Source organism: Sinorhizobium sp. KGO-5, assembly GCF_036245905.1.
Classification (GTDB): domain Bacteria; phylum Pseudomonadota; class Alphaproteobacteria; order Rhizobiales; family Rhizobiaceae; genus Sinorhizobium; species Sinorhizobium meliloti_A.
Map to the genome: position 1 here is coordinate 180904 of NZ_BDIZ01000001.1, position 56908 is coordinate 237811.

Annotated in this window: 51 protein-coding genes and 1 tRNA gene (2 of these 52 running past the window's edge); 23 read left to right on the forward strand and 29 right to left on the reverse strand. The window is 63.3% G+C overall.

Annotated features, from left to right (window positions below):
• Positions 1–156 carry the final stretch of a 2-hydroxyacid dehydrogenase gene (locus BHD07_RS00795; RefSeq protein WP_100672893.1) on the forward strand. Its footprint begins 807 nt before the window's first position, so the window shows 156 of its 963 coding nt (coding positions 808–963); its start codon lies beyond the left edge, outside the window; it ends in the stop codon at positions 154–156.
• Between the two features lies 1 nt (position 157).
• Here BHD07_RS00795 and BHD07_RS00800 read toward each other — a convergent pair whose 3' ends face one another.
• A complete protein-coding gene (locus tag BHD07_RS00800) occupies positions 158–913 on the reverse strand; it encodes a gamma-glutamyl-gamma-aminobutyrate hydrolase family protein (RefSeq protein WP_338277075.1) in 756 nt (251 codons plus the stop codon).
• Between the two features lie 328 nt (positions 914–1241).
• Here BHD07_RS00800 and BHD07_RS00805 point away from each other — a divergent pair, with 328 nt between their 5' ends.
• The 4 genes from BHD07_RS00805 (at position 1242) to BHD07_RS00820 (ending at position 4757) form a co-directional block, all read left to right on the forward strand.
• Complete coding sequence (locus BHD07_RS00805) at positions 1242–1466, forward strand: aa3-type cytochrome c oxidase subunit IV (RefSeq protein ID WP_003528928.1); 225 nt, start codon at positions 1242–1244, stop codon at positions 1464–1466.
• Positions 1467–1786: 320 nt separating this feature from the next.
• Positions 1787–2935, forward strand: a complete 1149-nt coding sequence (locus tag BHD07_RS00810; protein ID WP_338277078.1) for a Re/Si-specific NAD(P)(+) transhydrogenase subunit alpha — start codon at positions 1787–1789, stop codon at positions 2933–2935.
• 1 nt (position 2936) lies between these two features.
• On the forward strand, positions 2937–3347 hold the full coding sequence (locus BHD07_RS00815) for an NAD(P) transhydrogenase subunit alpha (RefSeq protein WP_003528932.1): 411 nt from the start codon (positions 2937–2939) through the stop codon (positions 3345–3347).
• A gap of 9 nt (positions 3348–3356) precedes the next feature.
• Positions 3357–4757 carry an NAD(P)(+) transhydrogenase (Re/Si-specific) subunit beta gene (locus BHD07_RS00820; RefSeq protein WP_127709118.1) on the forward strand — a complete coding sequence of 467 codons (1401 nt, stop codon included), beginning with the start codon at positions 3357–3359 and terminating at the stop codon, positions 4755–4757.
• A gap of 15 nt (positions 4758–4772) precedes the next feature.
• On the opposite strand, the gene BHD07_RS00825 is transcribed toward BHD07_RS00820, so the two are convergent.
• The 4 genes from BHD07_RS00825 to rpsU form a co-directional block, all read right to left on the reverse strand.
• A complete protein-coding gene (locus BHD07_RS00825; RefSeq protein WP_338277081.1) occupies positions 4773–6044 on the reverse strand; it encodes an adenylate/guanylate cyclase domain-containing protein in 1272 nt (423 codons plus the stop codon).
• 105 nt (positions 6045–6149) lie between these two features.
• A complete protein-coding gene (locus tag BHD07_RS00830) occupies positions 6150–6623 on the reverse strand; it encodes a DUF992 domain-containing protein (RefSeq protein ID WP_100672898.1) in 474 nt (157 codons plus the stop codon).
• A gap of 300 nt (positions 6624–6923) precedes the next feature.
• The gene (locus tag BHD07_RS00835) at positions 6924–7847 is read right to left on the reverse strand and encodes a tetratricopeptide repeat protein (RefSeq protein ID WP_013844854.1); all 924 of its coding nucleotides are present in this window, start codon (positions 7845–7847) and stop codon (positions 6924–6926) included.
• 151 nt (positions 7848–7998) lie between these two features.
• On the reverse strand, positions 7999–8211 hold the full coding sequence (gene rpsU, locus BHD07_RS00840; protein WP_025424858.1) for a 30S ribosomal protein S21: 213 nt from the start codon (positions 8209–8211) through the stop codon (positions 7999–8001).
• Positions 8212–8517: 306 nt separating this feature from the next.
• Between rpsU and BHD07_RS00845 the strand changes: the two genes are divergently transcribed.
• From BHD07_RS00845 to BHD07_RS00865, 5 genes are all read left to right on the forward strand, one after another.
• Positions 8518–9771 carry a sarcosine oxidase subunit beta family protein gene (locus BHD07_RS00845; RefSeq protein WP_018096724.1) on the forward strand — a complete coding sequence of 418 codons (1254 nt, stop codon included), beginning with the start codon at positions 8518–8520 and terminating at the stop codon, positions 9769–9771.
• Between the two features lie 111 nt (positions 9772–9882).
• Complete coding sequence (locus BHD07_RS00850; RefSeq protein ID WP_003533888.1) at positions 9883–10224, forward strand: sarcosine oxidase subunit delta; 342 nt, start codon at positions 9883–9885, stop codon at positions 10222–10224.
• Entirely contained in the window at positions 10221–13214 is a 2994-nt protein-coding gene (locus tag BHD07_RS00855; protein ID WP_100672900.1) for a sarcosine oxidase subunit alpha, read from the forward strand. The genes BHD07_RS00850 and BHD07_RS00855 overlap by 4 nt, the downstream gene beginning before the upstream one ends.
• A complete protein-coding gene (locus BHD07_RS00860; RefSeq protein ID WP_100672901.1) occupies positions 13207–13761 on the forward strand; it encodes a sarcosine oxidase subunit gamma in 555 nt (184 codons plus the stop codon). Before BHD07_RS00855 ends, BHD07_RS00860 begins: the two co-directional genes overlap by 8 nt.
• A 246-nt stretch (positions 13762–14007) precedes the next feature.
• The gene (locus BHD07_RS00865) at positions 14008–15132 is read left to right on the forward strand and encodes a zinc-dependent alcohol dehydrogenase family protein (RefSeq protein WP_338277089.1); all 1125 of its coding nucleotides are present in this window, start codon (positions 14008–14010) and stop codon (positions 15130–15132) included.
• Between the two features lie 16 nt (positions 15133–15148).
• On the opposite strand, the gene BHD07_RS00870 is transcribed toward BHD07_RS00865, so the two are convergent.
• From BHD07_RS00870 to BHD07_RS00925, 12 genes are all read right to left on the reverse strand, one after another.
• Positions 15149–16222, reverse strand: coding sequence for a DUF2332 domain-containing protein (locus BHD07_RS00870; RefSeq protein WP_338277091.1), 1074 nt, complete (start codon positions 16220–16222; stop codon positions 15149–15151).
• Positions 16215–16703: a MaoC family dehydratase gene (locus tag BHD07_RS00875; protein ID WP_018096729.1), complete on the reverse strand. Its 489-nt coding sequence runs from the start codon at positions 16701–16703 to the stop codon at positions 16215–16217. The genes BHD07_RS00870 and BHD07_RS00875 overlap by 8 nt, the downstream gene beginning before the upstream one ends.
• A gap of 154 nt (positions 16704–16857) precedes the next feature.
• Positions 16858–18846 carry a glycogen debranching protein GlgX gene (gene glgX, locus BHD07_RS00880; protein ID WP_338277094.1) on the reverse strand — a complete coding sequence of 663 codons (1989 nt, stop codon included), beginning with the start codon at positions 18844–18846 and terminating at the stop codon, positions 16858–16860.
• Positions 18847–18976: 130 nt separating this feature from the next.
• Positions 18977–20605, reverse strand: coding sequence for an alpha-D-glucose phosphate-specific phosphoglucomutase (locus tag BHD07_RS00885; RefSeq protein WP_100672903.1), 1629 nt, complete (start codon positions 20603–20605; stop codon positions 18977–18979).
• Positions 20606–20609: 4 nt separating this feature from the next.
• Positions 20610–22052 carry a glycogen synthase GlgA gene (gene glgA, locus BHD07_RS00890; protein ID WP_338277098.1) on the reverse strand — a complete coding sequence of 481 codons (1443 nt, stop codon included), beginning with the start codon at positions 22050–22052 and terminating at the stop codon, positions 20610–20612.
• 6 nt (positions 22053–22058) lie between these two features.
• Complete coding sequence (gene glgC / locus BHD07_RS00895; protein WP_003533906.1) at positions 22059–23321, reverse strand: glucose-1-phosphate adenylyltransferase; 1263 nt, start codon at positions 23319–23321, stop codon at positions 22059–22061.
• A gap of 113 nt (positions 23322–23434) precedes the next feature.
• Positions 23435–25645, reverse strand: a complete 2211-nt coding sequence (gene glgB / locus BHD07_RS00900; RefSeq protein WP_445190473.1) for a 1,4-alpha-glucan branching protein GlgB — start codon at positions 25643–25645, stop codon at positions 23435–23437.
• Positions 25642–28119 (reverse strand): glycogen/starch/alpha-glucan phosphorylase, encoded by a 2478-nt coding sequence (locus tag BHD07_RS00905; RefSeq protein WP_338277100.1) that lies wholly within the window; start codon positions 28117–28119, stop codon positions 25642–25644. Before BHD07_RS00905 ends, glgB begins: the two co-directional genes overlap by 4 nt.
• Before the next feature lie 198 nt (positions 28120–28317).
• Positions 28318–29577: a vWA domain-containing protein gene (locus tag BHD07_RS00910; protein WP_411933259.1), complete on the reverse strand. Its 1260-nt coding sequence runs from the start codon at positions 29575–29577 to the stop codon at positions 28318–28320.
• A gap of 176 nt (positions 29578–29753) precedes the next feature.
• On the reverse strand, positions 29754–30641 hold the full coding sequence (locus BHD07_RS00915) for a transglutaminase family protein (protein WP_338277103.1): 888 nt from the start codon (positions 30639–30641) through the stop codon (positions 29754–29756).
• Between the two features lie 5 nt (positions 30642–30646).
• On the reverse strand, positions 30647–33055 hold the full coding sequence (locus tag BHD07_RS00920) for a circularly permuted type 2 ATP-grasp protein (RefSeq protein WP_338277105.1): 2409 nt from the start codon (positions 33053–33055) through the stop codon (positions 30647–30649).
• Positions 33056–33226: 171 nt separating this feature from the next.
• On the reverse strand, positions 33227–34261 hold the full coding sequence (locus BHD07_RS00925; protein ID WP_338277107.1) for an aldo/keto reductase: 1035 nt from the start codon (positions 34259–34261) through the stop codon (positions 33227–33229).
• 105 nt (positions 34262–34366) lie between these two features.
• Between BHD07_RS00925 and BHD07_RS00930 the strand changes: the two genes are divergently transcribed.
• Positions 34367–35323, forward strand: coding sequence for a LysR family transcriptional regulator (locus tag BHD07_RS00930; RefSeq protein WP_338277109.1), 957 nt, complete (start codon positions 34367–34369; stop codon positions 35321–35323).
• Positions 35324–35392: 69 nt separating this feature from the next.
• Here the strand turns inward: BHD07_RS00930 and BHD07_RS00935 are convergent, their stop codons facing one another.
• Both BHD07_RS00935 and BHD07_RS00940 read right to left on the reverse strand, forming a co-directional pair.
• A complete protein-coding gene (locus tag BHD07_RS00935) occupies positions 35393–36154 on the reverse strand; it encodes a VOC family protein (RefSeq protein WP_275597341.1) in 762 nt (253 codons plus the stop codon).
• A 206-nt stretch (positions 36155–36360) separates the two neighbouring features.
• Positions 36361–36834 carry a DUF1579 domain-containing protein gene (locus BHD07_RS00940; protein ID WP_338277111.1) on the reverse strand — a complete coding sequence of 158 codons (474 nt, stop codon included), beginning with the start codon at positions 36832–36834 and terminating at the stop codon, positions 36361–36363.
• A 150-nt stretch (positions 36835–36984) separates the two neighbouring features.
• Here BHD07_RS00940 and BHD07_RS00945 point away from each other — a divergent pair, with 150 nt between their 5' ends.
• The 6 genes from BHD07_RS00945 (at position 36985) to BHD07_RS00970 (ending at position 41112) form a co-directional block, all read left to right on the forward strand.
• Positions 36985–37431 carry a MarR family winged helix-turn-helix transcriptional regulator gene (locus tag BHD07_RS00945; protein WP_018096742.1) on the forward strand — a complete coding sequence of 149 codons (447 nt, stop codon included), beginning with the start codon at positions 36985–36987 and terminating at the stop codon, positions 37429–37431.
• A gap of 149 nt (positions 37432–37580) precedes the next feature.
• Positions 37581–38117, forward strand: a complete 537-nt coding sequence (locus BHD07_RS00950; RefSeq protein WP_338277114.1) for an RNA polymerase sigma factor — start codon at positions 37581–37583, stop codon at positions 38115–38117.
• Complete coding sequence (locus tag BHD07_RS00955; RefSeq protein WP_338277116.1) at positions 38114–38869, forward strand: anti-sigma factor family protein; 756 nt, start codon at positions 38114–38116, stop codon at positions 38867–38869. Before BHD07_RS00950 ends, BHD07_RS00955 begins: the two co-directional genes overlap by 4 nt.
• A gap of 139 nt (positions 38870–39008) precedes the next feature.
• A complete protein-coding gene (gene sorT / locus BHD07_RS00960) occupies positions 39009–40208 on the forward strand; it encodes a SorT family sulfite dehydrogenase catalytic subunit (RefSeq protein ID WP_198516770.1) in 1200 nt (399 codons plus the stop codon).
• A gap of 75 nt (positions 40209–40283) precedes the next feature.
• The gene (gene sorU, locus BHD07_RS00965; protein ID WP_018096746.1) at positions 40284–40625 is read left to right on the forward strand and encodes a SorU family sulfite dehydrogenase c-type cytochrome subunit; all 342 of its coding nucleotides are present in this window, start codon (positions 40284–40286) and stop codon (positions 40623–40625) included.
• Positions 40626–40668: 43 nt separating this feature from the next.
• Positions 40669–41112 (forward strand): pseudoazurin, encoded by a 444-nt coding sequence (locus BHD07_RS00970; protein ID WP_100672915.1) that lies wholly within the window; start codon positions 40669–40671, stop codon positions 41110–41112.
• A 330-nt stretch (positions 41113–41442) separates the two neighbouring features.
• Here BHD07_RS00970 and BHD07_RS00975 read toward each other — a convergent pair whose 3' ends face one another.
• Entirely contained in the window at positions 41443–41910 is a 468-nt protein-coding gene (locus BHD07_RS00975; protein ID WP_338277119.1) for a MarR family winged helix-turn-helix transcriptional regulator, read from the reverse strand.
• Positions 41911–42039: 129 nt separating this feature from the next.
• On the opposite strand from BHD07_RS00975, the gene BHD07_RS00980 reads away from it, so the two are divergent.
• Positions 42040–42444: a GFA family protein gene (locus BHD07_RS00980; protein WP_324762342.1), complete on the forward strand. Its 405-nt coding sequence runs from the start codon at positions 42040–42042 to the stop codon at positions 42442–42444.
• A gap of 69 nt (positions 42445–42513) precedes the next feature.
• Here the strand turns inward: BHD07_RS00980 and ilvD are convergent, their stop codons facing one another.
• From ilvD to cpdR1, 3 genes are all read right to left on the reverse strand, one after another.
• The gene (gene ilvD, locus BHD07_RS00985) at positions 42514–44352 is read right to left on the reverse strand and encodes a dihydroxy-acid dehydratase (RefSeq protein WP_338277123.1); all 1839 of its coding nucleotides are present in this window, start codon (positions 44350–44352) and stop codon (positions 42514–42516) included.
• Positions 44353–44790: 438 nt separating this feature from the next.
• Positions 44791–44865: transfer RNA gene (locus BHD07_RS00990), tRNA-Val, on the reverse strand.
• A gap of 282 nt (positions 44866–45147) precedes the next feature.
• Entirely contained in the window at positions 45148–45510 is a 363-nt protein-coding gene (gene cpdR1 / locus BHD07_RS00995; protein WP_003531148.1) for a response regulator CpdR1, read from the reverse strand.
• A gap of 189 nt (positions 45511–45699) precedes the next feature.
• On the opposite strand from cpdR1, the gene BHD07_RS01000 reads away from it, so the two are divergent.
• Both BHD07_RS01000 and hisN read left to right on the forward strand, forming a co-directional pair.
• Entirely contained in the window at positions 45700–46581 is an 882-nt protein-coding gene (locus tag BHD07_RS01000; RefSeq protein WP_020487499.1) for an N-formylglutamate amidohydrolase, read from the forward strand.
• 299 nt (positions 46582–46880) lie between these two features.
• Positions 46881–47660 carry a histidinol-phosphatase gene (hisN, locus tag BHD07_RS01005; RefSeq protein ID WP_100672918.1) on the forward strand — a complete coding sequence of 260 codons (780 nt, stop codon included), beginning with the start codon at positions 46881–46883 and terminating at the stop codon, positions 47658–47660.
• Here the strand turns inward: hisN and BHD07_RS01010 are convergent.
• Positions 47657–48640 carry an alpha/beta hydrolase gene (locus BHD07_RS01010; RefSeq protein ID WP_338277140.1) on the reverse strand — a complete coding sequence of 328 codons (984 nt, stop codon included), beginning with the start codon at positions 48638–48640 and terminating at the stop codon, positions 47657–47659. The two genes, hisN and BHD07_RS01010, sit on opposite strands and share 4 nt — an antisense overlap.
• 374 nt (positions 48641–49014) lie before the next feature.
• Between BHD07_RS01010 and BHD07_RS01015 the strand changes: the two genes are divergently transcribed.
• Positions 49015–49476 (forward strand): Hsp20 family protein, encoded by a 462-nt coding sequence (locus BHD07_RS01015; RefSeq protein WP_003531141.1) that lies wholly within the window; start codon positions 49015–49017, stop codon positions 49474–49476.
• A gap of 124 nt (positions 49477–49600) precedes the next feature.
• Here the strand turns inward: BHD07_RS01015 and BHD07_RS01020 are convergent, their stop codons facing one another.
• The 5 genes from BHD07_RS01020 to BHD07_RS01040 are packed head-to-tail and all read right to left on the reverse strand — an operon-like array spanning position 49601 to position 55562.
• Positions 49601–51115, reverse strand: coding sequence for an ABC transporter substrate-binding protein (locus BHD07_RS01020; protein WP_338277145.1), 1515 nt, complete (start codon positions 51113–51115; stop codon positions 49601–49603).
• 15 nt (positions 51116–51130) lie between these two features.
• Positions 51131–52837: an ABC transporter ATP-binding protein gene (locus tag BHD07_RS01025; RefSeq protein WP_338277147.1), complete on the reverse strand. Its 1707-nt coding sequence runs from the start codon at positions 52835–52837 to the stop codon at positions 51131–51133.
• Positions 52834–53685 (reverse strand): ABC transporter permease, encoded by an 852-nt coding sequence (locus BHD07_RS01030; protein WP_338277149.1) that lies wholly within the window; start codon positions 53683–53685, stop codon positions 52834–52836. Before BHD07_RS01030 ends, BHD07_RS01025 begins: the two co-directional genes overlap by 4 nt.
• Positions 53682–54620 carry an ABC transporter permease gene (locus tag BHD07_RS01035; protein ID WP_018096760.1) on the reverse strand — a complete coding sequence of 313 codons (939 nt, stop codon included), beginning with the start codon at positions 54618–54620 and terminating at the stop codon, positions 53682–53684. Before BHD07_RS01035 ends, BHD07_RS01030 begins: the two co-directional genes overlap by 4 nt.
• A 51-nt stretch (positions 54621–54671) precedes the next feature.
• On the reverse strand, positions 54672–55562 hold the full coding sequence (locus tag BHD07_RS01040) for a proline iminopeptidase-family hydrolase (RefSeq protein ID WP_338277151.1): 891 nt from the start codon (positions 55560–55562) through the stop codon (positions 54672–54674).
• Between the two features lie 125 nt (positions 55563–55687).
• On the opposite strand from BHD07_RS01040, the gene BHD07_RS01045 reads away from it, so the two are divergent.
• Together BHD07_RS01045 and BHD07_RS01050 are read left to right on the forward strand one after the other, a co-directional pair.
• A complete protein-coding gene (locus BHD07_RS01045; RefSeq protein WP_338277153.1) occupies positions 55688–56470 on the forward strand; it encodes a helix-turn-helix transcriptional regulator in 783 nt (260 codons plus the stop codon).
• A 53-nt stretch (positions 56471–56523) separates the two neighbouring features.
• Positions 56524–56908, forward strand: the beginning of a protein-coding gene (locus BHD07_RS01050) for a proline iminopeptidase-family hydrolase (protein WP_338277155.1). Its footprint extends 539 nt past the window's final position; 385 of the gene's 924 nt are visible here — the first part of the coding sequence; the start codon lies at positions 56524–56526; its stop codon lies beyond the right edge, outside the window.

Genomic DNA, 56908 nt, shown 5'->3' on the forward strand with positions numbered 1-56908 from the left:
CCGAACGTCTCTCTGCTGCCGCATGTGGCGTCGGCGTCGGTCGTCACGCGCAACGCGATGTCCGATCTCGTGGTCGACAATCTGAAGGCATGGTTCTCGACCGGCGAGGCTTTGACGCCGGTCGTCGAGACGCCGTTCCGGCGCAGAGTGGTCTAACCTAACTGGCCTTGCTCTCGCGATAGGCGCGCGCGGCATCTCCGAAGGCCTTGAACAGGGCGGCTGACGGGGCGTCGGTCCGCACCCAGTATTCGGGATGCCACTGCACGCCGACGGCGAAGGCCTTGGCGCCGATGACCGAGACCGCCTCGATGGTCCCGTCGTCGGCCACGGCTTCGACTGCGAGGCGCGGAGCGGCGGCGCCGATCGCCTGGCGGTGCAGCGAATTGACCCTTACGCGGCCCGTGCCGAGGACCGGGGCAAGGCAGCTTCCTTCCTTCACGACCACATCCTGGCGAATGCCATAGGCGACATCGAGATCCGGAACCTCCGGCTTGCGATGGTCCCAGATGCCGGGCTGCTCCTGGATCTCGCTCGCAAGCGTGCCGCCCAGCGCGACATTGAGCTCCTGTATGCCGCGGCAGATCGCGAACAGCGGGACGCCGCGATCGATTGCGCGGCGGATCAGCGGCAGGCTGGTCGCATCGCGGCCCGGGTCGAAAGGCCCGTCCACTTCGGTCGCCTCCCTGCCATAGAGCGAAGGGTGGACGTTGGAGCGAGCGCCGCTGGCGAGCACCCCGTCGACGCGGTCGAGAATCTCGTCCACATCGTTCCCGGCCTGCAGTGCGGGAATGAGAAACACCATCAGCCCGGCGCCCTCGACCGCCGCGCGGACATATTGGTGGGCGGCAACATGCCAGACATTGCCGTCGAATTCGCGGAAATCGCAGGGGATGGCAACGACAGGTTTCGACATCGTCAGACTCCGGTTATTATCCGCAAAAGCCATGCCGCCAGAACCTTTAAAAAGTCAACGGGAGAAGCGCGGTACTCCCTCATCTCCGGCGGAACGGCTTGGGCAATGAAAAGACGAGCCTGCGCACTTCCGACGGAAACCGCCATACGCTTTTCCTGAAAGTGCTCATTCGATTATGCCGCAGGCGTGCGGGGCGGTTTTCGTTGCGAAGGGCCGGCGCATTGTGTATGCGGAGCTAAAGGAACCGATTGCGCCTCCCGGGCAAGCGGTGATGGGTGGATAAGACAGGGCCGCCATCGGCGGCGCCGCAGAATTTTGGAGAATGACGATGGCAGAGCATCATTCGGGACCGGTCGAAACGGGCGCTCCGATGGACTATTCCGAGCATGAGAAGACATATGATTTCTTCATCAGCGCCACGAAATACGGCACTCTGTTTTGCGTCGCGCTGCTGATTGCGATGGCTGCTGCTTTCTTTACGACGATGGGCTTCTTCAGCTCGCTTGTTCTTTTCATTCTCATCAACGTTGCCGGTTACTTCTTTCTTCGCTGACCGGCGTCGCTGATCCGTCCCGCCGAAGATGGGGAGGGGTCCCCATCCTTGTCGCGGGCCCATCGCGTTTTTCCCGCACCACGTGGGAGTATCGTCTCGGCGGCGGATGTTTCCGCCCCCGCAGGAGGAGTTTCTGTCGCTGCGACGACGCCCCGTAAGGTGCACTAAGGTCGCTGTAGCGCATCGAGGTGCCGCATGGTTCTCTTCCGAAATCGGCTCGATTCGGGGACCGTGTGAGTGAAGAGGCGGCGTGCAATGCTGTCGTCTGGAGGACAACGTCCGCAACCCGGCCAGCCGGGGCGGACCGGGGAGGGGGATTTGTGAGCGAGATCGTCTTTATCGCCAAGGAATCGGATCCGAACGAGGGACGCGTTGCCGGCTCCGTCGAGAGCGTGAAAAAACTGAAGGCGCTTGGCTTCGACGTGGTTGTCGAAGCGGGTGCGGGCCTCAGTTCACGCATACCAGATCAGGAATACGAGAAGGCCGGTGCGCGGATCGGTACGGCGGCGGATGCGAAAACCGCCGACGTGGTCCTCAAGGTCCGTCGGCCGACTGCGCAGGAGATTTCCGGCTACCGGTCGGGCGCTGTCGTCATCGCCATCATGGATCCCTACGGTAACGAGGAAGCGATATCGGCCATGGCCGGCGCGGGCCTCACGACCTTCGCCATGGAGCTGATGCCGCGTATCACCCGCGCCCAATCCATGGACGTGCTTTCCAGCCAGGCAAACCTTGCCGGTTATCAGGCGGTGATCGACGCCGCCTACGAATATGACCGCGCGCTGCCGATGATGATGACCGCGGCCGGCACCGTACCGGCGGCCAAGGTCTTCGTCATGGGCGCAGGCGTTGCCGGCCTGCAGGCGATCGCTACCGCCCGCCGCCTGGGCGCGGTCGTCTCGGCGACGGACGTTCGCCCCGCCGCCAAGGAGCAGGTAGCCTCGCTCGGGGCCAAGTTCATCGCCGTCGAGGATGAGGAGTTCAAGGCGGCCGAGACCGCCGGCGGCTATGCCAAGGAAATGTCTGAGGAGTATCGGGCCAAGCAGGCGGCGCTCGTCGCCGAGCACATTGCCAAGCAGGACATCGTCATCACCACGGCGCTGATCCCTGGCCGCCCGGCGCCGCGGCTCGTTAGCCGCGAAATGCTCGATTCCATGAAGCCCGGATCGGTCGTCGTCGACCTTGCAGTCGAGCGCGGCGGCAACGTCGAAGGAGCCGAAGCCGGCAAGGTGACGGAGGTCGGGGGCATCAGGATCGTCGGCCATCTGAACGTGGCGGGCCGCATCGCCGCTTCCGCCTCGTTGCTCTATGCCAAGAACCTCGTCACCTTCCTGGAGACGATGGTCTCGAAGGAGACGAAGGCGCTGGCATTGAACATGGAGGACGAGCTCGTCAAAGCCACGGCGCTGACCCATGGAGGGGCAGTCGTGCACCCGGCCTTCGGCGGTGTCATGAGGGGGGAGAAGTAAGATGGCGAACGAACTTCTGGACAAGGCACTGACCGATCTGGAACGGGCGGTCGAGGCGGTGAAGACCGCCGCCGAATACGTGCCCGATGCGGCCGGAGCGGTGGCGCATGGCGCGACCGGCGGCGCGATCGATCCCTTCGTCTTCCGCCTCGCGATCTTCGTGCTGGCGATCTTCGTAGGCTATTACGTCGTCTGGTCGGTGACGCCGGCGCTGCATACGCCCCTGATGGCGGTGACCAATGCGATCTCGTCGGTGATCGTCGTCGGCGCCTTGCTTGCGGTCGGGATTTCCGCTTCGGGGCTTGCCACCGGCTTCGGCTTCGTCGCACTGGTGCTTGCTTCGGTGAACATCTTCGGCGGCTTCCTGGTCACCCAGCGCATGCTCGCCATGTACAAGAAAAAAGAAAAGTGAGGCGGGCCGATGAACGCTAATTTCGCTGCCTTCCTCTATCTCGTCTCGGGCGTGCTCTTCATCATGGCGCTGCGCGGCCTGTCGCATCCGACCACCAGCCGCAAGGGCAATACCTACGGCATGGTCGGCATGGGCATCGCGATCGTCACGACGCTGTTCCTGGCACAGCCGTCGATCGGCGGGTTTCTCCTGATCGTCGTAGGTCTGGCCGCCGGCGGCGGTGCCGGCGCCTATATCGCAAAGCGCATCCCGATGACGGCGATGCCGCAGCTCGTGGCCGGCTTTCACTCGCTCGTCGGTCTCGCTGCCGTTCTGGTGGCGGCCGCCGCACTCTATGCCCCGTCCTCCTTCGGTATCGGTGAGGTCGGCTCGATCCACGCCCAGGCGCTGGTCGAAATGGCGCTCGGCGTGGCGATCGGCGCCGTCACGTTCACGGGCTCGATCATCGCCTTCCTGAAGCTCGACGGCCGCATGTCCGGCAAGCCTATCCTTCTGCCCTACCGCCACGCGATCAATCTCGCGATTGCCGCACTCGTCGTCTTCTTCATCGTCGGGTTGGCGCTCAGTGAAAGCCATTTCGATTTCTGGGCGATTGTCGCCCTGTCGCTGGCGCTCGGCGTGCTGATCATCGTTCCGATCGGCGGCGCGGATATGCCGGTCGTCGTGTCGATGCTGAACTCCTATTCCGGCTGGGCCGCGGCCGGCATCGGCTTTACCCTCGGCAACCTGGCGCTCATCATCACCGGGGCGCTCGTCGGCTCGTCGGGCGCGATCCTCTCCTACATCATGTGCAAGGGCATGAACCGGTCCTTCATCTCGGTGATCCTGGGCGGCTTCGGCGGCGAGACGGCGGCTGCCGGCGGCGACGACGGGGTCCAGAGGACGGTGAAACAGGGCTCGGCCGACGACGCCGCCTTCCTGATGCAGAACGCCTCTAAGGTGATCATCGTGCCGGGCTACGGCATGGCAGTCGCCCAGGCACAGCACGCGCTCCGGGAGCTTGCCGACAAGCTCAAGGAGAACGGCGTCGAGGTGAAATACGCGATCCACCCGGTCGCCGGCCGCATGCCGGGCCATATGAACGTGCTGCTCGCCGAAGCGAATGTCCCCTATGACGAGGTGTTCGAACTGGAGGACATCAATTCGGAATTTGCCCAGGCCGACGTCGCCTATGTCATCGGCGCCAACGACGTCACCAATCCCGCGGCCCGGGACGACAAGTCCTCGCCGATCTACGGCATGCCGATCCTGGACGTCGACAAGGCCAAGACCTGCCTCTTCGTCAAACGCTCACTCGGCTCCGGCTATGCCGGCATCGACAACACGCTGTTCTACAAGGACGGCACGATGATGCTGCTCGGCGACGCCAAGAAGATGACCGAAGAGATCGTCAAGGCGATCAATCACTGAGGATATCGGCTCCATTTAACTGGAGGCGACCTCCGGATCCCAGGTGAAGAGCTCCTTCGCCCTGGCGATGCCGCGCAATGCGAAGCGCCCGAGCGAAACGGCATTTGCCCGATGCTCGGGCGGACAGGCGGCGATGAATTCCGAAGACATGATCACGTGCCGCTCGACGGAGCGGCACATGGCGGAGATACGGCTCACCTCGTTGACGGCCGGTCCGACGACGGTGAAATCCAGCCGATTCTGGCTGCCGATATTGCCGTAAAAGACTTCGCCGATGTGCAGGCCCAGATAGACGTCGGTAGTCGGCTTCCCCTCGTCGAGCCGCCTTGCGTTCAATTCCGCGAGCATGACCCGCAGCTGACGCTCCGCCGCGATGGCGGCGCCGCAGTCCTCGGCCGGTTTGCGGCCGTTGAAGATGGCAAGCACTCCGTCGCCGATAAGCTTCAATACGCTGCCGCCATGATCGTGGACGGCGGTGATCACCATGCCGGAATAGTCGTTCAGAAAGGGGATGACATCCTCCGGCGCGACGCTGTCGGCTATGCGCGTGTAGTTCCGCAGATCGGAGAACCACATGACTGCTTCGATCCGCTCGGCCGAGCCCCGTTCGATGCTGCCCTCGACGACGCGGCGGCCGGCGTCAGGGCCGAGATAGACATCCGCAAGCGTCCCGATGATGCGCATGCACGAGGCTGCCTTCACCGCGAGCGCGAGGGTGGGCAGCAACACTCTCAGTGCCGCGATGTCCTCCTCACGGAAGCCGGCCTGCTTCTTTGTGGTCCAATAGGAGTACAGGCAATCCATCTGCCCTATGCGGCCGCGGTCGGTGAAGTGATGAATCATGCTGACGCAGTCGGTGTGGCCCTCTGCCTTGAGCGTGTCGAGCATGGTGAAGGGAATATGCTTCTCTCCGGCAAGGCGGGTGCGGCGGTCGGTTTCATTGTTCTTGAGCATATGGAAGAAGACGGAACGCTGCCAGTTGGTCTGGGCTTCGCCGCCGCTGGTCGAGCCGTATTGCACGACCTCGGGAACCTCGCCGCTTTCGCTGTTCCACTGGAAGGCGCGTCCCTCGAACTCCGGGTGCAGCGTATCGATGATGCCGAGCGCACGATCTATGGGCAGGCCCGCGGCGTGGCACCGTTCACAGAAGCCGGCAAGAAGGTCCTGCTCCTTCAGGCCTCGAATTCCCTCGTCCGACATCCACACAACGATGTCGCGGATCAGCTGTTCCTTCATCCTGCATCCCGTCGTGCCGGCGTTACCGCGTCCGGCAACGATCATCACCATCACAGTGCAGCGACTTGCGGCGCCGCGCAAGGTGGGCCGTGCGGATCACGCAATGTGGCGCGGACGGGGAAGGGAGAAGAGACGGCCTCACCGCTCGCCCCGCGATCAACCGGCCGGCGCCAGGACCAGATGATCCACGCCAAGGGCGACATTCAGGCCCTCTTGCACCTGGACATTGACCGGTTGCAGCATGAAAGCCTTGTTCGTGCCGCCGGCAATGACCTTCGCTCCGCCACCGACAGCGAAGCTCGCATCGGCGCCGACGCCGACATATTCGCCAGCCAGTGCATATTCGTTCAGCGGAGTGCCGGTTTTCGCCAGCACGTCCCAGATCATGACGGTTTTGCCGGTGGAGCCGATGTCCAGGCCGATCTTGGTGATCTTGCCCGCGTAGACTCCTCCAGGCGAGCCATCCGCCGGCGAGAAGGTGCACATCAGGTTCTTGGTGGAGGTGACGATCAGACCGGTGCCGCCTTCCGAGCCGCATGTGAGACGCCCGAGCGTGACGTAATTCTGGGCGCTGGCAGCTCCGGTGAGCGCCGCAAAGGCGATTGCCGTAATGAGGGTCTGTCGAATCATGGCTCGGATCTCCGTGCTGGACCGTTTCACTGTTCATTCCAACTGCGAAACGCTCTAAACCCGCTGAAACCAGGCGCTTCCGGACGGAAAACCGTTACACACTTTTCCTGGAAGTGCTCTAATCCTTGGTCCAACGCACTTCCGGACGGAAAACCGCTACGCACTTTTCCTGGAAGTGCTTCTAGGCCATGGTCAAACGGATTGAATTCAGGATGGTTCCGCGACCCTGTTCGGCTTTGATGAAACGACTACGCCCGCGACAGGCGCGGGCGTCTGATGTCTAACGGAGAATGGGCGACGTCAGGACATCGCCTTGGCGCGGGCAAGGCCGGCACGCGCCGGCTCGTATTTGGGATCGAGCGACAAGGCATGCGAATAGGACTTCGCCGCCTTGGCCTTGTCACCGCGGCGCTCGTAGATCAGCGCCTGGTTTGCCCAGGACTCCGCCAGCTTGCCATTCAGGTTGATGGCCGTGTTGAAGTCGGAGAAGGCATTGTCGTCGTCGCCCTGCGCCACATAGGAGATGCCGCGGCCGTTATAGGGTTCGGGTGAGCTCGGCGAGAGCGAGATTGCCTTGGAGAAATCTTCGATAGCCTGCGCGTGCTGGTTGCGCGCCTGATAGATCAGGCCACGATTGTGGTAGGCGCGGGGGTCCGCCGTATCGAGTTCGATCGCCTTGTTGAAGTCGTTGAAAGCGGCGTCGAGCTGGTTCGCCTGCCGGTAGAGATTGCCGCGGCCGATATAGGCGACATCGTAATTCGGATTGATCTGCAGCGCCGCATTGTAATCGGCAAGAGCGGCCTGCTGGTTGCCCAGGTTGCGCTGAACCAGCGCCCTGTTGGCATAGGCCTGATAGAAGCGCGGGTTGAGCTGGATCGCCTGGTCGAAATCGGCGACCGCGCGGCGGAATTCGCCGGCGCGCCCGTAGGCCGAGCCGCGCACATTGTAGCCCTCGGGGTCGCTCGGATTGGACGCGATGACGCTCGAGAGCGAGGCGATGTTTTCTTCCGAGCCCTGTGCCCGTTCGACACGGAACATCGATTCGGGCTTGTCGGTCTGGCATCCTGCGATCAGCAGGGCCGAGCCGAGCACGAGAAAGGCGGCAAGCTTCGGCTTGCGCTGGTGGCGGCGGTTCGCCTCCTCGGTGATGAGGCCGGAGACGTCCGCAGTCATGGCAGCAAGTGTCAAAGTCGATCCCTCAATGCGACAAGGCCCGAAAGCCATCGGCTTTCCGTTTACAGAGCACGCAAGTGCGGCGGCTGACCGTCGCCAGCTGTCACGCTAGACTGTCGACGGACTGGGTGTCCATACCAAAATGGCGGCGGCGATCCCTCGCCTCCGCCACTTGCATTGGAAAGCGTCGAAAAAAAGACGATCAGCGGGCCACGAGGCCTTCGCGCTGCGCCCGCTTGCGGGCCAGCTTGCGAACGCGGCGGACGGCTTCTGCCTTTTCGCGCGCACGCTTCTGGGACGGCTTTTCGTAGAAGTCACGCATCTTCATTTCGCGGAAAATGCCTTCGCGCTGCATCTTTTTCTTAAGAGCGCGGAGCGCCTGATCGACATTGTTATCGCGGACAAGTACCTGCACGTGAATCCCGTTCCTTTGCTTCGAGTTGGCAAGCCTCACCATCAGGTTTGGAGAGGCAATAAATTTGCGTTCGCTGGGCGAGAACCCTACGATTGAAAGAGCGGATAACAGATCGCGTGCCGAAAGTCCAGCGGCGAGAGAAAGCGCGTGGGGAAAAAGCGCCAATACCTCTGCGGCGGCGGGCAGTCGATGTCGCAAGACCGCGCAAGTCCGCCTGATCGCGTCGCAAAAGAAACGTTGCGTGGTCCTCGGATTTGCGATTTCTAACGCCAACGAACGTTACCGGGTTCATGGAGTAGCAGGCTGATGCGCAAATATTCTGTTTTTGCCGTGGCGCGCGAGGCGCTGCGCGGCCACAAAGGGTGGGGCCCGCACTGGGCTTCGCCGGAGCCGCGCAAGCAATATGACGCAATCATCATCGGCGGCGGCGGCCACGGCCTCGGCGCCGCCTATTATCTCGCCAAAGAGCACGGCATCACCAACGTCGCCGTGCTCGAGAAGGGCTGGATCGGCGGCGGCAACACCGGCCGCAACACGACGATCATCCGGTCCAACTATCTCTATGAAGAGAGCATGGACATCTACGAGCATTCGCTGAAGCTCTGGGAAAACCTGTCGCAGGACCTGAACTACAACGTCATGTATTCGCCGCGCGGCGTGATGATGCTGTCGCACAACATCCATGACCAGCAGTCTTTCAAGCGTCACATCAATGCCAACCGGCTCTACGGCATCGACAACGAATGGCTGACGCCGGAGCAGGCCAAGGCCTACTGCCCGCCGCTCGACATAGCGAAGACTGCCCGCTACCCGATCAACGGCGCGGCACTGCAGCGCCGCGGCGGCACCGCGCGCCACGATGCGGTCGCCTGGGGCTATGCGCGCGCGGCCTCGGATCGCGGCGTCCACATCATCCAGAATTGCGAAGTGACCGGCATCCGCCGCGACGAAACCGGCCGCGTGACCGGCGTCGATACCAACCGCGGCTTCATCGGCGCGAAGAAGGTCGGCATCTCCGCTGCGGGCCACTCGTCGGTCCTGATGCAGATGGCGGATGTGCGCGTGCCGCTGCAGAGCCAGCCGCTGCAGGCGCTCGTTTCCGAGCCCTTGAAGCCGATCTTCCCCTGCGTTGTCATGTCGAACTCCGTGCATGCCTATATTTCGCAGTCGGACAAGGGCGAGTTCGTCATCGGCGCCGGCACCGACCAGTACAATTCCTACTCGCAGACCGGCGGCCTGCAGATCATCACGCATACGCTGGATGCGATCTGCGAACTTTTCCCGATGTTCCGCCGCGTCAAGATGATGCGGCAATGGGGCGGCATCGTCGACGTCACCCAGGATCGTTCGCCGATCCAGGGCGTGACGCCGGTGCCCGGGCTCTACCTCAATGCCGGCTGGGGGACGGGCGGCTTCAAGGCGACGCCGGGTTCGGCCAATCTCTTTGCCCATCTCATCGCGCGCGGCGAGCCGCACCGGCTTGCCGCGGGGCTCACGCTCGAGCGCTTCCGCACCGGGCGGCTCATCGACGAGGCGGCCGCGGCCGCCGTTGCGCACTAAAGCATGATCCGACGGAGCGAAGATCGATAGGATTACGCTTCAGAGAAAAGAACGTAGAGCGGCCTTGCGCCTTCCAAGGAAGGCGCGGCGCTCTGATCGAGGACATTCCAGATGCTTCTGATTTACTGCCCCTATTGCGAGGAAGAGCGCTCGGAGCTCGAATTCCGCAATGCCGGCGATGCCCACATCGTCAGACCGGCCAACATCGCCGAGATCAGCGACGAGGAGTTCGAGGAGTACTTCTTCCTCCGTCAGAATCCGAAAGGGCTGATCTATGAAAGGTGGCGGCATATCCACGGCTGCGGTCGCTTCTTCAATGCGGCTCGCGATACGGTGAGCGACCGCTTCCACGTGACCTACAAGGCCGGTGAGCCGAAGCCCGATCTCAACGCCGAGCCGAAGACGAGCGAAACGGTCGAGACCTACGAGGCGCTGGAAGGAGTGGCAGAATGACCGGGGTCAATCGAATTTCGGGCGCCGGGCGCCTGACGCCGGCGCGCACCGCCCGCTTCACCTTCGACGGCCGGACGCTGACGGCGCTCGAGGGCGACACCATCGCCTCCGCGCTCATCGCCAACGACATCCATCTCGTCGGCCGCTCGTTCAAATATCACCGCCCGCGCGGCATCCTTTCGGCAGGCGCCGAAGAACCGAATGCGCTGCTCGACGTTTCGCGCGATGCCGCGCGCCGGCAGCCGAACGTGCGCGCCACCGTGCAGGAAGTCTTCGACGGCATGAAGGTGTCGTCTCAGAACCGTTGGCCGTCGCTCGCCTTCGACGTCGGCGGCTTCAACGATCTGTTGTCGCCCTTCTTCGCGGCGGGCTTCTACTACAAGACCTTCATGTGGCCGAAGGCCGCCTGGCACAAGATTTACGAGCCCTTCATCCGCCGCGCAGCCGGTCTTGGCGTGGCGCCCACGGAGACCGATCCGGACCATTACGCAAGCCGCTACGTCCATTGCGACGTGCTGGTGGTCGGCGCCGGCGCTGCCGGACTTGCGGCCGCACTCGCGGCCGCGAATGCCGGTGCGAAGGTGATCCTGTGTGACGAACAGCCTGAAGTCGGCGGAGCCCTGCATTACGACAGCGGCACCGTGATCGACGGCCAGCCCGGCTATGACTGGGCGCTGGCGACGGGCAAGGCGCTTGCGGCGATGGACAATGTCACGCTGCTGACCCGCACGACGGCCTTCGGTTACTACAACCACAATTTCGTCGGCCTCGTCGAACGCGTGACCGATCACCTCCCGGCCCCCGACAAGGGGCTTCCGCGCGAGCGTCTATGGCAGGTGCGCGCGAAGAAGGTGATCCTCGCCAATGGCGCGATCGAGCGCCACATGGTCTTCGCCAACAACGACCGTCCTGGAATCATGCTGGCCTCGGCCGGCCGCACCTATCTCAACCATTTCGGCGTCGCGGTCGGCAAGAAGGTGGGCATCTACACGGCCCATGATTCCGCCTATGAGGCGGCCTTCGACCTGAGGAAGGCCGGCGTCGACGTCGCCGTGATCGTCGACTGCCGCGACAGGCCGGGCGACATGGTGCTCGCCGAAGCCCGCAGCCTCGGCATCGAGGTATTGAGCGGCCACTCGGTCGTCAATACCGCCGGCAAGCTCAGGATTGCATCCATGAGTGTGGCTCGCAACGGCGGCGGAGCATCACGCAAGATCGCGGTCGACGCCCTGCTCGTCTCGGCCGGTTGGACCCCCTCGGTGCATCTCTTCTCCCAGTCGCGGGGCAAGGTGACGTTCGATGACGCGACGGAGCGGTTCCTGCCGGGAACCTATGCACAGGAATGCCTCTCCGTCGGCGCCTGCAATGGCACGGACGACCTGCAGGCGACGATCGACGAGGCACTCGCCGCCGGTGAACTGGCGGCCCGTGCCGCGGGTGCGGAAGGCGGCGGTCAGGTCGCGCTCTCCGGCCGCAACGCTTTCGAATGGACAGGCGGCATGATTGGCGCGGCGGAAGGCGCGGGGCGAGACACGACGGTCAAGGCCTTCATCGACTTCCAGCACGACGTCTGCGCCAAGGATATCCGGCTCGCGGTGCGTGAAGGGATGCATTCGATCGAGCACATCAAGCGCTTCACCACCAATGGCATGGCGTCCGACCAGGGCAAGCTTTCCAACATGCACGGCCTGGCGATCGCGGCGGAAGCGCTCGGCAAGGAAATCCCGCAGGTGGGGCTCACGACCTTCCGCCAGCCCTATACGCCGGTGACCTTCGGAGCGATCGTTAGCCACTCGCGCGGAAACCTCTTCGATCCGGCCCGCAAGACGCCGATCCATGCCTGGGAGGAGGCGCATGGCGCCGAATTCGAGGATGTGGGCAACTGGAAGCGTGCCTGGTTCTATCCGCAAGCGGGCGAAAACATGCACGAGGCGGTCGCGCGCGAGTGCAAGACGGTTCGCGACGTGGCCGGCGTCTTCGACGCATCGACCCTCGGCAAGATCGAAGTGGTCGGCCCCGATGCCGCCAAGTTCCTGAACCTCATGTACACCAACGCCTGGGACAACCTGAAGCCCGGCCGCTGCCGCTACGGGATCATGCTGCGCGACGACGGCTTCGTCTATGACGACGGTGTCGTCGGCCGGCTTGCCGACGATCGCTTCCATGTGACGACGACGACCGGCGGCGCGCCGCGCGTCCTCCACCACATGGAGGACTATCTCCAGACGGAGTTCCCGCATCTGAAGGTGTGGCTGACGTCGACGACCGAGCAATGGGCCGTCATCGCGGTCCAGGGTCCGAAGGCGCGCGAGATCATCGCGCCGCTCGTCGAGGGCATCGATCTCTCGAACGAAGCCTTCCCACATATGAGCGTTGCCGAAGGCAGCATATGCGGTGTGCCGACCAGGCTCTTCCGCATGTCGTTCACCGGCGAACTCGGCTTCGAGGTCAACGTACCGGCCGACTACGGCCAAGCCGTGTGGGAGGCGATCTGGGCTCGGGCCGAGCCGATGGGCGCCTGCGCCTACGGCACCGAGACCATGCACGTGCTGCGCGCCGAAAAAGGCTACATCATCGTCGGCCAGGACACGGACGGAACCCTCACGCCGGACGATGCCGGCCTTTCCTGGGCGGTATCGAAGAAGAAACAGGACTTCGTCGGCATTCGCGGCATGAAGCGGCCCGACCTCGTCAAGGAAGGCCGCAAGCAGCTCGTCGGCCTCCTCACGAAGGACCCGCAGGTGGTGCTGGAGGAAGGGGCGCAGATCGTTGCCGATCCGAACGAAGCCAAGCCGATGACCATGCTCGGTCATGTGACCTCGTCCTACTGGTCGCCGAACTGCGGCCGCTCGATCGCGCTCGCGGTCGTCGCCGGCGGCCGCGCACGCCTCGGGCAGACGCTCTACGTGCCGATGGCCGACCGGACGATCGCCGTCGAGGTGAGCGACATGGTGTTCTTTGACAAGGAAGGAGGTCGCCTCCATGGCTGACCACGCAATCGCTACACGCAAAGCTCCGCTTGCCGGCCGCCGTGGCGGCTCGCCGGCGGCGATCCTTACCCCTGCGGAACCCGCTTCGCGGATATCGCTGCGCGCCGGGCCCGACGCGGTTCCCGCACTCTCGGCAGCTCTCGGCGTGACCATTCCCGTGCGGTCGAAGACGTCCGCGTCGACCGGCCGGCGTCATGTCCTCTGGCTCGGTCCCGACGAGTGGCTGGTGATCGACGAGGACGGCGCCGACCTGATGGCGGCGGCCGCATCGAGCGGGACCGTGCATTCGGCCGTCGACGTTTCGCACCGGAACACTGCCGTCATCGTCAGCGGGGCGGGCGCGGAAGCGGCGATCAACAGCGGCTGCCCGCAGGACCTGTCGCTCGCGATTTTCCCCGTCGGTGCCTGCTCGCGCACGATCTTCGGCAAGGCGGAAATCGTACTCTTCCGAACCGCCGAGGATACGTTCCGCGTCGAGTGCTGGCGATCGTTCTCGTCCTTCGTGTTTGGGCTGCTGGCCGAAGGCGCGGAAGACGCGGGGCACTGAGAAGGCAATTTCCGGCCCCTCATCCGGCCTGCCGGCCACCCTATCCCCGCCGGGCGAAGGTGACTCGCGGCAAGCTCCAGTCCTCTTCGCCGCCCTGGAAAGAGGGCGAGGCGGTGCCCGCATGTTCCTTCTCCCCGTAAAACGGGGAGAAGGTTGCGGCAGCCGGATGAGGGGCATTTCCTCCTCAGGAGCGATCGCGCTAAGTTCTGCCGGTCGAACCGGGATTCGGGAACGGGAGGAGCGACCTTGAAGACGCGTGCGGCGGTGCTGAGGAAGTCACCGGTCGGAAGGCCTTATGCCCATACGAGGCCGCTCTCGATCGAAACGATCGATCTCGATCCGCCGGGACCGGACGAGTTGCTGGTGAGGATCGGCGCCGCCGGACTCTGCCACTCCGACCTCTCGGTCATCAACGGCGACAGGCCGCGGCCGGTGCCGATGGCGCTCGGCCACGAGGCCGCCGGCACCGTGGAAGCGGTCGGAAGCGGCGTAGGTGACATCGTCCCGGGAGACCGGGTGGTGATGAGCTTCATGCCGAGCTGCGGCCATTGCCTCCCCTGCGCGGAAGGCCGGCCGGCGCTATGCGTTCCCGGAGCGGAAGCAAACGGCAAGGGCACGCTGCTTTCGGGGGAACGCCGGCTGCATTGCGGCGAAGTCCCCGTGAACCATCACCTCGGCGTCTCCGGATTTGCCGATTATGCGGTGGTTTCGCGCCATTCCGCGGTCAAGATCGAGACGGACCTGCCGATGGTAGAGGCGGCGCTGTTCGGCTGTGCGGTGCTGACCGGCGTCGGAGCGGTCGTCAATACGTGCCGGGTTCGGCCGGGCGAATCCGTTGCCGTCATCGGGCTGGGCGGGGTGGGATTGGCAGCCCTTCTGGGTGCCGTTGCCGCCGGCGCCCAGCGCGTCGTCGCGATCGATCTCGCCGAGGACAAGCTGAAGCTTGCCCGCGCGCTGGGCGCGACGGACACGTTCCTTGCAGCCGATCCGGATGTGGCCGAGACTGTCCGACAGGCGACCCGCGGCGGCGTCGACCATGCGGTCGAGGCCGCGGGCTCCGTAAAAGCCTTCGAGCTCGCCTATCGAATTACGCGGCGAGGCGGGCTGACGGTTTCCGCAGGGCTCGCCCATCCTTCAAGCCAGATAGCCATCCCCGCGGTGAGCCTGGTTGCGGAAGAGCGTAGCGTGCGCGGCAGTTACATGGGAAGCTGCGTGCCCTCCCGCGATATCCCGCGTTTCATTGCGCTCTACGAACGCGGCAGGCTGCCGGTCGACCGGCTGCTGTCGAGCACCGGACCGCTGGAGGAGATCAATGAGGCATTCGATCTTCTCGACCAGGGCCGCGTGATACGCCACGTGATCACGTTCTGATACGGCCGCCACACGGTCAGCCGTCCGCCGGCCATCCCTGCCAGGCGATCCAGCGTCCGTGGAAGTCGGCGCGGCCGACGAGATGCCTTTCGCCCTTCGGCCAAATCTGCAATGACAATGCGGCACCCGGCGCCTGTCCGTCGGCTTCCATCTGCAAACGGGCAAGCGGGGCCTCGGATGTCGCGGTCGCCCCGGCGGTAGCGATCAGGGCCTCGCCCTCTTCCCGCGCAGCTTCCGGCAGATACTGCCAGGCGATCGAATGATAGACGACGTGGACAGCGCCCGGATGGACGTGCGCCAGCCGTGTTTTCAGCCAGTCGATCGCGTCCGCCTGCTCGACAAGGCTCCTTTGGGAGGCGGCAAGCTCCAGCGCCTGCCGCGTGCGGTCGATCCGGTCTTGCTGATCGGCCCAGACGTAGGAGAGGAGCCGTAGCCGATCCTCGCTATCGGCCGGATCGAGGGGGTTGATGTCGCAGCCGGCGCGTTCGATCACTTCGACGGGTCGCAGAGGCGGCGCTGCTCCCGACCACTCGGGGGCTATGCTCACGGGGCTGGCTGCATCGCCCCAATGGCTGTTCGCGAGATCGTAGCGGTAGCGGTCCCAATGGAGATTCAAGCCGGCGCTGGCGCCGATCTCGGAAAGGATCAACGGCTTCCCGAAAAGCTGTGCCACGGTGAGGAAACCGGGAAGCAGGGCGCCCGAGCGGCGCACCTCGTTCGTCTGCGGCGCGGAGGTGAGACGATCGAGGATGAAGGGGGCTTCCCGCTCCATAGCCTGAGCGATCGCCTGCCAGAGAGTGTCGTCGTCCGTCCGGTTCGGCGGATAACACGCGCCGAGGGCCGCGCTGCGGCCGGACAGAACCAGCGCGTGCAGAGCACCGGCAAGGCGGAGCGCGACGGAATCGCCCTTCGAAGTCGGGTCGCCGGACCAGCCGAGAACACGCTCGCCTACCCGCGAGTCCGCACCGATCCGGTCGGCGACGAGACGGCAGAGTCGGGCCGTAAATGGCGATCCCAGCTCGTCACAGGACTTCGCCTGGCCGCGGAAGGCATGGCGAACGTGGGTCCCGTCCGGTCTCCCCTCAGACATCGTCCGGCCGATCCTTCGGGTCGAACTGGATGATCGTCTGCCAGGTGGCGGTCAGGGCAGGCTTTCTTTCGCCTTCGATCTCGACCGTGACGTCATAGGTGATCATCAGCATGCCGGCCCCGCGGAAGCGTGCGTCTGCCATGGTGAAGCGGCCGCGCACGCGCGCGCCGCTCTTGACCGGCGCCACGAAGCGCACCTTCTCGAAGCCGTAATTGATGCCCATCGTCTGCTCGCGGATCTTGGGCAGGCAATTGTAGTTCATCGCCGAAAGCAGCGACAGCGAGAGGAAACCATGCGCAATGGTGCCGCCGAAAGGCGTCTCCGCCGCAGCGCGCACCGGGTCGGTATGGATGAACTGGAAGTCACTCGTCGCCTCGGCAAAACGGTCGATCGTCTGCTGCGTCACGGTGATCCAGTCGGAGACGCCGAGCTCCTTGCCGATCAGATCCTTAATATCGGAAAGTGAAATATCCTGCGGCATATGATTTTCCTGAAAATGGGGCCTCCCCGCTGATCTATAGGCCGGCTCGGCAAGGTCTAGCAAGTGGTCCTAAGTCTTGAGATGGTTCACTGTTTTCTTGAAACAGCGAAACCATCCAACTCTCTGGAGCCGGGCACTTCCGGGCAGAAAACCGTTAGACCCTTTTCTTCGGAGCGCTCTCGAAAACCTCGGCGAGAAAGGTGACCGAACGGGCCGGTGCGAGAGAAGGAGCGCTAAGGTCCGAGAGTGCGTCGCGCCATTCGCCCATAAGGCTCGAAGGCAGGCGGAACGGATGCGGCGAGTGGCTGCGGTTGATGACCACCGCAAGTCGGGTCGGGCGCCCCTGACGGCGGTCGTCGGTCGCGAGCATCACGACGAGATTGTCGGTTGCGGGATGCTCCCAATCCTCCACCGTAAGCGGCTCCCCGTCGAGGCGAAGCCAGGCGACGTCGCCGCTGCCGGTAAAGAACCCGGTCTCGCCGAAGACCGAGAAGCGCCGGCGCATGGCGGAAAGCCTGGCGGTATGCTCGACGAGCTTGCCGTCGAGTTTGCTCCAGTCGAGCCAGGTCACGGCATTGTCCTGCGCATAGGCGTTGTTGTTGCCACCCTGGCTGCGCCCGCCTTCATCCCCGGCCGTCAGCATGATTGCGCCGCGCGAGGTGAAGAGCGTGCCGAGGAGCGCCATGACATCGCGTTGCCGGAAGGCGGCGATCTCCGGATCGTCGATCGGACCCTCGGCGCCGTTGTTCCACGAGAAGTTCTCGTCGTGGCCGTCCCGATTGCCTTCACCGTTCGCCTCATTGTGCTTGCGGGCGTAGGAAACGAGATCCATCAGCGTGAAGCCGTCATGGGCGGCGATGAAGTTGACGCTGCGCGTGGCCGTCTCGCCCCAGCGGGAAAAGCTGTCCGAGGAGCCGGCGAGCGCGGTTGCAAGGACGCCGATCGCGTGCCGGTCGCCGCGCCAGTAGCGGCGGATGTCGTCGCGGGCACGGTCGTTCCATTCGAGGAAGGAATGGGGGAAATTGCCGAGCTGGTAGCCGCCGGGGCCGGTGTCCCAGGGCTCGGCGATGAGCACGCGGTCGCAAAGGACGGGGTCGGCGCAGATGGCCGAGAAGAGTGCGGCATCGCGGCGGAAGCCGCCCATGTCGCGGCCGAGGATCGATGCGAGGTCGAAGCGGAAGCCGTCGACGCCGGCGGCAAGGACGAAATGGCGCAGGCTGTCGAGGATCAGACGCTGGACGACCGGATGGTCGCAGGCGATCGTGTTGCCGCAGCCGGTGTCGTTGATGAGCTCGCCCGGGCGGCCCGTCGCGTGGCGATAATAGGTCAGGTTGTCGAGCCCGCGCATCGAAAGCGTGGCACCGAAGCGATCGCTCTCTCCGGAGTGGTTGAAGACGAGATCGAGGACGAGGCCGATACCGGCCTCGTGCAGGACCTCCACGGTCATGCGCAACTCCTCGATGCCGCCCGGCACCAGGCGTGGATCGAGCGCCATCGGCGCGATCGGATTGTAGCCCCAGCCATTGTGGAGACCGAGCGGAGGCAGGTGCCGCTCATCGATCCAGGCCGTGATCGGCATGAGTTCGACCGCGGAAACGCCGAGCTTCGTAAGGTGATCGATGACGACGGGTTCGGCGAGAGCGGCCACCGTGCCGCGCTTCCTTTCCGGCACGCCCGGATGAAGGATTGTGAACGGCTTGACTGCAATCTCGTAGATCAGTCCCCCGGCCTGAAATAGCGGCGGCTTCGGCTCCAGCGGTTCTGCCTCGGTCACGATGGCCTTCGGCACGAGGTGCGCCGTCTCTTCGCCGAAGACCGTCAGCCGCTGGTCGTGACGAAAGGGCCGGTCGAGCCTCACCGCATAGGGGTCGACCAGAAGTTTCGACGGATCGAACCAAAGCCCATGGTCCGGCGAGTAGACCCCGTCGGCGCGAAAGCCGTAGCGGGTGCCGGCAGCTATGTCGGGCAGCGCGATGCTGTGGACGTCGCCCTCGCGCAGCATAGGCAGGCGGCTGAGTTCGGTGTCGCCCGCTTCGTCGAACAGGCAGAGATCGATGCGGGCGGCATTGTGCGACCAGACCGCAAAGCGCCTCCCGTCGGGTGTGCGCGTCACGCCGAGAGGTGAAATTCCGGTCGTCGGCATGGGGGCCTCTTTCGAAGTCTAGTATCGCATGGGTTTGCCACGAGTCGATCTCCCCCTTGTGGGGGAGATGCCCGGCAGGGCAGAGGGGGTTAAGAGGGGGCGCAGGAAGTGGCGCTTTGGTACAGCACCCTCAGGTGATTACGCTCGGTTGGTCGCGGTTGGTACGCTCCTTGATCTCGGCGATCTCGTCGGCAACGGCGATCAGATCGGCAAGCGCTTCCTGCGTATCGAGATCGTGGCGCGCCGGATCCGGCTCGTAGCGCTCGATATAGACGCGCAGCGTCGCCCCCGACGTCCCCGTGCCCGACAGGCGGTAGACGACGCGGGATCCGCCCTCGAAGAGGATGCGGATGCCCTGGTTCTTGCTGACCGATTTGTCGACCGGATCGTGGTAGGAGAAATCGTCGGCAGTCTCGACCGTGAGCGCGCCGAAGCTCTTGCCGGGCAGCGCGGCGAGCTTGTCGCGGAGCGCGGCAACCAGGCCGTTGGCCGCATCGGTGTCGACCTCTTCGTAGTCGTGCCGGGAATAATAGTTGCGGCCGTAGGTCGCCCAGTGCTTGCGGGCGATTTCGAGTGCGCTTTCCTTGCGCGCGGCAAGGATGTTGAGCCAGAGCAGCACGGCCCAGAGCCCGTCCTTCTCGCGTACATGGTTCGATCCGGTGCCGGCGCTTTCCTCGCCACAGATCGTCGCCAAGCCCTCGTCGAGCAGGTTGCCGAAGAATTTCCAGCCGGTCGGCGTCTCATAAATGCCGATGCCGAGCTTTTCGGCGACACGGTCGGCCGCGCCGCTCGTCGGCATGGAGCGAGCGATCCCGGCAAGCCCCTTGGCATAGCCCGGCGCTAGATGCGCATTGGCGGCAAGCATGGCGAGGCTGTCGGACGGAGTGACGAAGATTCCCTTGCCGATGATCAAATTCCGGTCGCCGTCGCCATCGGACGCGGCGCCGAAATCCGGGGCGTCCGGCGCCATCATCGTCTCGTAGAGCGCTCGGGCGTGAACGAGGTTCGGGTCCGGATGATGGCCGCCGAAGTCGGGCAGCGGTATGAAGTTCATGACCGAGCCCTTCGGGGCGCCGAGCCGTTTTTCGATGATCTCCTTGGCATAGGGCCCGGTGACCGCGCTCATCGCGTCGAACACGACACGGAAGCCGCCGGCGATCAGCTTGCGGATCGCATCGAAGTCGAACAGGCTCTCCATCAATTCGGCGTAGTCGGAGACGGGATCGATGACCGTCACGGTCATGTCCTCGACCTGCTGACTGCCTTCGACATCGAGATTGACGTCCGGCGCGTCGGCGATCTTGTAGCTGTCGATCACCTTGCTTCGGGCGAAGATCGCATCCGTCACCTTTTCGGGAGCCGGGCCGCCATTGCCGACATTGTACTTGATGCCGAAATCCTCGGTCGGCCCGCCGGGATTGTGGCTTGCCGAAAGCACGATGCCGCCGAAGGCCTTGTATTTGCGAATGATATTGGATGCGGCTGGCGTCGAGAGGATGCCGCCGCGGCCGACGAGCACGCGGCCGAAGCCGTTCGCCGCCGCCATCTTGACGGCTTTCTGGATGACCTCGCGGTTGTAATAGCGGCCGTCGCCGCCGATCACCAGCGTCTGGCCTTCGAAGCCCTCGAGCGAGTCGAAAATCGACTGGATGAAGTTCTCGGCATAGTTCTTCTGCTGGAATACCGGGACCTTCTTGCGCAGGCCCGAGGTGCCGGGTTTCTGGTCCCCATAGGGGTTGGTCGAGACGGTTCTTGTCATCTGTTTAGCCTTTCGCGAGAAGAGCGGAGTAAAGCGAGACGTAGCGTTCCGCGCTTTTGGCCCAGGAAACGTCGGATTTCATGCCCTGGTTCTGCAGGCGTGCCCAGAGCTTGGGTTCATTGTATGCGCGCAGGACGCGCCGGATCGCAAGTTTTAGCCCGTCGGTGTTCACCGGCAGGAAATGAAAGCCGGTCGCGCACTTCGCCGACAGCGCCGCCTCGTTGGCGTCGATGATCGTGTCGGTGAGACCGCCGGTGCGGGCCACGACCGGAACGCAACCATAGCGCAGGCCATAGAGCTGCGTCAGGCCGCAAGGCTCGAAACGTGACGGAATGAGGATAGCATCGGCGCCTGCCTGCATGAGATGCGACAGCGGCTCGTCATAACCGGTCACCATGCCGATATGTCCGCGGTGGCGCGACGCGGCTGCCATAAGCGCGCTTTCCAGCGCCGGATCGCCGGAGCCGAGCACGACGAGCTTGCCGCCGAGAGCCACGATATCGTCGGCGGCTTCGGCGACGAGGTCCATGCCCTTCTGCCAGGTGAGGCGGCTGATGATGCAGAAGATCGGCCCCGGACCTTTTTCGAGGCCGAAACGCTCTTCCAGCGCCTTGCGGTTGCCGGCGCGCCGTTTGAGCGTGCCGGGCCCGTAATGCGCCGGAAGGTGCGGGTCCGTCTGCGGATCCCACGTGTCTCCGTCGATGCCGTTGACGATGCCCGTCAGGTCCGCGACACGGCTCGACAGGAGCCCGTCAAGACCCATGCCGAACTCGGGCGTCAGGATTTCCTGCGCGTATGAAGGGCTGACCGTCGTGATTGCGCTTGCCGTCTGCAGGCCGCCTTTGAGGAAGCCGACATCTCCATAATATTCGACGAACTGCGTGGAAAAGGCTTCCGGCGGCAGCGCCAGTTCCGGGAACACCGAGGCGCCGAACTGACCCTGAAAGGCGATGTTGTGGATCGTCATCACCGTCGGCAGGTCCGGCGCCGGGCCGAAGCGCATATAGACGGGGGTGAGTGCCGTCTGCCAATCGTGGACGTGAACGATGTCCGGCTTCCAGTCGGAGATGATGCCGTTCCCCGCGATCTCCGCAGCCGCCAGCGAGAGAGCGGCGAAGCGCCGGAAATTATCGGGATAATCCCGCCCGGTCGAATCGAGATAAGGGCCACCGTCCCGGGCATAGAGAGCCGGCTGGTCGAGGACGAGCAGGTCCATCCCGTTGACCTCGGCGGCAAGCACCGTGGCTGGATGGCCGAAGAGGTTGTCGAAGCGGCCGACCGTTTTTTTCTTCTTCAGTTTCTTCAGCACCGAGGGATAGCCGGGCACCAGCGTGCGCGTCCGCACACCATGCAGGAGAAGTGCGGAGGGCAGCGCGCCGACGACATCGGCGAGGCCCCCCGTCTTCACCAGCGGGTAGACTTCGGACGCAACTGACAGGATGTTCATACGCGGCTACATTCCCAGCTTGTCGATCATCGTTTGCGTGATCAGGCAAACGCCGCTCTCCGTGCGGCGGAAGCGTTTAGCATCGAGTTCCGGATCGTCACCGACGACCAGGCCCTCCGGAATGACGACGCGGCTGTCGATGACGACATTGCGCAGAATCGAATGCCGACCGATCGTCACGTCAGGGAGAACTACGGCATTTTCGAGTCTGGAGTATGAATTCACCCGGACGCCGGTGAACAACAGGCTCCTGTTGAGAGCGGCACCCGAGATGATGCAATCGCCCGATACGAGCGAGGACGTGGCCGAGCCGCGGCGGTTCTCGTCGTCATGGACGAATTTGGCCGGCGGCTTGATTTCAGAGAAGGTCCAGATCGGCCAGGTGCTGTCGTAGATGTCGAGCTCGGGCGTGATATGGGTGAGATCGATATTGGCCTGCCAATAGGCGTCGATGGTGCCGACGTCGCGCCAATAGGCCTCGCGCTCGAAGTCTGACCGGACGCAGGAATGGGTGAAGCGGTGGGCCACCGCTTTGCCGTGTTCGACGATGTAGGGAATGATGTCCTTGCCGAAGTCGCGGCTCGATTTGGGATCGGCGGCATCCCGACGCAGCATGTCCATCAGGAATTTCGTGTGGAACACGTAGATGCCCATGGACGCGAGTGCCATGTCCGGATTGCCGGGGATCCCCGGCGGATCGGCCGGCTTTTCGACGAAGGCGATGATGCGGTCCGCATTGTCCACATGCATGACGCCGAAGCCCGTCGCCTCCATGCGCGGCACCTCCAGGCAGCCGACGGTCACGTCGGCGCCCGAATCGACGTGCTGCTGCAGCATCAGTTCGTAGTCCATCTTGTAGACGTGGTCGCCGGCGAGAATCACCATGTATTCGACGCCATGGTCCTCGATGATGTCGATGTTCTGATAGACCGCGTCGGCGGTGCCTTCGTACCACTGCGTTTCGGAGACACGCTGGCTCGCCGGCAGGATATCGAAGCTCTCGTTACGCTCCGGCCGGAAGAAGTTCCAGCCGCGCTGGAGGTGCCGGATCAACGAGTGGGCCTTGTACTGCGTGGCGACGCCGATGCGCCGGATGCCGGAATTCAGCGCATTTGAAAGCGCGAAATCGATGATCCGCGCCTTTCCGCCGAAATAGACGGCAGGTTTCGCACGCCGGTCGGTGAGTTCCTTGAGCCGGCTGCCGCGGCCGCCGGCGAGAACATAGGCCATGGCATCACGGGCCAGGGGTTGCGTACGTTTTTCCACCATTTTTCCTCCCCAAAATCATTTCGGGGGACTGCTTGGCGTCTCTTCGACGCCTCGCGCCCAAACGATTTCCTCCTGTTCCGCCCGTCGAGCCAGTCCCCGTCGGGCGGGACGCTCTAATCCTGCTCCAGCATCAGCGTCGCCAGAGGCGGCAGCGTGATGGTGGCGATTATCTCTCCGTTCGCTCTCTTCTCTGCCTGGACGGCGCCGCCGTTGCCCTTGCCACTGCCTCCATAGATTTCCGCGTCGGTGTTGAGAACTTCCTTCCAGCGCCCTGCCACGGGAAGCGGTATGTCGTAATGCTCCCGGTAAACCGGAGTGAAGTTGGTGACGACGGCGACCAGCTTTTCTCCGGGCGCCTTCCTGAGCCAGGCGAAGACGGAATTTTCGCGGTCGTCGGCAATCAGCCATTCGAAGCCGTCGCCCTCGCAGTCGCGCGCATGCAGCGCCGGCTTCGAGCGATAGGTGCCGTTCAGGTCGCGCACCAGACGGCGCATCCCCTCATGCAGATTGTATTCGAGCAGATTCCAGTCGAGGCCGCGGTCCTCGGACCACTCGCGCCATTGGGCGAATTCCTGTCCCATGAAAAGGAGCTTCTTACCGGGATAACCCCACATGAAGCCGTAATAGGCCCGGAGATTGGCGAATTTCTGCCAGTCGTCGCCGGCCATCTTGGCGATCAGCGACCCCTTGCCGTGGACGACCTCGTCATGGGACAGCGGCAGCACGAAATTCTCGCTGAAGGCGTAGAGCAGCCCGAAGGTCATGTCGTTGTGGTGGAACTTCCGGTGCACGGGCTCGCGCGAGAGATATTGCAGCGTGTCGTGCATGAAACCCATGTTCCACTTGAAGCCGAAGCCGAGCCCGCCCGCATGCACCGGGTGCGAGACCTTCGGCCAGGACGTCGATTCCTCGGCGATGGTCAGTACGCCCTGGTGAATGCCGTAGATGCGGGTGTTCAACGTCTGCAGGAAACGCACGGCCTCGAGATTTTCGTTGCCGCCATATTCGTTCGGCACCCATTCGTCATGCTTGCGCGAATAGTCGAGATAGAGCATCGAGGCGACCGCATCGACGCGCAGGCCGTCGACATGGAACTTTTCCGCCCAGTAAAGAGCGTTGTTGACCAGAAAGGCGACGACCTCCTGACGGCCGAAATTGTAGATTGCCGTGTTCCAGTCGGGATGGAAACCTTGGCGCGGATCCGCATGCTCGTAAAGCGCGGTGCCGTCGAACCAGCGAAGCCCGTGTTCGTCGGTCGGAAAATGCGCCGGCACCCAGTCGAGGATGACACCGATCCCGACCTTATGGCAGCCGTTGACGAAACGGGCAAAGCCCTCCGGCTCGCCGAAGCGTGCGGTCGGCGCATAGAGACCCGTGGTCTGATAGCCCCAGGACGGATCATAGGGATATTCCGAAATGGGCAGGAACTCGATGTGCGTGAAGCCCATATCGACGCAATAGGGGATCAGCCTTTCCGCCAGTTCGTCCCAGGTGAGCATGTCGCCATTGTCGCGGCGCTGCCATGAGGCGGCATGGACCTCGTAGATCGAGATCGGCTGGCGGCGCGGATCGATCTCGGCCCAGTGACGACGATGCGCCTCGTCCTCCCAGTCCTGGGCGATCTCGCCTGCGGTCATCGAAGCCGTGTCGGGCCTGAGCTCCGAGCGTCGGGCAAAGGGGTCGGCCTTCAACGGCAGCAGCGTGCCATTGCTGTCGACGATTTCGTATTTATAGGGCGTCCCCACGGGCACGCCGGGAATGAAGATCTCCCAGATGCCCGTGTCGGCGCGCAGGCGCATGACGTGCCGGCGTCCGTCCCAGTCGTTGAAACTGCCGACCACGGACACGCGGCGGGCGTTCGGCGCCCAGACGGCGAAGTGAAAGCCCTCGGCGCCGTCGTGGCTGATCGGGTGCGCGCCCATCTTGTCGAAGAGGCGAAGATGCGAGCCCTCGCGGATATAGTAGTCGTCCATCGGCCCGAGCACGGGGCCGAAGCTGTAGGGATCGATGACGGTCCACTCGCCGCCGTCGTTGCGGGCGCGGTAGCGGATAGGCTGCTCCTTGCGCAGCGCCACCGGACCCTCGAAGAAGCCGGCCTCGTCGCGCCGCTCGAGCGTGCCGAGTTCCTTGCCGCTGAGCGTTTCCGCGACCACCGTGTCCGCGCCCGGCACGAAGCACCGGGCGATATAGGTCTTGCCGGCGGCATGAACGCCAAGGACGGCGAAGGGGTTGCTGTGGGTACCGGAAAGTATTGCCGCGATTTCCGGCGCTGGCAGCATGCCTGACGGGGCGGGGGCTGGGTCCTTGCCGGGCGGAACCGTCATCCGGCTCTCCAGATCTCTCCGGCATATTGCCGGATCGTGCGATCGGACGAGAACCAGCCCATGCGGGCGGTGTTGCGGACCGCCTTCGAATACCAGGCGGACGGGGTGGTCCAGAGCTGGTCGATCTCGCGCTGCGCCTTGGCATAGGCCTCGAAATCGGCTGCAACCATGAACCAGTCGTGGTTGTAGAGCCCGTCCACGAGGCCGGAGAAGCGATTGCGGTCGTCGGGCGAGAAGACGCCGGAAGCGATCGCATCGAGCGCCTGCGAGAGTTCGCGCGAATTTTCGATGACGGCGCGCGGATTGTGTCCTTCCGCTCGCGCCTTGCCCACCTCCTCGGCGGTCATGCCGAAGATCTTGATGTTTTCCTCACCGACCCAGTCGCGCATTTCGACGTTGGCACCATCGAGCGTGCCGATGGTCAGCGCTCCGTTGAGCGCGAACTTCATGTTGCCGGTGCCCGAGGCTTCCATGCCCGCCGTCGAGATCTGCTCGGAGAGATCGGCCGCCGGCACCATCACTTCCGCAAGCGACACATTGTAGTTGGGGACGAAGACGACCTTCAGGAGCCCGCGGACGGCCGGATCGTTGTTGATGACGCGGGCGATGTCATTGGCAAGTTTGATGATCAGCTTGGCGTTATGATAGCTCGGTGCCGCCTTGCCGGCGAAGAGCTTGACGCGCGGCACCCAGTCGAGCTCGGGATGGGAGCGGATCTGGTCGTAAAGCGCCACCGCTTCGATGAGATTCAGCAGCTGCCGCTTGTATTCGTGGATTCGCTTGATCTGGATGTCGAACATCGCCGAGGGATCGATCCGGATGCCGAGATTCGCCTGGACCAGCTTTGCCAGCCGCACCTTGTTGGCGCGCTTGACGGCTGCGAAGTGCTCCTGGAAATCCGCCTTGTCGGCAAAGGCGTCGAGGGCCTGAAGTGCCTCGGTATTGTCCATGAACTCGTCGCCGATCGCCTCCCGGATCAGGCCGAAAAGACCCGGATTGCACTGCATCAGCCACCGGCGCGGCGTGATGCCGTTGGTCTTGTTGTTGATGCGGTCCGGATAGAGCCCGTGAAGGTCGGCGAAGACCGTTTCCTTCATCAGTTCGGTGTGGAGAGCCGATACGCCGTTGATCGAGTGCGAGCCGACGAAGGCAAGATTGCCCATGCGCACCCGCCGGTCGCCCGTTTCGTCGATCAGCGAGATGTTGCGGATCGCCTCGTCCGTCGCGTGCCTCTCCCGGCGTGCCTCGATCAGGATCTTGGCGTTGATGGCGTAGACGATCTGCATGTGACGCGGCAGCAATCGCTCGAAGAGCGGAACGGGCCAGCTCTCGAGTGCTTCGGGCAGCAGCGTGTGGTTCGTATAGGAGAAGGTCCGCCGAGAAATGTCCCAGGCCTGTTCGAAATTGAGCCCGTGGACATCGGTCAAGAGACGCACCAGCTCGGCGACGGAGACTGCCGGATGCGTATCGTTGAGCTGGATGGCGACGGCGTCCGGCAGCGACGTGAAATCCGGATATTGCTGCAGATGACGGCGCAGGATGTCCTGGAGCGAGGCGGAGGAGAAGAAATATTCCTGCCGGAGCCTCAGTTCCTGGCCGGCCGGGGTGGCGTCGGCCGGATAGAGCACGCGCGTCAGGCTTTCCGCCTTGTTGCTTTCGCGCAGCGCCCCGATATGGTCGCCGGCATTGAAGGCGTCGAGCAGGATGGGGTCGATCGGCTGCGCGGCCCAGAGGCGAAGCGTGTTGACGCGCGTTGCCCGCCATCCGACGGCCGGCGTGTCGAAGGCGGTGGCGATAACGCGCTCGGCCGGCTTCCACACGTAGCGCTGCACTTCCTCGTCGATGTTGACCGTTTCGACGCTGCCGCCGAAGCCGATCTCGTAGGAGCTTTCGCGGCGCTCGAATTCCCAGGGGTTGCCGTGAGCCAGCCAGGTCTCCGGCAGCTCGACCTGCCAGCCGTCGGCCATCTGCTGACGGAAAAGGCCGTGCATGTAGCGTATGCCATAGCCGTATGCAGGCACGTCGACGGTCGCCATGGATTCCATGAAGCAGGCGGCGAGGCGGCCGAGACCGCCATTGCCGAGCGCCGCATCCGGCTCCAGAGCCGCAACCACGTCGATGTCGACGCCGAGCGAGGCGAGCGCATCGCGCATCTCGTCCATGAGGCCGAGATTCGTCATCGCGTCGCGCATCATACGGCCGATGAGGAACTCGAGCGACATGTAGTAGACGCGCTTAGCGCCGGTCGAATAGGTCTTGCGGGTGGAGTCCATCCATTTGTCGGTGATGCGGTCACGCGCCACGAGGATGGCGGCCGTCAGCCAGTCGTGCGGCTTGGCGACTTTCGGGTCCTTGCCGATGCGGTATTTCAGACGCTCGAGGATCTCGACTGCAAGCTGGCTGGGTTCCGAGGATCTGAGGGCGGGTTGCGGCAGTTCGGTGGTTGAGAGCCGAGTCATCATGAGAACTGTCATACCCTTATTGCATTTCGGAAAGCCCCAGGTCGGAACCGACCAGGTTCAAGGGCAATTTATGCATCGATCCGAAGCGCTTGCAACAGGTGTTTTTAAAAGGATTAAAACAGCAGATGCTTGTCAGCCCCCGCTTCCGGCAGCAGTTGAACATCAAGGCCGCCCGGCAGGACCGGGCGGCACTTCAGCCGGACTCCTGGGTCATTTCGTCAGGCGGGAAGCCAGTGCAGAGGCGCGTTCGCCGATCGCCTTGAAGGCGGCGACCAGATCGGACGCCTCGTCCGCTTCGAAATAATGCGAGGAGGACGAAGCGCAGTATTTCAGCAGCTTCTGGCCGCGGTCCGGCGCCATGAAAGCTACGCTGTAGACCTGAACCTTGCTCGCCTTGGCCGTGTCGCACCATTGTTTGGTGACGGTATCGTCATTGGCGTAGTTGTTTTCGCCGTCGGTCATGAAGACGATGTACTTCGTCGGCACCTGTCCGTTCCTGGCGCCGTGCGCGCTGTCTTCGGTCAGGGCTGTCACTTTCTGGTAGGCGGTCTTGAAGGCGCTGCCGGAGGCAGTTCCGCCCGTTGCCACGAGGGCGTTGACATAGTCGGCTGCACCCTTCGTGCCCCAGGAGAGACCGCTCGCCGTGTCCTGAGCGGAGTTGTAGGAAACCGCGCCGGTACGGACATAGATCGATTCCGGGTCCGCCGTCACAAGCTGGCGAAGGAGGTCGGCGACGGCTGCCTTCAAGGCGTCGACCTTGGTGACGTAGCAGGGGCTGGTCGCCTTCAGGTCCGGATACTTGCTCCAGTTCGCTTCCGTGTAGTTTTGGCATTTCGCCTTTGCCGTGTTGACCGTGTTGGTCTTCCACGCCATCGAACCGGAGCGGTCGAGCACCAGATACATGGACAGGGCGTTCTTGCTCTCCGTAGCGCTCTCGGCGGTCGACTGAGTTTCGATCTCGACCGACTCCTGACCGAGCAAGCGTGTCATCGCATTGAGCTGGAGGCGGTGTTTGTTGGCGACCGTGACCTGGAATGACATCCCCTTCGCGCCGTTTGCCGTCGCGGCGATATTGATCTCCGTCGTGTTGATGTCGTCCCATTGTGGTGCGGCGGCCGCCGGTCCCTCGCTCTCCGAAGCCTGGCGGGTGCCAACCTGCTGTTCCTCGCCCGGCATGTCCGTCGCGGAGGCCACTGCCGTCTGGGTCTTCAGGAACTTGCGTGCGATCGCCTTCGCTTCTTCGATGTCCGGTTTCGCATCGGATACGAGCGCGGAAGCCGCCGCGAGCGCTGCCGCGTCGGTTGCGTCCTGAAGCTGGTTCTGTGTCATCAGCATGTTGGCGACATCGACAGACACGCCGCCCACGGCCAGGAGCAGTGGCGCGAGCAGCGCCGTCATCATTCCGAAATTGCCGCCCCGATCGCGCAGCATCGCCAAGAAGGGTCGGCTTATGATTGATCGTCTTCGCATCTGTGAACACCCCAGCAAATACATTGCAAGCCCAGGGGGACAATTAGCGGCGATACCTTGCTCTCAAGTTCAGGAAATCGGTTGAATTTTAGCGAAGCTCCTGAAAAACCCATGGCTACTAATGGAATTTCGCCCGGTGCGGCCGTGCCGAAGCAGGACATATGTGCCGTTTCGGGTCAGCCGACGGGTACGACGTCGACGGCCTGCTCCGTCGTGTGACGGCCGTAGCCTTTCAGCACCCCGATCACGGGGGCGACATCGCCGTAGTCGCGGCCATGGCCGACGACGATGTGGTCGATGCCGGCCGGAATATTGTTGGTAGGATCAAGCTCCATCCAGCCGCCCGTGGTGCCGCACCAGAAGCGGACCCAGGCATGCATCGCGTCGGCGCCTTCCAGCCGGTCCCGGCCCGGCGGCGGCAGGGTTCTCAGGAACCCGCTGACATAGCCGGCGGGGATCCCGAGGCTGCGCAGCGCCACGATCATCACATGGGCGAAGTCCTGGCAGACGCCGCGCTTCAGCTCGAAGGCCTCGCCGGGGGTGGTGTTCACGGTGGTCGCTTCGGGGTCGTAGGCGAAGTCGCGGTGGATGCGATCGCAGACGGCGGCTCCGATCTGCTCGACCGTCATAGGGTTGCCGGCGATCGCGCGGGCATAGGCGGCAATCTCCGGCACGGCGGGAAGGAGGGGGCTCGGACCCAGGAAATGATGCGGGGATTCGGCGTCGACCGACCAGCAGGCGGCAAGCTCGGATGCAAGACTGCCGAGCGGAGGCGAGAGGTCGGCCGTGAGCGCCGGCGCCTCGGCCTGGACACGCGCCTGCATCCGCATGACGAGATGGTCATGCACGGAGCGGAACAGGATCGACGTCGTGTGATTGGCGAAGAAATCCTTGCCTTCCCGGCTTTCGAAGGGCACCGGCTGGCAAGTCACGGATCCGGCTACAAGACGTTGCCGCCCGGGAATGGATACTGGCAGGACACGTAAGAGATGTCTTCCGCCGCTTACCGGAGCCTCGTAACCGTAGGTGATCTTCAGGCTGATGTCGTAGAGCACGGCAGCCATCTCCCTCAGCCGAGATAGGTCTGCGCCAGCAGTTCGGACATCCGTTCGAGGTCCTGCATCAGGCGCCTGTAGACGGCCATATCCATCTGCTCCGGCGTCATGATCGCAAGCCCGGAATGAACCCGCATCGTCTCGCGATAGAACGGTGACATCTGCCCGTTGACGAAGGCATTCGGCAGGAGCTCGACCTCTTTCTTGATCTCGTTGAGCTGATAAAGCACCGAGCGCGGATTGAGCGGATCGAGCGCCAGAAGGTCGGTGACCGTCGGTGCCGCCGTGTTGACGTTGTAGCGCCGGCGGTGCGTCATGACGCTGTCGCCGATCTCCAGCAGCATGTCATAGGCGCCGTCGGGAGCCTCCGGGCCGGACATGTGGCCGAGCAGTCCCGTCATATGCAGGCCGCGTTCGAGATAGCGTCCGATCGACAGGAACCGCCATCCCGTGAAGCGATACATGTTTTCGTGCACCAGGCCCGCGAAGCCGGCGAGTTTTCGCAGAAGGACCGTCATCGCGTGCGTGGCGTCGTCGCCCGCCTGCACGGTCGCGTGGAACTTCCGCGCCGTTCTGGAGAGGTCGTTGAGCGCGAGCCACCCGTCCGGCGAGAAGCGGTCGCGGATGTTCCCGGCGCTGAAAAGGGCGCTGTCGATGCTGGAAAGCAGGCTGTCCGGTACCGGCTCTTCGGTATTGATTCCGAGTACGGCGAGGTAGTCGCTCACGTCCTTCAGCAGCGGCATGTTGGCATCGGCGGATTCGGCGAAACGCCCGTGCCAGGCGCGCAGAACCCGAAGGGCGCCTTCCGCCCTTTCTATATAGCGGCCGAGCCAGAAGAGGTTGTCCGCAGCCCGGCTGGGCAGGCTGCCGGGCAGGTTTCGGGTGAAGCTCTCCTCCGCCGGAAGCAAGGTCGTGCGGTCAACGGGCTTGCCGCTCACGATCCAGACGTCGGCGGCAGTGCCGCCGGCCTGCATCGCTATTGCCGCCACGTCATCGCCGGAGCCGATGCGAGCGAAGCCGCCCGGCATGATCTGCCAGCCGTCGCGCGTGCGCGCGGCAAACACCCGGAGGCTCATCGGTCGAGGTGTGAGCCGGCCAAGCACCCAGGCCGGCGTCGTCGACAGCGTAACGGCCTCCTGGCCCACCAGCTTGCCGCCGTCCGCGGCGAGCCATTCGCCGACGGAGGTCCCGGCGCTTTCGCGAAAGGAGGCGCCGAGTACCGACTGGCCTTCGTCGTCGAAGAAGGGCCGCGTCGAATAGGCCGGGCCGATGACCATGCGCTCGATATTGCCGGCGACATGCCGCCGTTCGGCTTCCTGTCCGCACCACCAGGTGGCGATCGACGGCAGCTTCTGCTCCTCGCCGAGCAGATGACGGCAGATCGCCGGCATGAAAGCCAGGAAGGCACGCGTTTCCAGGATACCGGATCCGAGTGCATTGACGATCGAAACGGAGCCGGCCCTCAGCGCCTCGACGATACCCGGTGTGCCGATATGGGAGGATTGATTGAGTTCCAGCGGATCGGCAAACGATGCGTCGAGGCGGCGCCAGAGCACACCGACGGGTTTCAGGCCGGCCACCGTGCGCACCATGACCCGTCCCCCGACAACCGTCAGATCTTCGCCCTCGAGCAGCATGAAACCGAGATAGCGGGCAATGTAGGCATGCTCGAAATAGGTCTCGTTGGCGAAGCCCGGTGAGAGCACGGCAATGCGGTCGTCCGCATGCTGCTTGTGCCCCTGCAGCGTGTCGCGGAAGGCCCCGAAGAATCCCGCCAGGCGATGGACATGGCTTTCTGCATAGAGGTCGGAAAAGGCGCGCGTCGTCGCCACCCGGTTCTCGAGCGCAAAGCCGGCGCCGGAGGGTGCCTCGGTCCGGTCGGAAAGCACCCACCAGTTTCCGTCGGGGCCGCGTCCGATCTCGAAGGAGCAGAAGTGCAGAAAATGTCCGTTCGCCGGTTCGAGACCGACCATCGGGCGCAGGAACTCCGGATTGGAAGCGATGAGCGCGGGGGGCAGAAGGCCGGCCTTGACCAGCCGGTTCTCGCCATAGACGTCGGCAAGCACCCGCTCGAGCAGTTCGGCCCGCTGGACGAGGCCGGCGGAAACCGTGGCCCATTCCGCCTCGTCGATCAACACGGGAATGTGCGAAAGCGGCCAGCCGCGCTCGGAATTCTCCTTGCCGTAGGCGCGATAGAAGACTCCGGCATCGCGCAGATACCGGTCCGCGCGGGCGAAGCGGTTGGCAAGATCCGTCTCGTCCATGCGGCCGAGCGTCGCGAGCAGTCGCTGCCATACCGGCCGGACGTTGCCGCGCGCGTCGAGCATTTCGTCGGCGACGCCGGGCAAGGCGCAATAGCCATAGGCCGGGCCGCCCTCGATTCGGCTCGTCTGTTCCGGCCCTGCCGCCTGCCTCTTCGTCATTCCAACTCCTGCCGGACGCCCCGCTCGCGCAACATCATCGGCTGAACCGCCGATTCCGATTCGACCATGTATCACAAATATGGAATGTTTCGCTGGCGAAGCTTTCGGCAGATGGCCGGCAGGCCCGTTTGGAGCTGCCGGCTTCGCCGCTTGCGTGCATGTCCCGTTTCTTCAGACGACCGGCGGGTTGATCCGCGCGAAGCCCTCCTGCCGGTAATAGGGGAAGTAAGGGTAGGGGGCGGTCGTCACACTCGCCGCGTCGAGCCGGGCAACCGCCTCGGCGGTGAGCGACCAGCCGACGGCGCCGAGGTTCTGTCTGAGCTGCTCTTCATTGCGCGCGCCGATAATGACACTCGAAACGGTCGGGCGCTGGAGAAGCCAATTGATGGCGATTTGCGGAACGGTCTTGCCGGTTTCCTGCGCGATGGCATGGAGAACCTCAACGACGGCGTAGAGCTTTTCCTCGTCGACCGGCGGCCCGAAGGAGGCGGTGTCGTGCAGGCGGCTGCCCTCGGGCCAGGGCTCGCCGCGGCGGATCTTGCCGGTGAGCCGCCCCCAGCCGAGCGGGCTCCAGACGAGTGCGCCGACGCCCTGATCGAGACCGAGCGGCATCAGTTCCCATTCGTAATCGCGGCCGACCAGCGAATAATAGACCTGGTTGGCGACGTAGCGCGGATATCCGTGGCGGTCGGCGGCGGCGAGGGATTTCATCAGCTGCCAGCCGGAAAAATTGGAAACGCCGACATAGCGCAGCTTGCCCGAGCGCACGAGCGTGTCGAGGGTCGACAGCACCTCTTCGACGGGCGTTCCGGCATCGAAGGCGTGCAGTTGCAGCAGGTCGATATAGTCGGTTCCGAGTCGTTTCAGCGCCTTTTCCACACCGCTGATCAGGCGCGAGCGCGACGAGCCGGCGGCGTTCGGTCCTTCGCCGACAGGAAGCGACAGTTTCGTCGACAGAATGATGTCGTCGCGCCGGCCCTTGATCGCGGCGCCAAGAACCTCTTCCGAAGCGCCGTCGGAATAGACGTCTGCCGTGTCGAAAAGATTGACGCCCGCCTCCAGGCAAATGTCGACGAGGCGGCGCGCCTCGGACGCATCCGTACTGCCCCAGGCGCCAAAGAGCGGCCCTTTGCCGCCGAAGGTGCCCGCTCCGAAGCTGAGGACCGGTACTTTCAGTCCCGAGGAACCAAGCCGTCGATATTCCATAGCTGCAACTCCACTCTTGCTCATGAATCAGTCACATGAAGATGGAGCTGTACTCGCTTTGGATATAGACTGTCGCCGGGAATATTATCTGTGAGCTGAATTCATATGTCGAGACCATCGGTCAATCGCTCGGGCGAAATGGAAATCTTTGCGAAGGCGGTGGAGCTTGGCGGATTTTCAGCTGCTGCCCGCCATTACCGGATGACGCCTTCGGCCGTCAGCAAGCTCGTGCTGCGCCTCGAGGAGCGGCTTGGCGTGAGGCTGGTGAACCGCTCGACGCGAAAGCTGCAGCTGACGCCGGAGGGACATGCATTCTACGACCGCACGGTGCGCATCCTCGCCGATATCGACGAGGCGGAGCGATCTGCATCGGCCGGCGAGAGCCCTGTCGGCCGGGTCCGGCTGAACGTCAACGCCTCGTTCGGCACCCACGTCCTGATGCCGCTGGTGCCCGAGTTCCGGGCGCATTTTCCTGCCGTCAGCCTCGACATCGTCATGACCGACGCCGTCGTGGACCTGATGGAGGCGCGCGCCGACGTGGCTGTCCGCGCGGGGCCGCTGAAGAGCTCGACGCTGATTGCGCGCAAGCTCGGGGCGACGCGGATGATGATCGTGGCGGCACCGTCCTACATAGAACGGTACGGAATGCCCTCGTCGATCGAGGAGCTCAAGGAGCATGAGCGGCTCGGCTTCTGCTACGCGCGCGCCGTCGACGGCTGGCCGTTGAGGAGAGGCGGGGAAACGGTGGTGCTGCCGGCCTCGGGGGCGGTACAGGTGAGCGATGGCGAGGGGTTGCGCCAATTGGCGCTTGCCGGCGCCGGGCTGGCACGGCTTGCGGAGTTCACCGTAAGGGAAGACGTCAGCGCCCGGCGGCTTCTGCCGGTTCTGGAAGACCTTAATCCGGGCGATCTCGAGGAGGTTCATGCGGTCTATCTCGGCCAGGGCGGCGCTCTGCCCGCGCGCGTCCGCGCCGTCCTCGATTTCCTCGCCCGCCATGCCCGCGTCACGCCGGGGCAGGACGCGGGCAGGCGCCGGACTTCGCCGGTACCGGCACCGGCATGAGATGATCGCCGGAGCAGGACAGCGGCGAAGATGTTTGGCGCCTTCCCGCATTTCGAGAGGCGCCAACCTTCAGCGTTTCGGCGCGACCAGCGCGAAGAGCGCCCCTTGAGGGTCGGTGAACTGGGCGATCCACGCTCCGCCGGGCACTTCCATCGGACCCATCAACAGCTTCGCGCCGCCGGATTGCGCCCGGTCGATTGCCGCGTCGATCGCCTCGACATTGAAGTAGTAGAGCCAGAAAGGATTGGGAACCTCTCTCGGTCTGGTCATCATCCCGCCGATCGGCTGACCGTTATGGGCGAAGATCTGATAGATGCCCATCTCGCCCATATCCATCGCCTGGTCCTTGGTCCAGCCGAACAGCTTGGAATAGAAGCTGAAGGCCGTGTCGAGGTCGCCGGCCATCAGTTCGTGCCAGCCGATATTGCCGGCAGCCATTTGTTCCATGGCCGGTGGCGGATCGCCGTCGCCCCTGAAGAGGGCGAAGGCGGCGCCGTGCGGGTCGGTCACGATCGCGAAGCGGCCGATATTCGGAATGTCCTCCGGCGCTCGATGGACCGTTCCGCCTTCGGCGGCGAGTTTGGCGGCGGTCTCGTCGACATCGTCGACCGCGATATAGCCGAGCCATGCCGGCGGTATCTGCATGTCGAGCGCACCTTCCGGCATCGTCATGAGACCCGCTACCTGGTGGTCACCGGAGGAAAAGAGCGTGTAGTTCATGCCGGGCACTCCCGCGTCGCGCGCGCTCCAGCCAACGATGTCCCTGTAGAAGGCTTCCGCCGCCTTCATGTCCGTCGTCATCAGTTCGTACCAGACGAATTTCCCATGCATTGTCGGTCCTCCGGTTGTTCTGGATGTGTCGTTGCGGTTGGCGACGGACGGTCGCGTGGGGGGGACGCGAACGCAATCGAAGGCTAGTTCCGGTCCGTCCGCACGCGCTTCATGTCGTTGGTCGACCTGAAATCGTGAACGTGATCGCCTGTAAGTCAGCGCGGAATGCGGGCGGAAAACCGCGCGCACTTTTCCTAGATTCCTCTCTAGCGGCGGCGGTATTCCGCACGCATCATTTCTTTCCAGTCGCCGCTTTCGGTCTGGACGCGGGCCGTAAGGGTTCGGCGGTTCGCGTCGATGAGCGTTATTCTATCCTGATATCGTGCGGTCTTGCCGGGATTTTCGAAGTCGGGGCCTTCACAATTGAGGGCAAGCGTCTTCCCGTCGTCCTCGATCACGCCGTCATAGACCCACATATGCGTCATCATGGATCCTATCCAGGTGCCGAGATAACGCTTGGTGTCGGGATTGTAGCCGAGCGTCATCAAAGTCTGGCCAGGGCTTCCCCCGGGCATGATGCCCTGTCCCTCGCACACGACCCAGAGACCGTGCATCGAGCGGACGTTTTCGATCCAGGGCTGGCTGTCCTCGCCGCTTCCCGTCGAATCCTCCGACGTGACGGTCCACTCGCCGAGCAGCTGTTCCAGCCATCGGTGTTCTTCCTGCGGCTCTATTTTCACGATTCCCTCCCATGGTCGTGCACAGCCGTCCCCTTCGCCGGGCGCGGCGCTGAAGCGCCGCTCAGCGGCCGAAGGATCCTTCCGTGCTTCCTTTGCGCGCGCCTCACGCCGGCGCTTGACTAATTATGTTGATATCAACATTACTATTTTATGTCAAAGCCGCTGCCGATCCCTTTTTCCACCACGCTCTTCGTCAGGGACACTTGCCTCTGCCTGCATGTCCAGCGCGCCGCCCGGGCGCTCGCCCGTCGGTTCGACGAGGCGCTGAGGCCGCTCGAGATTACCAATGGTCAGTTCTCGCTGATGATGTCGCTCAACCGGCCGGACCCGCCGAGCATGAGCGCGGTTGCCGCCGTGCTCGCCATGGACCGCACGACCTTGACGGCGGCGCTGAAGCCGCTGGAGCGACGAGGCCTTGTAGAGGCGTTCGCCGACCCTGGCGACAGGCGTCTGAAACGCGTGCGGCTGACGGCGGAGGGCGGCCGGCTGCTGGCCGAAGCCCTGCCGATCTGGAAGGCAACCCATGAAGCGCTCGACGAAGGTCTGGGGGAGGGCGGCGCGCAACGTCTGCGGGCAGATCTTCTCGCACTGACCTGATGGGGCCGGCAAGCGCGCCGAGAAATCGCGAGCGGAGGTAGCGCATCATGGAATAAGCGGGGCAACTCGCTCGTCTCTACGCCGCGGAGGAAAAATGGGACGAACCGGAAGCATCGAGGCGGGAACGCGAGCAGCCCTGATCGGGTGTCATGTCGGGTATCATGCGCTCGCGCGTTGAACGGAGACTGGAACCGCATTATGCGCGGCTTTTCGCTTATGCCGTCGCGCTTTCGCGCGATCGCGACGGAGCACAGGATATCTTCCAGGAGTGCATCGCCCGCGCCTTGGATGCGCGAAGCGTGCCCGAAACGGAGCCGGCATTTCGCGCATGGCTCTTCGCCATCCTTCGGAACATCTGGATCGACCAGTCCCGTTCTCGCCGCCGCCGGTCCGACCTGGAACAGGAGTTCGTCACGGATCTGGTGCCCGCGCCGGTCGCGCCGGAAACCGTGCTGGTCGATGCGTTTTCCGTGCGCCAGGCGTTTACCCGGCTTAGCACGGAACACCGGGAGATACTTGCACTCGTCGATATATCCGGTTTCAGTTACGAGGAAGTGGCAATGATGATCGCCGTGCCCAGAGGTACCGTCATGAGCCGCGTCAGCCGGGCCAGACGGGCACTGGCAGCGCAGCTCGGCGAGGCCAACGTCGTCCAGCTCACCCGGCAACGAGAAGGCCGAAAATGACGGAAAACGAGATCGATCCCGAAATCTTGAGTGCCTATGTCGACGGTGAGCTCGAGCCGGAGGAAGCCTCGCGCGTCGCGCGTCTGATCGCGTCCGACGAGGCCGTCGCGCGGCACGCGGCGAAGCTGTCGGAGGTCAAGGCCGCGGTGGCTGGGATGGCTCCGGAAATCGTCGTGGTCACCGTGCCTCGTCCGCGGCCGGTGAGTAGATGGATGCTGTCGTTTGCTGCGGGTGCGTGCGTCACGCTACTGGTCTTCGCGGCGACCTGGTTCGGGGTCGCGAGGGCGCCGGGAGGGCCGGTGGATGCGGCGGTTCGCGATGCCGCTCTGGAACATGCTGCATGGGTCGGGGGCTCAATAGCGCCGCCGGTGCTTCCGGCTTCCACGCCCGCGGACCTGTTTGCACCGGAAATGACCGCAGCCGGCTTGACGCCCGCCTTCGTGCGCGACACGTCCGTGGACGGCAAAGCCGCCCTGCATACGGGGTATGTCGGGCGCTCCGGTTGTCGGCTGAGCCTTTTTCGATTCACTCGCCCCGACGCGAGACAGGAATTCGACTTGTCGAGCGAAGGCGGACTTCTTCACGCCTCCTGGTCGGGCGGCGCCGAAGGCTTCCTGCTCGTCGCCCGAGGCATGGACGAAGCCCGCTTCGCCCTTCTCGCCGGTTCCCTGAAGCTCGCGAGCGAAGGGGAGCGCCAGGGAGGGGGGCTCATCGCCAGCCTCGGGGTGATGCGCCAACCCTGCGTCGGCTGACCGCTCGATAAGTCGCGGCACCGTCGGATTTCGGAAAAATAATCCGACGGAGGGAATTTTCCACGCCGTCACTCGTCTCTTCCGATCATTCGAAGAAGATCGACCGGGCATGCTGCCCTGCGGAAAAGGGAGACGCGACTTGATTGACTTGCTGACCATGAAGCGGCGGAGTTTTCTGACCGGGAGCGCCGGAGCTGTCGTCGCTGCCGGTACCGGTGGGCTTGCGCAGGCGAAGGAAACGAAGCCTCTGCCCGACTACATTGCCTGGAAAGACGCCGACGCGCTGATCGTTCACAGTGACAAGACGCTGGAGACCAAGCGGAGCGAGTTCGGCACCAGCGTCATCACGCCCGAGGATAAGCTCTACATCCGCAACAACGTCAACACGCCTCCCGAATCGATTCTTGCCGATCGCGACGGATGGAAGGTGGAGATATCAGGCGTAAAGGAGCCGCGGACGCTCACGGTCGCCGAGCTGAAGACTCTGGGCCTGGTGACGGCGGCGACTGTGCTGCAATGTTCGGGCAATGGACGCAAATATTTCAAGGATCAACTGACGGAAGGTCAGAAAATGAGCGGCACGCCCTGGACGGTGGGTGCTGCGGGCTGCGTCATCTGGAGCGGCGTCCCTCTGAAGGCCGTTGTCGAGGCCCTGGGCGGGCCTGCCGAAGGCGCCCGCTTCATCACGGGGACGGGCGGTGAGGAGCTTCCGGCAGGTCTCGACCCCAAGCTTCTGGTGGTCGAGCGCTCGGTCCCGATCTCGAACCTCGATAATGTGATCCTGGCATGGGAGATGAACGGGAGGCCTCTTTCCCTCGCCCACGGCGGCCCGCTGCGCATGGTCGTTCCGGGCTATTCGGGCGTCAACAACATCAAATATGTGAAGACGGTCGCCCTGACCGAGGCAGAGACGGACGCGAAGATCCAGAAGTCCAGCTATCGCCTTCATGCGCTCGGGCAAAAAGGTGCGCCCGACCAGCCATCGGTCTGGGAGCAGCCCGTGAAGTCCTGGATCACCACCGCGCAGGAGGCCGCGAAAGCGGGCCCGGTTCAGATTGCAGGCGTCGCCTTCGGCGGAATGAATGCCTGCAAGAGCGTGGAAGTCTCTGTGGACGGCGGCCAGACGTGGCAGGAAGCCGAGTTCGTCGGACCCGACCTTGGACGTTTCGCCTGGCGCGTCTTCGTCCTCTCGGCCGACCTGGCGCCCGGGACCTACACGCTCGTCAGCCGTGCGACGGATACCGAGGGCAACGTACAGCCCGAGGAAAGCGAAATGAATGGAGGCGGCTACAGCCACAACGGCTGGCGTGCGCCGGGCGTCAAGCTCACCGTCTCCTGATGAAAGGAAGGGTTCCGCTGCGCATGCCGCGGAACCCTGTTTCACGATCTTCCCCTATCAGTTTCGGATCAGAAAATGACCTATGCTTCAAGCCGCCGGATCGCGGCCGTGCTCACCTGCGTAACCATCGGCCTGTCGACGATCACGGCATCCGCCGAAGAAGACAAGCTTGCACTCGGTAAAGAGATATTCCTCGAACGGTCGGAACCGCAGTGTGCGCTCTGTCATACGCTGGCGGATGCGGAGGCCGTCGGGGAAGTTGGACCCAATCTCGATGAACTCGCACCCGACGCGGAGAGGGTGAGCACGGCCGTCATCAACGGCATAGGCCCGATGCCGGCCAACGAAATCCTCACGGACGAAGAAATCGAGGCCGTTGCGCTTTATGTCTCGACGGTTGCCGGAAAGGCCGAGTGATCGGCGTCATGCGAGCGTTGCTCGTCAAGCAGAGGAGAGTGCGTTGAAGACAAGAATGATGCTTTTGGCGATGTTGGGGGCGGCGTACGCAGGTCAGGTACAGGCCGAGGAATTTCGCATCGAAATGCTGAACAAGGCCGCCGACGGCCGGATAATGGCATTCGAGCCCGCAGTCGTGCGTGCCCAGCCCGGAGACACCATCACCTTCGTGGCGACGAACAAGGGGCACAATTCAGCTCTGATGAAGGGCGGTGCGCCGGAAGGGGCAGAGAGCTGGAAGGGCAAGATCAACGAAGAGGTCAGCGTGACGCTGAGCGAGCCCGGTGTCTACATGTATCAATGCACGCCGCATCTGGGCATGGGCATGATCGGCGCCATCGTGGTCGGAGAGCCGACGAACCTCGAAGCGGTCAAGGGCATCAAGTATCCCGGAAAATCGAAGGCAGCCGCGGAGGAGATCTTCGCGGAAATCGAGCGCGGCGGCTGACGGACGGTTGCTTGCGCTTGTAGCGGGATGAGGAAAATTGCTTGCGGTTTTCCGTCCGCATCCCGCGTCTTCTTGGAATCGATCACGTTCATGATTTCAGATCGGCCCGACCTGAGATCATTGTGATTTCGTGTTTTCCTGATTTCTGTGCTTGTCACAAGGACCAGCAGCGCTACGCCCGTGGCGCGGGAGTTCTTTCCAGCCCAAGGACTTGGGCTGGCTGGATTCCGGTGACAGGCACGGGAACGAGGAGCGGAAGGGTAGCGTAGCGATAGCCGGCGACACCGCCGCTGCCGTCTTCGTTTGCAACAACCGTTTTGCCGGCGGCGCTTACGGCGGGGCCGCCGCACCGCGCTCGCGGAAGAGCGCGATGATTTCTCCGACGAGCACTGTCGCCCGCCGCAGCTTTTCCTCTCCGACTTCGCTGCCAAGCTCATTCGCCCAGACGGTCTGGCGTGCGGTGATCTCGGCGAAGACCGTCTCGCCCCGCGGCGTGAGCACAATCAGCTTCGCGCGCTGATGTGCGGGATTGTCCCGGTACTCTATCAAACCCTCGGCTTTCAGAATGTCGGCAATGCGCTGTACCCCCTGCCGGGCGAGCCCGAGTGCACGCGCGGTATCGGCAACCGACATGGCAGCATGTCGAGCCGCGGCCAGAACCTGCCAGCGGGCGCTGCTCTGGCCGGATGGTTGCGCGAGCCTATCTCCTTCGGAGGTCAGATGTCCGGCGAGGCGAAGGACCGAGATGGCGAACTCTGCGAAGGCGTCGCCGGGCGGTGTACGAGAGCTTGGATTCATATTGACAACATATTGTCGTTCCGCTTAGATGACAACATGTTGTCACTATGCTCGATGCTTGGCAAGCCTGCGATCATTGAACATCAAGGAATGTCTCGAACATTTAGATTCAAACGGGGAGAAACGAGGATGCAAAAGACCTATCAGGGCAGCTGCCACTGTGGACGGATCCGCTTCGAGGTCGATGTCGACCTCGAAGCGGGAACCAGCCGCTGCAATTGCTCGTACTGCTCGAAACTGCGTTATTGGGGCGCAAGCGTTAAGCCGGAGGATTTCCGGCTGATGTGCGAGGAGGCAGGCATCGGCGACTATCAGTTCGGCACGATGAGCGGCCATCATCGGTTCTGCACGGCGTGCGGCGTGACGCCCTATGGCCACGGCTATGTCGAAGAGATCGGCGGCGCCTTCGTCTCCATCAATGTCGCATGCCTCGACGGGGTCGATCCCGCCGAGTTTGCGGCCCTGCCGATCCAATATATGGACGGGCTCCACAACAACTGGTGGAATGCACCGGCCGAGACCCGGCACATGTGAATTGACAGCTCCGAAACGAAAAGGCTCCCGCCGCGGCGGGAGCCTTTCGACAGCGGCAATGCCGCTAGTTTAACGGTCGCCCAGATCTCTCACGGCGCCGCGGTCGGCTGATGTCGCAAAGGCCGCGTAGGCCTTGAGCGCGGTCGTCACCCGGCGCTTGCGTTGCTCGACCGGCTTCCAGCCCTTGCCGTCCTGTTCGGTGCGGCGAGCGGTAAGCTCGGCCTCGTCCACCCGCAGACTGATGGTGCGGTTCGGAATGTCGATATCGATCATGTCGCCTTCGCGCACCAGCCCGATCGTTCCGCCGTTCGCCGCTTCGGGCGAGACGTGGCCGATCGAAAGACCGGAGGTGCCGCCGGAGAAGCGTCCATCGGTGATCAGCGCACAGGCTTTGCCGAGACCCTTCGACTTCAGGTAGCTCGTGGGGTAGAGCATTTCCTGCATGCCCGGTCCGCCCTTCGGCCCCTCGTAGCGGATGACGACGACGTCGCCGGCCTTGATCTCGTTGGAGAGGATGCCCTTCACGGCGGCGTCCTGGCTCTCGAAGACGCGCGCCGGGCCGGAGAATTTCAGGATGCTCTCGTCCACGCCCGCGGTTTTCACGATGCAGCCGTCGAGCGCGATGTTGCCCTTGAGTACCGCGAGGCCGCCATCCTTCGAAAAGGGATGTTCGACCGACCGGATGACGCCGTTTTCGCGGTCGGTATCGAGCTCGTCCCAGCGCGCCTCCTGGCTGAAGGCGACCTGCGTCGGAATGCCTCCGGGAGCGGCGCGGAAGAAGTTTCGGACAGTGTCGCTCGACGTGCGGGTGATGTCCCAGCGGTCGATGGCGTCGCCGAGCGTCTCGGCGTGGACAGTCGGGCAGTCGCGGTTGATAAGGCCGCCCTTGTCCAGCTCGCCGAGGATCGACATGATGCCGCCGGCCCGGTGTACGTCTTCCATGTGCACGTCGGCTTTCGCCGGAGCGACCTTCGACAGGCACGGGACCTTGCGCGACAGCCGGTCGATATCGTCCATGGTGAAGTCGATCTCGCCCTCATAGGCGGCGGCCAGGATGTGGAGCACCGTATTGGTCGAGCCGCCCATGGCGATGTCGAGCGCCATGGCGTTCTCGAAGGCCTGCTTGGTGGCGATGTTGCGGGGCAGCACCCGCTCATCCTCCTGCTCGTAATAGCGGCGCGCCAGATCGACGACGAGGTGTCCGGCCTCGACGAACAGGCGCTTGCGGTCGGCATGGGTCGCGAGCGTCGAGCCGTTGCCGGGCAGCGACAGGCCAAGCGCCTCGGTCAGACAGTTCATCGAATTGGCCGTGAACATGCCGGAGCAGGAGCCGCAGGTCGGGCAGGCGGAGCGCTCGATGATCTTGACGTCCTCATCGGAAATCTTGTCGTCGGCGGCAGCGACCATGGCGTCGACGAGGTCGAGCGCATGCGTCTTGCCGTGCAGCACCACCTTGCCGGCCTCCATCGGCCCGCCGGAGACGAAGACGGCCGGAATGTTGAGGCGCAATGCCGCCATCAGCATGCCGGGAGTGATTTTGTCGCAATTGGAGATGCAGACCATGGCGTCGGCGCAATGGGCGTTCACCATATATTCGACGCTGTCGGCGATGATCTCGCGCGAGGGCAGCGAGTAGAGCATGCCGTCATGGCCCATGGCGATGCCGTCGTCGACCGCGATCGTATTGAATTCCTTGGCGACGCCGCCGGCCGCCTCGATCTCGCGCGCGACGAGCTGGCCGAGGTCCTTCAGATGCACATGGCCCGGCACGAACTGCGTGAACGAGTTCACCACCGCGATGATAGGCTTGCCGAAGTCGCTGTCCTTCATGCCCGTCGCGCGCCAGAGGCCGCGGGCGCCGGCCATGTTGCGGCCGTGGGTGGTGGTGCGGGAGCGATAGGCAGGCATGAACGTGTTCCTTCACGGACGAATGTCATTAGGCGGATGTGGCGATCGCAGAGCGCCGTTGCAGGGGGGTAGTAGCGCAAAATTGCGCGCGCGTCATCTTCCGCGCCAGATTATTTCCGGCGGCGCGCGCTGGCGCCGGCACGGCTCCGCGCAAGAAAAAAGGCCGGGCTGAACCCGACCTTCCTCAACACCTTCAGCCGATGCCAGTACATCCGTGGTCAATGGCGAGGTGGGTATCTCTTAACAAGCGAACATGAAAACCATGTGACAACGATTCGAAAATCCCGCGCGCGCTTTCGGCAATCCGGCAGAATCGCCGCCGTTCACGGGTTTCGGTCTCGGCTTCGGTTAAGGGCGAAAATGCTCTGCTCGGATCAGCGAGGCTGGGGGAATTGAAAAAGGGCTTGCGGTCTCCCGTAAGCCCTTTTGAAACTGGGATGGTGGGCGTGACAAGGATCGAACTTGTGACCCCTACGATGTCAACGTAGTGCTCTCCCGCTGAGCTACACGCCCATCCGATGCGGCGCATAGACCACAAAACCGGCGCCCGCGTCAATAGGCTCTTCGAAGGTTTTTTGACAGAAATTGCGCAAGGTCCGCGCGGCATGATTTCAGGGGGACCGGCACTCTTTTCGGACCTCCTGCAGATACGGCGAGCGCGCTAACGCATTGAAATAACGAAGCCGCCATCGATGCTGTTGATCGAGGGCGGCTTCGAGGCAATGCTTGCGCGGAGCGGGTCTCAGGCTTCGGCGAAGGGTGCGCCGGGAAGCTCGGCGCACATAAGATCGCTGCTCAGGCCGCCAGCATCTTGTTGACCTCGTTGACGAGGTCGCGCAGGTGGAAGGGCTTGGAAAGGACCTTGGCATCCTTCGGCGCCTTGGAATCCGGGTTCAGCGCAACGGCGGCGAAGCCCGTGATGAACATCACTTTCAGGTCGGGGTCGAGTTCGGTCGCACGGCGGGCGAGCTCGATGCCATCCATCTCCGGCATGACGATATCGGTCAGGAGAAGCGAAAAGGGTTCTTCGCGAAGCCGGTCATAGGCGCTGGCGCCGTTGTCATAGGAAAGGACCTTGTAGCCAGCCTTTTCCAGCGCCTTCACTAGAAACCGGCGCATGTCGTTGTCGTCTTCGGCAAGGAGGATTTTCGCAGTCATATCTGGCCGTGGCTACTTCTTCTGGATGCTGGTGAATTGCGGCAGCTCAGCAAACCGCAACATGGTAAATATCTGGTGAACGGGCGCGATCAAGTCCCTTGAACCAGCGGGCGGCCACTATGGACACAGAGGCGACCAACTGGCAACATGATCTGAATAGCAAGAACCGGACATGGTAAAAGGGTTCCGATGGGGGAAGCGGTTAAGTGGGAGTTTTTCGAGGTTCTGGAACCCGCAAGCCAGAGGATACCCTTCGTTTTCAACTCGCCGCATAGCGGCCGGCATTATCCCCAGTTCTTTCTCGACCAGTCGCGCCTTGATCCGCATTCCATCCGCCGCTCCGAAGACCATTTCGTCGATGAACTGTTTCGCAGCGCCACGTTTCTGGGGGCGCCCTTGCTTCGGGCGCATTTCCCGCGCGCCTTCCTCGACGTAAACCGCGAACCCTACGAACTCGACCCGCGCATGTTCGATGGCGCCTTGCCGCCGCACGCCAATATCAGTTCGATGCGTGTTGCCGGCGGCCTTGGCACCGTGCCGCGCCTCGTCGCCGAGAATATGGAAATATATCGTGGCCGTTTTCCGGTCGAGCAGGCGCTCGAGCGCATCGAGACGATCTACAAGCCCTATCATGCGACGCTCAGAAAGCTGATCGCCCGCACCCATGTCGAGTTCGGGATGTCGATCCTCATCGACTGCCACTCGATGCCGGGCAACGTGCATCTGCCGGGAAGCGGCCATCGCCCGGATTTCATTATCGGCGATCGCTACGGAACGAGTGCGGCGGCGGAACTGTCCCGGGTGGCGGTGGAGCTTCTGGAGCAGCTCGGCTACGCGGTCGCGCGCAACAAGCCCTATGCCGGCGGCTTCATCACGGAACATTACGGCCGCCCGACGCGTGGACTGCATGCGCTGCAGATCGAAATCAACCGCGGCCTCTATGTCGACGAGGCAACCCTGATCAAAAAGCCGGGATTTGCGGCACTCGAGGCCGACCTCGCAACCTTTATCGCGGCGCTCGCGCGGCACGTCGAGGATTTCGCCGCCTATCTGCCGCTGGCAGCGGAATAGCAACGCGAAAGGGCTTTTGTGTGCCCGGCGGCGCAACGCTGCTCAAAAAGAACCGCGCCAGCGGCGCGGTCAAGTCTAGGGAGGAAACACCCAAGGAGGGTATTTGCAGCCACGAGTGACTGCAGAAAAACTGTAATGCTGCGCTGCACAATTGTCAAGATTCGAAGACGCAGACTTTCGTATCGGTACAGGGCGCCGTCTTCCGGCGTGCCTCACGGAAGCGGCAGCCGACGTCGGTCCGTTGCCTTTCGCTGAATTTCGTCTATTCAGATCGAACCTCCTTCCTCGCAGAGAGCGACATGCTGCCCGACCGTACCTTCTTCGACCGTCTAGCCGACGCCGCCAAGGCCGAAACCATGCCGCGCTTCCGGGTCGGCACGAGTGTTCTCAACAAGCTCGAAGGCGGCTTCGACCCGGTGACGGAAGCCGACAGATCGGCGGAGGCCTCGATCCGCGCTTTGATCGAGAGCAGCTTTCCGGAACACGGCATTCTCGGCGAAGAGCACGGCAATATCGGCCTCGACCGCGAGCTCGTCTGGGTCATCGACCCGATCGACGGGACCCGCGCATTCATCTCCGGCCTGCCGGTGTGGGGCACGCTGATCGGCCTCTACCGGAACGGCAAGGCCGTCATGGGGCTTATGGATCAGCCCTTCACCGGCGAGCGATTTTTCGCCGACGGCGAGAAGGCGCTCTATCGGGGACCCGACGGAGAGAGGGTGCTCGCCACGCGGCCCTGCCGTGCGCTTTCGGATGCCGTCCTGTTCACGACATCCCCGCACCTCTACACGGGCGAGCTCAAGGAACGCTTCGAGGCATTGCAGGAGAAGGTGCGGCTCTTCCGCTACGGCTGCGACTGCTATGCCTTCGCGCTGCTCGCAGCCGGCCATGTCGATCTCGTCGTGGAATGCGGCCTGAAGCCCTACGACGTCGGCGGGCTCATTCCGCTGATCGAGCAGGCGGGCGGAATCATCACCGACTGGAAGGGCGGGCCGGCGGAAATGGGCGGCGAAATCATAGCTGCCGGCAGCCGCGAATTGCATGCGCAGGCGCTTGAGGCCCTCAAGGGCCGGGGTTAAGCCTCTTCCAACTGTCGCGGCAGGGACGCGGGATCCTCGGCGTCGGCGCCCGGCAGGAAGGCCAGGATCGCGGCCAGCGCCTGGGCACGATAGCGGTCGGCCTCCTGCAGGAGCTCGTGCCGCGCGCCGTCGATCGGGATCAGATGCCCCGCACGGAAATTGCTGGCCAGCCGCTCGACCGGTAGATACGGCACGAGCTTATCGGCCGTCGGGGCGAGTATGACGGCGGGTATGGTGATCCTCGTCAGATGTTCGTGCTTGAGGACGCGCCGGATCGTTTTGAAAGCTTCGCTCAGCCAGCGGGCCGTCGGCGGTCCGACCCGCAATTGCGGACGCGCATCGATGAGCGCCAGGTTGCGAGCGTAGCGCCGCTCGTCCGCGGTCAGCACATTGCCCTTGAAAGGGGTACGGTTGCCTTTGTCGGCGCTCAGCGGCAGCCTCCCGAGGCCGATCCAGCGCATGGCCGTCGCGATCGCCCCGATACCCCGTTCGCCGATCGCCTGACCGCCCAGGCCGACGAAGGGGGCAAGCAGCACCATCCGGTCGATCCGGCTCGCGAGCATGGGAGCGAGCGACAGGGCGACGAGCGCTCCCATGGAATGGGCGACGATCGAGAAGGGCAGGCGGGTGTCGGGCAGGACGATCTCGTCGAGGAAAATAGTCAGATCGCGCTCGTAATCGGTGAAATCCTCCACATGGCCGTGGGTCCAGTGCGGCGACAGCCGTTCGGAACCGCCCTGTCCGCGCCAGTCGAAAGTCGCGACCCAGAAACCGGCGGCCACGAGATCGCCGATCGTTTCGAAATATTTCTCGATCGACTCGTTGCGACCCTGCAGCAGGACGATGGTGCCGCGAATGACCGGGGCCTTCGACCTGAACACCGTGTAGCGGATCTTGCGGTTGCCGGCTCCGTCGAAAAAGCCCACCACCGGATCGCCCGGCATCGGATTTTCCGGCATCGAATGAAGGAGCGTGGTCATGGGGAGCGGGCCAGAAGGAACATGCAAATAGGGATAGGCGGCGGCCCGCCACCCGTCAAAGAAAAAAGCCGGAAACGGTGGATGAAATCCGGACGATCACCGTTTCCGGCCGCTGAAGGGAGAAGGGACATGTCACTTCAGCCCTGGGAAGACCCAGTGTCTCCTTTCTAGCCCACGGCGGCTGAACGGCGGCCGAACCCGTCGTTCATCCATTGTTCAGGAAGCGCCGGCGGCATCCCTCTTGAACTCGCGCGCGGGCATTCCCATGTCTTCTCCGCGGGCGCCGAAGAAGGGTCCGTTCACCGGTCGAGCCACAGCCGGAACGGGGTGGCAGGCCAGATATCGCAACCGTTGCTCTTATGGAGGACGACATCATGCGTCACTTTGATTTTTCTCCCCTCTACCGCTCGACTGTCGGCTTCGACCGTCTGTTCACCATGCTGGATAGCCTTGGTCAGCCGGATCAGTCGCAGACTTATCCGCCTTACAACATCGAACGAACCGGCGAAAACGCCTATCGCATCACCATGGCCGTTGCCGGTTTCGACGAAAGCGAGCTTTCGGTCGAAGCGCGTGAAAACACGCTGACGATCAAGGGCGAAAAGAGCGAAGAAAAGGGTGAGGAAACCCAGTTTCTCCATCGCGGCATAGCCAAGCGCGCCTTCGAGCGCCGCTTCCAGCTTGCCGACCACGTGGAGATCAAGTCCGCTTCGCTGAAGAACGGCCTGCTCCACGTCGATCTTCTGCGCAATATCCCGGAAACGGCCAAGCCGCGCCGCATCGAGATCACAGCGGCGGCTTCGCAGCCGAAGCAAATCGAGGCGCAGACCGCCTAGAGCGCTTCCATGTTCATGGAAGCATTGAAAGGCTCTAAAGTCTTTGAAGCTGCGCACTAATGTAAAGACGGCGTCCAAAAGGGCGCCGTCTTCGTTTTGCGGGGTGCCTGTGACGGGCAAACCGTCAGTTCTTCACCGTATCTTCCAGGAAAAATCGGCCGAGCGGATTCTGGTAGAAATTCTCGATGTTCTTGCGCGAAACGTTGAGATAGGGGCTGTAGTAAAGGTCGATCCAGTGGACGTCGTCCTTCGCCGTCTTCTGGATTTCGACATACATGGCCTCGCGCTTCGCCGGATCGAGTTCCAAACGTGCCGCTGCGACAAGCTCCTTCACTTTCTCGCTGTTGTAGCGGGTCATGTAGTTCATATTGGTGTCATGGCCGAGCACGAAGGTGGTCTTCTGGTCCGGATCGAGGACGTCGTTCGTCCAGTACATCACCGAGATATCGTAGTCCCCGGCGACGAGCATGTCCCAGCTCTGGCTCGCGTCGACCTTCTGCAGATTGACCGTGACGCCCGCCTTTGCAAACTGCTGCTGCAGCAGCACGGCGATCTGCTCGTCGACCTCGTTGCCCGCGTTTACGACATAGTTCAGCGTCAGGTCCGATGCCCCCGCCTCGGCCAGCATCGCTTTGGCCTTCTCCGGATCGTAAGGATACTGGTAGTTGGCGTCGTAGTGATAGAGCGAGCCCTTTGGGATGTAGGAATTTGCGACCGTGCCGAGGCCGAACGTGACCGTGTCGACGATCGCCTTCTTGTCGATCGCCATGTCCAGGGCCTGGCGCACTTCCTTTTTGGCAAGCATGCCGTGCTCATGGTTGATGAGCAGATGGTCTTCGCGGGTCGAGGTATCGATGTGGACCGTGAGGTTCGGGTCCTTCTTCAATTCCTCGACGCGCGAGAACGGAACGAAGATCGCCGTGTCGAGCTGGCCGGCCTGGACGTTCAGCATGCGCGTGTTGTCGTCCGGAACGGAAATCCATTCGACGCCGTCTAGTTTCACACGATCCGCCTGCCAGAAGTTCGGATTCTTTTCGAGGATGACCCGGTCGCCGCGCCGCCACTCCTTGACGGTGAATGCGCCGGACGATGCCGTTGGCAGTTCGGCGAAGGCGTCCTCGCCAGCCTCGACGGCTTTCTTGGAAAGCACCGAGACGTTCGGAAGGGCAAGCGTCGACAGGAAGGGGGCGGAGGGCGTCTTCAGCTTGACGACCAGTGTCTTCGGATCGGCCGCCTCGGCGGTTTCGACGATCTTGTAGCTGTCGCTCCACAGAGAGCCTTCGTGGTCGCGTATGCGCAGCAAGCTGAAGGCGGCATCCTCGGCCGTTATCGGCGAGCCGTCCGAGAACTTCGCGTCGCGGATCTTGAACGTGTAGGTCAGGCCGTCGTCGGAAAGGGTCCAGCTTTCGGCGAGGCCGGGCTCCAGCTTGGTGCCGGTCTTGTCTACGCGGACAAGCACGTCGAAGACGTTGGAGAACACCCAATTGTCGACGTTCTGGGCCGACTTGATCGGATCGAAAGTCGTCGAATCTTCGCGGCGGCCGATGGAGAGGATACCGGCGGCCTCCGCATAACCGGCACTGAGCATAAGGGCGGCTGCGAAAGCGGCCCGGCCGATATTGTTCCACCTTTTGATCATTGTTTGTTCCCTTCGTTATTGTGGCAGGCGTTTGACGGACAGGATCGGTTCCACTGGCGCCGCATCGGTAGGGCCGAGCAACGACCTGTCGGGATCGATGTCGGGGATCGCGGCGATCAATGCGGCGGTGTAGGGATGTTTCGGCCGGGAGAAGACGTCCTCGGAGCGGCCCTCCTCGACGATCTCTCCGCGATGCATCACCACGGTGCGTTCGCACAGATTGCGCACGATCGCGAGGTCGTGGGCGATGAAGATCAGCGTGAGGTTAAGGTCGCGGGCGAGCTTGCGGAAGAGGTCGACGATCTGCGCCTGGATCGTGACATCGAGTGCTGCGACGCATTCGTCGGCGATGATCAGCTTCGGATCGACGGCAAGCGCACGGGCGATGCCCGCCCTCTGGCACTGGCCGCCGCTCATGCTGCGCGGCTTGCGGTGGGCGAATTCGCGCTCGAGGCCGACAAGGTCCAGCAGCTCGCCGATGCGTGCCGGAATGTCGGCTCCGCCGATCTTTTTCTGCACTCTCAGAACTTCAGCAAGAGTCTGGCCGATGGTCAGACGCGGGTTCAGTGCATTGAACGGATCCTGAAAGACCATGGCAGACTCGTGTCGCAGCCTGGCGAGACCCGCACCCCTCTGCTGAGAAAGATCGATACCGTCGAAGCTGACGCGACCGGCGGAAATCGGCGTCAAGCCCAGCATGGCGCGGGCAAGCGTACTCTTGCCGCTGCCGGATTCGCCGACGATACCAACCGTTTCGCCGGGCATGATCTGCAGGTTGATCCCTGAAACGGCGCTGACGGTCCTGGCGTTCTTACCCCAGAAAAGACTGCCGCCCGACGGGAAGCGCACATGCAGGTCATCGATCTCCAGAAGGGGCCTTGTCGTTCCATGCAAGGGCGTTGGGAGACTGATGGCGGGGGGCACCGCATCAGGCATGGATGGATGGCTGTGGATGAGGCGAACCGTGTACGGGTCCTGCGGTGCGGACAGGATCGTCCGTTTAGGACCCTGTTCCAGCAGCTTTCCGCCGCGCATCACGGCAATGCGGTCGCAGGTCTGCGCCACGATGCCGAGATCATGGGTGATGAGAATGATCGACAGGCCGCGTCTGTCGCGGATGTCCATCAGGAGTTTCAGGATCTGCGCCTGGATCGTGACGTCGAGCGCGGTGGTCGGTTCGTCGGCTATGAGGATTTGCGGATTGCAGGACAGGGCCACACCGATCATGGCCCGCTGACGCATGCCGCCGGAAAGCTCGTGCGGGTAGCTGTCGTACTGGCGGGCGGGGTCAGGGAAGCCGACCTGCCCCAGTATCTCGACCGCTGCCGCCCGCGCATCGCGGCCGCTCAGGCCCTGATGGTAGCGGATGCCCTCGGCGATCTGGTCGCCGATGCGCATGACCGGGTCGAGGTGGCTGGTCGGGTTCTGGAAGATCATGCCGATCTCGGCGCCGCGTACCTCCAGCATCTCGGAGTCGGTGACGGCAGTGAGGTCGCGCTCTCCGAGGAGAACCGCACCGCCTTCGATCTTCAGCAAGGATGATGGCAGGAGGCGAATCAGCGCGCGGCAGAGCAGGCTCTTGCCCGATCCGCTTTCGCCGACGAGGCCGAGGATCTCGCCCTTGGCCAGGTCGAGCGAGACTCCATCCAGCAGCGTGCGCGTCTCTCCCTGGAGATGCGCCTTCACGGTCAGGTCGCGGACAGACAGGACCGAGACGCTCATTCGTGCACTCCGAGCAATTCTCCGAGCGCGTCGCCCAGCATGCTGAAGCCGAAGGCAAGGCAGACGATGGAAAGGCCGGGAAACAGCGTGATCCACCAGGCCGTGGTGATGAAGCTCTGGCCCTCCGCGACCATGATGCCCCATTCGGCGACCGGCGGCTGGACGCCGAGACCGAGATAGCTGACCGCCGCCCCGCTCAGCAGCACCAGGACGGCATCCGACATGGCAAAGACGATCGAGCCGGCAATGGCATTGGGCAGCAAGTGCCGGAACATTATGCGGAAGCGGCCGAAACCAAGGCTGACGGCGGCCACCGCATAGTCGCTGTTCTTCAGAACGAGAATCTGTGCCCGGATCAATCGGGCATAGGAAACCCATCCGACCAGCGCCATGGCGATATAGAAGCTGCCGAGGCCCGGACCCAGAATGGCGATTATCGACAGCATCAATACGAGGAATGGAAAGGCGAGGATAATGTCGACGAGGCGCATGAACAGCGCGTCGACAATGCCGCCGAAGAAGCCGGCGACGGTGCCGACGATCGTTCCTATGACGAAGGGGAAGGCGACGCCGATCAAGGCGATCTGCAGGTCGATGCGTGTGCCCCAGATGACGCGTGAAAGGAGGTCGCGGCCGAAGTTGTCGGTGCCGAACGGATGCAGAAGCGACGGCGGCTGCAAGCGGGCCGCGCCGTTCTGCAGGATCGGGTCATAGGGGGCGAGGACGGGTGCGCCGATCGCCAGCAGCAGGAAAAAAAGCAGGATTCCCGCCCCAATAACGAGGGCCGGCCGCCGGCCGAAGAGCAACCGCCAGCCGGCCGGCGACGAGGACACCGTACCGGCGCTCATAGTTTCACCCGCGGATCGACGGCGACGGTGACGATGTCGGCGACGAAATTGACGAGCACAGTGGCGCAGGCAAACACCATGGCGACACCCTGCACGACCATGTAATCACGCGAGAAGATGGCGCGTACCAGCAATTGTCCCATGCCCGGCAGGGCAAAGACGCTTTCGACCACGACCGTGCCGCCGATCAGCCAGCCGATGTTGACCGCCAGAAGGTTGATGGTCGGCACCAGCGAATTCGGAACGACATGCCGCCAGAAGACGATGCGCTCAGGCATGCCGCGCGCGCGGGCGGCTGTCGCCACGTCTGACTTCAGGGACTCGATCATTGCCGCGCGCAGGCTGCGAACCAGCACCGTCGACAGGGAAAGAGCGACCGTCAGGCTCGGCAGGATCAGATGGGCGAGCTTGTCGCCGAAGGTCGCCCCGTAGCCGGACACCGGCAGCAGATCCAGTTTGACGCTGAAAAGGATCATCAGCATCAGGCCGAGCCAGAACGGCGGAAAGCCGATGCCGAAAGTGGAAACAATCCGGACGATATGGTCCGGCGCCCTGCCGGAGTTACGCGCTGCAAGCGCCGCCATGGGAACGGCGATGAGAACCGCCAGAACGACGCTCGACAGCACGAGCGCGACGGTCGGCTCGATACGGGTGGCGATAAGCTTCAGGACATCGATCTTGTAGAGGATCGACTTGCCCATCTCGCCATCGGCGAGATTCTTCAGAAAGTAGAAATATTGCTGCCACATCGGCTCGTCGAGGCCGTACTGGGCGCGGATCTTGGCGATGGCCGAAGGGGTGGCGCGGGCTCCAAGCAGATTGCGCGCCGGATCGCCGGGGATGAGCCGCACCAGAATAAAGGTTATGATGCTGATCCCGAAGATGACCGGCAGGAACTGCAACGGTCGAGTGAGCACGAACCTATAGCGATGCATGGCGATGCGCGCGCCTCCGTCTCGTTCGGATGTCTCTCGCCATGTTTTGCATCAATTCGGCCTGTGCCGCGACAGGAAATCGATCAGCGCAGGATAATAGTCCGCGGGGTTCTCGTAAAACGGCATGTGGCTTGCATTGGCAAAAACCCTGAGCTCGGCATCCGGGATGGCGAGCTTCATCTTCAACGCGCAGGCCGGCGTGAGCTCGTCGTGTTCTCCCGTGGTGATCAGCGTCGGCACCTGGATGCCGGGGAGGTCGGGAATGCGGTTCCAGTCCTTGAGATTGCCGATATAGAGAAACTCGTTCGGGCCCTGCATCGTGCCGTAGGGACCCATGTTCCAGTCGTCCAGGGACCGGCGCACCGGTGCGGGCCATTCCGGCAGGCGGCAGACATGGCGATAGTTCAGGATGGTGATGGCAGCCAAATATTCGGGATGATCGTATGTGCCCTGCGCCTCGTGCTTCTGCATCATGGCGACGGTCTCCGGCCCGAGGGCGGCGCGCAGCCGCTCAAGCTCGGTGACGAGGTGCGGCATGTCGGCGACCGTATCCTCCAGGATCAGCGTCTGCAGGTTTTCCGGGTATGTCAGCGCGTAGTCGATCGCCAGCCAGCCGCCCCAGGAATGGCCGAGCATGTGCACCTTGCCGAGCCCCAGCGCCTTGCGAACCGTTTCGGTTTCCTCGACATACCGGCCGATCGTCCAGAGCGAAGGATCGGTCGGGCGGTCGGAGGCGCCGGTGCCGAGCTGATCGAAGGCGACGACGCGATAGCCCTTGTCGATGAGGCACGAATGAGCCTCACGCAGATAGTCACAGGGTAGTCCCGGCCCGCCATTCAGGCAGAACAAGGTCTCCGGGCCCGAACCGAAGCTGTAGGCCACCACCTTGTAGCCATCGACTTCGATTTCGTGTCGCGCCTCCGGCTCGATATCACGCCACATTGACCGCCCCGGCAAAGAAACTGCTTGCTCAATATTTGAGCACGGCTAAATTTTATCCGAAAGGCCAGCAGGCGCCCAGCTATAAGAAGTGATAGGTTGGGGAGTGACCGGGACCGGAGACAAGGATGTTTGACGAACTCGGGACGATCAGGAACCAGTTCACCGCGCACGACACGCTGGATGGCCGTATAGACCAGGTGTTCGAGGCGATGAAGGTGATCGGCTTCGAGGCGCTGATCTACGATTATACGCCGGTGCCCCGCGATCTCGACGGCACGATCATGGTCCCGTCGCTGCTGAAACTTCGCAACATCTCGGAGGATATGCACGACTACTGGTTCGATCGCGGCTATTTCCGCATCGATCCCGTGCAGCAGGTGGCGCTGCGCACGTCAACGCCGTTCTTTTGGAACTATGATCCCGATGCGGACACGCTGATTAGACGCTTCATGAGCGATGATACGGCGCCCGTCGCCCGCTATCTGAGCGAACGGGACATGTCGACCGGCGTCACCGTTCCGGTCCACATGCCGCGCGGCGACTATGCGACGGTCACGGGTGTGCGTTTCGGCGGCAACCGGGCATTCGAGCGGCATGCGCTGCGGTACATCGCCGATTTCAACCTGCTCGCCCATGTGTTTCACGAGGCGGCCTATTCGCTGTTCGACGCGCAGGCCTTCGACGCAGGCACTGCGAGGCTGACGGAGCGGGAGCGCGAATGCCTCCGCCATTCCGCCGAGGGCCACTCGGCCAAGGAAATTTCGCGTATCATCCACCGTTCTGTGCCGACCGTGGTCATGCATCTCAACGCCGCGGCCAAGAAACTCGGCGCTAAGAACCGTACCCAGGCGGTTGTGCGCGCCACGCACTACCGGCTGCTCGAAGAGCGCCCATCCTATAACTTGTGATAGCTGCCACGGCTTGAAACCCCGCGTTATGTTCCCTCCGTTGTCCGTCAGACATGGAGATGCATGTGGCCGCCGTCGCGTCGAAGGAAGCCTTTCTGCCCTTTCGCGAATACCAGACCTGGTATCGCATCACCGGTTCGCTCGACAGCGGCAAGCTGCCGCTGGTCGTTGCCCACGGCGGACCGGGCTGCACCCACGACTACGTCGATTCCTTCAAGGGGATCAGCGAGATCGACGGACGCGCCGTCATTCACTACGACCAGCTCGGCAACGGCAACTCCACGCGCCTTCCGGACAAGGGCCCGGACTTCTGGACACCCGCTTTGTTCCTCGGGGAACTCGACGCGCTGCTGAAGCATCTGGGCATCCAGGATCGCTATGCCTTTCTCGGACAGTCCTGGGGCGGCATGCTGGGCGCGGAACATGCGGTTCTAAAGC

What these genes read in the sequence shown, in the direction of transcription:
- BHD07_RS00800 (WP_338277075.1), bottom strand. Translation starts at nt 913, where the DNA reads ATGTCGAAACCTGTCGTTGCCATCCCCTGCGATTTCCGCGAATTCGAC.
- BHD07_RS00805 (WP_003528928.1), top strand. Translation starts at nt 1,242, where the DNA reads ATGGCAGAGCATCATTCGGGACCGGTCGAAACGGGCGCTCCGATGGAC.
- BHD07_RS00815 (WP_003528932.1), top strand. Translation starts at nt 2,937, where the DNA reads ATGGCGAACGAACTTCTGGACAAGGCACTGACCGATCTGGAACGGGCG.
- BHD07_RS00820 (WP_127709118.1), top strand. Translation starts at nt 3,357, where the DNA reads ATGAACGCTAATTTCGCTGCCTTCCTCTATCTCGTCTCGGGCGTGCTC.
- BHD07_RS00825 (WP_338277081.1), bottom strand. Translation starts at nt 6,044, where the DNA reads ATGGTGATGATCGTTGCCGGACGCGGTAACGCCGGCACGACGGGATGC.
- BHD07_RS00830 (WP_100672898.1), bottom strand. Translation starts at nt 6,623, where the DNA reads ATGATTCGACAGACCCTCATTACGGCAATCGCCTTTGCGGCGCTCACC.
- BHD07_RS00835 (WP_013844854.1), bottom strand. Translation starts at nt 7,847, where the DNA reads ATGGCTTTCGGGCCTTGTCGCATTGAGGGATCGACTTTGACACTTGCT.
- BHD07_RS00845 (WP_018096724.1), top strand. Translation starts at nt 8,518, where the DNA reads ATGCGCAAATATTCTGTTTTTGCCGTGGCGCGCGAGGCGCTGCGCGGC.
- BHD07_RS00850 (WP_003533888.1), top strand. Translation starts at nt 9,883, where the DNA reads ATGCTTCTGATTTACTGCCCCTATTGCGAGGAAGAGCGCTCGGAGCTC.
- BHD07_RS00855 (WP_100672900.1), top strand. Translation starts at nt 10,221, where the DNA reads ATGACCGGGGTCAATCGAATTTCGGGCGCCGGGCGCCTGACGCCGGCG.
- BHD07_RS00860 (WP_100672901.1), top strand. Translation starts at nt 13,207, where the DNA reads ATGGCTGACCACGCAATCGCTACACGCAAAGCTCCGCTTGCCGGCCGC.
- BHD07_RS00870 (WP_338277091.1), bottom strand. Translation starts at nt 16,222, where the DNA reads ATGTCTGAGGGGAGACCGGACGGGACCCACGTTCGCCATGCCTTCCGC.
- BHD07_RS00875 (WP_018096729.1), bottom strand. Translation starts at nt 16,703, where the DNA reads ATGCCGCAGGATATTTCACTTTCCGATATTAAGGATCTGATCGGCAAG.
- glgX (WP_338277094.1), bottom strand. Translation starts at nt 18,846, where the DNA reads ATGCCGACGACCGGAATTTCACCTCTCGGCGTGACGCGCACACCCGAC.
- BHD07_RS00885 (WP_100672903.1), bottom strand. Translation starts at nt 20,605, where the DNA reads ATGACAAGAACCGTCTCGACCAACCCCTATGGGGACCAGAAACCCGGC.
- glgA (WP_338277098.1), bottom strand. Translation starts at nt 22,052, where the DNA reads ATGAACATCCTGTCAGTTGCGTCCGAAGTCTACCCGCTGGTGAAGACG.
- glgC (WP_003533906.1), bottom strand. Translation starts at nt 23,321, where the DNA reads ATGGTGGAAAAACGTACGCAACCCCTGGCCCGTGATGCCATGGCCTAT.
- glgB (WP_445190473.1), bottom strand. Translation starts at nt 25,645, where the DNA reads ATGACGGTTCCGCCCGGCAAGGACCCAGCCCCCGCCCCGTCAGGCATG.
- BHD07_RS00905 (WP_338277100.1), bottom strand. Translation starts at nt 28,119, where the DNA reads ATGACAGTTCTCATGATGACTCGGCTCTCAACCACCGAACTGCCGCAA.
- BHD07_RS00910 (WP_411933259.1), bottom strand. Translation starts at nt 29,577, where the DNA reads ATGCGAAGACGATCAATCATAAGCCGACCCTTCTTGGCGATGCTGCGC.
- BHD07_RS00915 (WP_338277103.1), bottom strand. Translation starts at nt 30,641, where the DNA reads ATGGCTGCCGTGCTCTACGACATCAGCCTGAAGATCACCTACGGTTAC.
- BHD07_RS00920 (WP_338277105.1), bottom strand. Translation starts at nt 33,055, where the DNA reads ATGACGAAGAGGCAGGCGGCAGGGCCGGAACAGACGAGCCGAATCGAG.
- BHD07_RS00925 (WP_338277107.1), bottom strand. Translation starts at nt 34,261, where the DNA reads ATGGAATATCGACGGCTTGGTTCCTCGGGACTGAAAGTACCGGTCCTC.
- BHD07_RS00930 (WP_338277109.1), top strand. Translation starts at nt 34,367, where the DNA reads ATGTCGAGACCATCGGTCAATCGCTCGGGCGAAATGGAAATCTTTGCG.
- BHD07_RS00935 (WP_275597341.1), bottom strand. Translation starts at nt 36,154, where the DNA reads ATGCATGGGAAATTCGTCTGGTACGAACTGATGACGACGGACATGAAG.
- BHD07_RS00945 (WP_018096742.1), top strand. Translation starts at nt 36,985, where the DNA reads ATGTCAAAGCCGCTGCCGATCCCTTTTTCCACCACGCTCTTCGTCAGG.
- BHD07_RS00950 (WP_338277114.1), top strand. Translation starts at nt 37,581, where the DNA reads ATGTCGGGTATCATGCGCTCGCGCGTTGAACGGAGACTGGAACCGCAT.
- BHD07_RS00955 (WP_338277116.1), top strand. Translation starts at nt 38,114, where the DNA reads ATGACGGAAAACGAGATCGATCCCGAAATCTTGAGTGCCTATGTCGAC.
- sorU (WP_018096746.1), top strand. Translation starts at nt 40,284, where the DNA reads ATGACCTATGCTTCAAGCCGCCGGATCGCGGCCGTGCTCACCTGCGTA.
- BHD07_RS00975 (WP_338277119.1), bottom strand. Translation starts at nt 41,910, where the DNA reads ATGAATCCAAGCTCTCGTACACCGCCCGGCGACGCCTTCGCAGAGTTC.
- BHD07_RS00980 (WP_324762342.1), top strand. Translation starts at nt 42,040, where the DNA reads ATGCAAAAGACCTATCAGGGCAGCTGCCACTGTGGACGGATCCGCTTC.
- ilvD (WP_338277123.1), bottom strand. Translation starts at nt 44,352, where the DNA reads ATGCCTGCCTATCGCTCCCGCACCACCACCCACGGCCGCAACATGGCC.
- cpdR1 (WP_003531148.1), bottom strand. Translation starts at nt 45,510, where the DNA reads ATGACTGCGAAAATCCTCCTTGCCGAAGACGACAACGACATGCGCCGG.
- BHD07_RS01000 (WP_020487499.1), top strand. Translation starts at nt 45,700, where the DNA reads ATGGGGGAAGCGGTTAAGTGGGAGTTTTTCGAGGTTCTGGAACCCGCA.
- hisN (WP_100672918.1), top strand. Translation starts at nt 46,881, where the DNA reads ATGCTGCCCGACCGTACCTTCTTCGACCGTCTAGCCGACGCCGCCAAG.
- BHD07_RS01010 (WP_338277140.1), bottom strand. Translation starts at nt 48,640, where the DNA reads ATGACCACGCTCCTTCATTCGATGCCGGAAAATCCGATGCCGGGCGAT.
- BHD07_RS01015 (WP_003531141.1), top strand. Translation starts at nt 49,015, where the DNA reads ATGCGTCACTTTGATTTTTCTCCCCTCTACCGCTCGACTGTCGGCTTC.
- BHD07_RS01020 (WP_338277145.1), bottom strand. Translation starts at nt 51,115, where the DNA reads ATGATCAAAAGGTGGAACAATATCGGCCGGGCCGCTTTCGCAGCCGCC.
- BHD07_RS01025 (WP_338277147.1), bottom strand. Translation starts at nt 52,837, where the DNA reads ATGAGCGTCTCGGTCCTGTCTGTCCGCGACCTGACCGTGAAGGCGCAT.
- BHD07_RS01030 (WP_338277149.1), bottom strand. Translation starts at nt 53,685, where the DNA reads ATGAGCGCCGGTACGGTGTCCTCGTCGCCGGCCGGCTGGCGGTTGCTC.
- BHD07_RS01035 (WP_018096760.1), bottom strand. Translation starts at nt 54,620, where the DNA reads ATGCATCGCTATAGGTTCGTGCTCACTCGACCGTTGCAGTTCCTGCCG.
- BHD07_RS01040 (WP_338277151.1), bottom strand. Translation starts at nt 55,562, where the DNA reads ATGTGGCGTGATATCGAGCCGGAGGCGCGACACGAAATCGAAGTCGAT.
- BHD07_RS01045 (WP_338277153.1), top strand. Translation starts at nt 55,688, where the DNA reads ATGTTTGACGAACTCGGGACGATCAGGAACCAGTTCACCGCGCACGAC.